53 protein-coding genes, 1 tRNA gene and 2 pseudogenes (2 of these 56 running past the window's edge) are annotated in these 57,671 nt (G+C 65.4%); 28 read left to right on the forward strand and 28 right to left on the reverse strand.

Features of this window, described 5'->3' with window-relative positions; translation table 11 throughout:
- Positions 1-494, reverse strand: partial view of a FadD7 family fatty acid--CoA ligase gene (locus A5784_RS28860; RefSeq protein WP_064948286.1) — the start only. Its footprint begins 1,057 nt before the window's first position; 494 of the gene's 1,551 nt are visible here — the first part of the coding sequence; the start codon lies at positions 492-494; the stop codon falls past the left edge of the window.
- A gap of 333 nt (positions 495-827) precedes the next feature.
- On the opposite strand from A5784_RS28860, the gene oxc reads away from it, so the two are divergent.
- A complete protein-coding gene (gene oxc / locus A5784_RS28865; RefSeq protein ID WP_064948287.1) occupies positions 828-2,522 on the forward strand; it encodes an oxalyl-CoA decarboxylase in 1,695 nt (564 codons plus the stop codon).
- Here oxc and A5784_RS28870 read toward each other — a convergent pair.
- The 4 genes and pseudogenes from A5784_RS28870 to A5784_RS28885 form a co-directional block, all read right to left on the reverse strand.
- A pseudogene (locus tag A5784_RS28870) lies at positions 2,519-4,103 on the reverse strand (gamma-glutamyltransferase family protein). The gene oxc and the pseudogene A5784_RS28870 sit on opposite strands and share 4 nt — an antisense overlap.
- A 20-nt stretch (positions 4,104-4,123) precedes the next feature.
- Positions 4,124-4,966: an aldo/keto reductase gene (locus A5784_RS28875; RefSeq protein ID WP_064948350.1), complete on the reverse strand. Its 843-nt coding sequence runs from the start codon at positions 4,964-4,966 to the stop codon at positions 4,124-4,126.
- Between the two features lie 84 nt (positions 4,967-5,050).
- Positions 5,051-5,365, reverse strand: a complete 315-nt coding sequence (locus tag A5784_RS28880) for a hypothetical protein (protein WP_064948288.1) — start codon at positions 5,363-5,365, stop codon at positions 5,051-5,053.
- A gap of 86 nt (positions 5,366-5,451) precedes the next feature.
- Complete coding sequence (locus A5784_RS28885; protein ID WP_064948289.1) at positions 5,452-6,807, reverse strand: cation:dicarboxylate symporter family transporter; 1,356 nt, start codon at positions 6,805-6,807, stop codon at positions 5,452-5,454.
- A 109-nt stretch (positions 6,808-6,916) separates the two neighbouring features.
- Here A5784_RS28885 and A5784_RS28890 point away from each other — a divergent pair, with 109 nt between their 5' ends.
- Positions 6,917-8,515 (forward strand): sensor histidine kinase, encoded by a 1,599-nt coding sequence (locus A5784_RS28890; protein ID WP_064948351.1) that lies wholly within the window; start codon positions 6,917-6,919, stop codon positions 8,513-8,515.
- Positions 8,512-9,207, forward strand: a complete 696-nt coding sequence (locus A5784_RS28895; protein ID WP_064948290.1) for a response regulator — start codon at positions 8,512-8,514, stop codon at positions 9,205-9,207. Before A5784_RS28890 ends, A5784_RS28895 begins: the two co-directional genes overlap by 4 nt.
- A gap of 82 nt (positions 9,208-9,289) precedes the next feature.
- On the opposite strand, the gene A5784_RS28900 is transcribed toward A5784_RS28895, so the two are convergent.
- Complete coding sequence (locus A5784_RS28900) at positions 9,290-10,390, reverse strand: MmpL3/TtfA transport complex stabilizer (protein ID WP_232006279.1); 1,101 nt, start codon at positions 10,388-10,390, stop codon at positions 9,290-9,292.
- A gap of 503 nt (positions 10,391-10,893) precedes the next feature.
- Here A5784_RS28900 and A5784_RS28905 point away from each other — a divergent pair.
- Positions 10,894-11,619: a DUF3060 domain-containing protein gene (locus A5784_RS28905; RefSeq protein ID WP_064948292.1), complete on the forward strand. Its 726-nt coding sequence runs from the start codon at positions 10,894-10,896 to the stop codon at positions 11,617-11,619.
- Between the two features lie 3 nt (positions 11,620-11,622).
- Here the strand turns inward: A5784_RS28905 and A5784_RS28910 are convergent, their stop codons facing one another.
- The 7 genes from A5784_RS28910 to A5784_RS28940 form a co-directional block, all read right to left on the reverse strand.
- Positions 11,623-12,396, reverse strand: coding sequence for an amino acid ABC transporter ATP-binding protein (locus A5784_RS28910; protein ID WP_064948293.1), 774 nt, complete (start codon positions 12,394-12,396; stop codon positions 11,623-11,625).
- Positions 12,393-13,871 carry an amino acid ABC transporter substrate-binding protein/permease gene (locus tag A5784_RS28915; RefSeq protein ID WP_232006280.1) on the reverse strand — a complete coding sequence of 493 codons (1,479 nt, stop codon included), beginning with the start codon at positions 13,869-13,871 and terminating at the stop codon, positions 12,393-12,395. Before A5784_RS28915 ends, A5784_RS28910 begins: the two co-directional genes overlap by 4 nt.
- 83 nt (positions 13,872-13,954) lie before the next feature.
- On the reverse strand, positions 13,955-14,839 hold the full coding sequence (locus A5784_RS28920) for an NHL repeat-containing protein (RefSeq protein WP_064948294.1): 885 nt from the start codon (positions 14,837-14,839) through the stop codon (positions 13,955-13,957).
- A gap of 1 nt (position 14,840) precedes the next feature.
- The gene (locus A5784_RS28925; protein WP_082945138.1) at positions 14,841-15,569 is read right to left on the reverse strand and encodes an esterase; all 729 of its coding nucleotides are present in this window, start codon (positions 15,567-15,569) and stop codon (positions 14,841-14,843) included.
- The gene (locus A5784_RS28930) at positions 15,547-15,987 is read right to left on the reverse strand and encodes a DUF6636 domain-containing protein (protein ID WP_064948295.1); all 441 of its coding nucleotides are present in this window, start codon (positions 15,985-15,987) and stop codon (positions 15,547-15,549) included. The genes A5784_RS28925 and A5784_RS28930 overlap by 23 nt, the downstream gene beginning before the upstream one ends.
- Positions 15,988-16,021: 34 nt before the next feature.
- Positions 16,022-16,777: a glutamate racemase gene (locus A5784_RS28935; protein ID WP_064948296.1), complete on the reverse strand. Its 756-nt coding sequence runs from the start codon at positions 16,775-16,777 to the stop codon at positions 16,022-16,024.
- Positions 16,774-18,714, reverse strand: a complete 1,941-nt coding sequence (locus tag A5784_RS28940; protein ID WP_082945140.1) for a methyltransferase domain-containing protein — start codon at positions 18,712-18,714, stop codon at positions 16,774-16,776. Before A5784_RS28940 ends, A5784_RS28935 begins: the two co-directional genes overlap by 4 nt.
- 89 nt (positions 18,715-18,803) lie before the next feature.
- On the opposite strand from A5784_RS28940, the gene A5784_RS28945 reads away from it, so the two are divergent.
- Positions 18,804-19,940, forward strand: coding sequence for a BTAD domain-containing putative transcriptional regulator (locus A5784_RS28945; RefSeq protein WP_064948298.1), 1,137 nt, complete (start codon positions 18,804-18,806; stop codon positions 19,938-19,940).
- Here the strand turns inward: A5784_RS28945 and A5784_RS28950 are convergent.
- Positions 19,928-21,382, reverse strand: a complete 1,455-nt coding sequence (locus A5784_RS28950; protein ID WP_082945141.1) for a serine/threonine-protein kinase — start codon at positions 21,380-21,382, stop codon at positions 19,928-19,930. The genes A5784_RS28945 and A5784_RS28950 overlap by 13 nt on opposite strands.
- 176 nt (positions 21,383-21,558) lie before the next feature.
- Here A5784_RS28950 and A5784_RS28955 point away from each other — a divergent pair, with 176 nt between their 5' ends.
- Complete coding sequence (locus A5784_RS28955) at positions 21,559-22,638, forward strand: D-2-hydroxyacid dehydrogenase (RefSeq protein ID WP_197514908.1); 1,080 nt, start codon at positions 21,559-21,561, stop codon at positions 22,636-22,638.
- Between the two features lie 95 nt (positions 22,639-22,733).
- On the opposite strand, the gene A5784_RS28960 is transcribed toward A5784_RS28955, so the two are convergent.
- Positions 22,734-24,065, reverse strand: a complete 1,332-nt coding sequence (locus A5784_RS28960) for a hypothetical protein (RefSeq protein ID WP_064948299.1) — start codon at positions 24,063-24,065, stop codon at positions 22,734-22,736.
- A gap of 522 nt (positions 24,066-24,587) precedes the next feature.
- Entirely contained in the window at positions 24,588-26,324 is a 1,737-nt protein-coding gene (locus A5784_RS39710; RefSeq protein WP_197514909.1) for a PE-PPE domain-containing protein, read from the reverse strand.
- Positions 26,325-26,602: 278 nt separating this feature from the next.
- Between A5784_RS39710 and A5784_RS28970 the strand changes: the two genes are divergently transcribed.
- Complete coding sequence (locus A5784_RS28970; protein ID WP_064948301.1) at positions 26,603-26,899, forward strand: hypothetical protein; 297 nt, start codon at positions 26,603-26,605, stop codon at positions 26,897-26,899.
- Here A5784_RS28970 and A5784_RS28975 read toward each other — a convergent pair whose 3' ends face one another.
- Positions 26,900-27,820, reverse strand: a complete 921-nt coding sequence (locus tag A5784_RS28975) for a TauD/TfdA dioxygenase family protein (RefSeq protein ID WP_064948302.1) — start codon at positions 27,818-27,820, stop codon at positions 26,900-26,902.
- A gap of 197 nt (positions 27,821-28,017) precedes the next feature.
- On the opposite strand from A5784_RS28975, the gene A5784_RS28980 reads away from it, so the two are divergent.
- From A5784_RS28980 to A5784_RS29000, 5 genes are all read left to right on the forward strand, one after another.
- Positions 28,018-28,314: a DUF4193 domain-containing protein gene (locus A5784_RS28980; RefSeq protein WP_064948303.1), complete on the forward strand. Its 297-nt coding sequence runs from the start codon at positions 28,018-28,020 to the stop codon at positions 28,312-28,314.
- A 94-nt stretch (positions 28,315-28,408) separates the two neighbouring features.
- Positions 28,409-28,972 (forward strand): hypothetical protein, encoded by a 564-nt coding sequence (locus A5784_RS28985; protein WP_064948304.1) that lies wholly within the window; start codon positions 28,409-28,411, stop codon positions 28,970-28,972.
- The gene (locus A5784_RS28990) at positions 28,969-30,312 is read left to right on the forward strand and encodes a Dyp-type peroxidase (RefSeq protein WP_353651926.1); all 1,344 of its coding nucleotides are present in this window, start codon (positions 28,969-28,971) and stop codon (positions 30,310-30,312) included. The genes A5784_RS28985 and A5784_RS28990 overlap by 4 nt, the downstream gene beginning before the upstream one ends.
- A gap of 8 nt (positions 30,313-30,320) precedes the next feature.
- Entirely contained in the window at positions 30,321-31,337 is a 1,017-nt protein-coding gene (locus A5784_RS28995; RefSeq protein WP_064948305.1) for a hypothetical protein, read from the forward strand.
- Between the two features lie 5 nt (positions 31,338-31,342).
- Positions 31,343-32,176, forward strand: a complete 834-nt coding sequence (locus A5784_RS29000) for a bile acid:sodium symporter family protein (protein WP_064948306.1) — start codon at positions 31,343-31,345, stop codon at positions 32,174-32,176.
- 6 nt (positions 32,177-32,182) lie between these two features.
- Here the strand turns inward: A5784_RS29000 and A5784_RS29005 are convergent, their stop codons facing one another.
- The 3 genes from A5784_RS29005 to A5784_RS29015 are packed head-to-tail and all read right to left on the reverse strand — an operon-like array spanning position 32,183 to position 37,039.
- Positions 32,183-34,390 (reverse strand): winged helix-turn-helix domain-containing protein, encoded by a 2,208-nt coding sequence (locus A5784_RS29005; RefSeq protein ID WP_064948307.1) that lies wholly within the window; start codon positions 34,388-34,390, stop codon positions 32,183-32,185.
- Between the two features lie 28 nt (positions 34,391-34,418).
- Entirely contained in the window at positions 34,419-35,690 is a 1,272-nt protein-coding gene (locus tag A5784_RS29010) for a D-amino acid dehydrogenase (protein ID WP_064948308.1), read from the reverse strand.
- Positions 35,687-37,039, reverse strand: a complete 1,353-nt coding sequence (locus tag A5784_RS29015; protein ID WP_064948309.1) for an MFS transporter — start codon at positions 37,037-37,039, stop codon at positions 35,687-35,689. The genes A5784_RS29010 and A5784_RS29015 overlap by 4 nt, the downstream gene beginning before the upstream one ends.
- A 97-nt stretch (positions 37,040-37,136) precedes the next feature.
- On the opposite strand from A5784_RS29015, the gene A5784_RS29020 reads away from it, so the two are divergent.
- From A5784_RS29020 to A5784_RS29040, 5 genes are all read left to right on the forward strand, one after another.
- A complete protein-coding gene (locus tag A5784_RS29020) occupies positions 37,137-38,264 on the forward strand; it encodes a CdaR family transcriptional regulator (protein WP_064948310.1) in 1,128 nt (375 codons plus the stop codon).
- Between the two features lie 23 nt (positions 38,265-38,287).
- Entirely contained in the window at positions 38,288-38,776 is a 489-nt protein-coding gene (locus A5784_RS29025) for an LppP/LprE family lipoprotein (RefSeq protein ID WP_064948311.1), read from the forward strand.
- A gap of 39 nt (positions 38,777-38,815) precedes the next feature.
- A complete protein-coding gene (locus A5784_RS29030) occupies positions 38,816-39,106 on the forward strand; it encodes a cupin domain-containing protein (RefSeq protein ID WP_064948312.1) in 291 nt (96 codons plus the stop codon).
- Between the two features lie 124 nt (positions 39,107-39,230).
- The gene (locus A5784_RS29035) at positions 39,231-39,500 is read left to right on the forward strand and encodes a hypothetical protein (protein ID WP_064948313.1); all 270 of its coding nucleotides are present in this window, start codon (positions 39,231-39,233) and stop codon (positions 39,498-39,500) included.
- A 277-nt stretch (positions 39,501-39,777) separates the two neighbouring features.
- Complete coding sequence (locus A5784_RS29040) at positions 39,778-40,170, forward strand: DUF3592 domain-containing protein (protein WP_064948314.1); 393 nt, start codon at positions 39,778-39,780, stop codon at positions 40,168-40,170.
- Between the two features lie 61 nt (positions 40,171-40,231).
- Here A5784_RS29040 and A5784_RS29045 read toward each other — a convergent pair whose 3' ends face one another.
- A complete protein-coding gene (locus A5784_RS29045) occupies positions 40,232-41,278 on the reverse strand; it encodes a YncE family protein (protein WP_156750838.1) in 1,047 nt (348 codons plus the stop codon).
- Positions 41,262-41,849 carry a hypothetical protein gene (locus A5784_RS29050; protein ID WP_064948316.1) on the reverse strand — a complete coding sequence of 196 codons (588 nt, stop codon included), beginning with the start codon at positions 41,847-41,849 and terminating at the stop codon, positions 41,262-41,264. Before A5784_RS29050 ends, A5784_RS29045 begins: the two co-directional genes overlap by 17 nt.
- A 417-nt stretch (positions 41,850-42,266) precedes the next feature.
- Here A5784_RS29050 and A5784_RS29055 point away from each other — a divergent pair, with 417 nt between their 5' ends.
- The 3 genes from A5784_RS29055 to A5784_RS29065 are packed head-to-tail and all read left to right on the forward strand — an operon-like array spanning position 42,267 to position 45,938.
- A complete protein-coding gene (locus tag A5784_RS29055) occupies positions 42,267-43,088 on the forward strand; it encodes a hypothetical protein (RefSeq protein ID WP_064948317.1) in 822 nt (273 codons plus the stop codon).
- A complete protein-coding gene (locus tag A5784_RS29060) occupies positions 43,088-43,273 on the forward strand; it encodes a hypothetical protein (protein ID WP_064948318.1) in 186 nt (61 codons plus the stop codon). Before A5784_RS29055 ends, A5784_RS29060 begins: the two co-directional genes overlap by 1 nt.
- Positions 43,274-43,307: 34 nt before the next feature.
- Positions 43,308-45,938 carry a helix-turn-helix transcriptional regulator gene (locus A5784_RS29065; protein WP_064948319.1) on the forward strand — a complete coding sequence of 877 codons (2,631 nt, stop codon included), beginning with the start codon at positions 43,308-43,310 and terminating at the stop codon, positions 45,936-45,938.
- 62 nt (positions 45,939-46,000) lie between these two features.
- Here A5784_RS29065 and A5784_RS29070 read toward each other — a convergent pair whose 3' ends face one another.
- On the reverse strand, positions 46,001-46,885 hold the full coding sequence (locus A5784_RS29070) for an alpha/beta fold hydrolase (RefSeq protein WP_064948320.1): 885 nt from the start codon (positions 46,883-46,885) through the stop codon (positions 46,001-46,003).
- A 185-nt stretch (positions 46,886-47,070) separates the two neighbouring features.
- Here A5784_RS29070 and A5784_RS29075 point away from each other — a divergent pair, with 185 nt between their 5' ends.
- Positions 47,071-47,898: a glycoside hydrolase family 16 protein gene (locus A5784_RS29075; RefSeq protein ID WP_064948321.1), complete on the forward strand. Its 828-nt coding sequence runs from the start codon at positions 47,071-47,073 to the stop codon at positions 47,896-47,898.
- 413 nt (positions 47,899-48,311) lie between these two features.
- Positions 48,312-48,608, forward strand: a complete 297-nt coding sequence (locus A5784_RS29080; protein ID WP_064948322.1) for a GNAT family N-acetyltransferase — start codon at positions 48,312-48,314, stop codon at positions 48,606-48,608.
- A 6-nt stretch (positions 48,609-48,614) separates the two neighbouring features.
- On the opposite strand, the gene A5784_RS29085 is transcribed toward A5784_RS29080, so the two are convergent.
- Complete coding sequence (locus A5784_RS29085; RefSeq protein ID WP_064948323.1) at positions 48,615-49,244, reverse strand: cutinase family protein; 630 nt, start codon at positions 49,242-49,244, stop codon at positions 48,615-48,617.
- A gap of 128 nt (positions 49,245-49,372) precedes the next feature.
- Here A5784_RS29085 and A5784_RS29090 point away from each other — a divergent pair, with 128 nt between their 5' ends.
- From A5784_RS29090 to A5784_RS39885, 3 genes and pseudogenes are all read left to right on the forward strand, one after another.
- Entirely contained in the window at positions 49,373-51,181 is a 1,809-nt protein-coding gene (locus A5784_RS29090) for a serine/threonine-protein kinase PknD (RefSeq protein ID WP_064948324.1), read from the forward strand.
- Between the two features lie 211 nt (positions 51,182-51,392).
- Positions 51,393-52,133: a hypothetical protein gene (locus A5784_RS29095; protein ID WP_064948325.1), complete on the forward strand. Its 741-nt coding sequence runs from the start codon at positions 51,393-51,395 to the stop codon at positions 52,131-52,133.
- A gap of 518 nt (positions 52,134-52,651) precedes the next feature.
- Positions 52,652-52,814, forward strand: a pseudogene (locus tag A5784_RS39885) (tyrosine-type recombinase/integrase); the annotation flags it as partial.
- Here the strand turns inward: A5784_RS39885 and A5784_RS29100 are convergent.
- From A5784_RS29100 to A5784_RS29110, 3 genes are all read right to left on the reverse strand, one after another.
- Positions 52,811-53,935 carry a DUF262 domain-containing protein gene (locus A5784_RS29100; RefSeq protein ID WP_064948326.1) on the reverse strand — a complete coding sequence of 375 codons (1,125 nt, stop codon included), beginning with the start codon at positions 53,933-53,935 and terminating at the stop codon, positions 52,811-52,813. The pseudogene A5784_RS39885 and the gene A5784_RS29100 sit on opposite strands and share 4 nt — an antisense overlap.
- Positions 53,928-54,725, reverse strand: a complete 798-nt coding sequence (locus A5784_RS29105; RefSeq protein WP_064948327.1) for an FRG domain-containing protein — start codon at positions 54,723-54,725, stop codon at positions 53,928-53,930. Before A5784_RS29105 ends, A5784_RS29100 begins: the two co-directional genes overlap by 8 nt.
- A gap of 177 nt (positions 54,726-54,902) precedes the next feature.
- Positions 54,903-54,976: transfer RNA gene (locus A5784_RS29110), tRNA-Leu, on the reverse strand.
- A 264-nt stretch (positions 54,977-55,240) separates the two neighbouring features.
- Between A5784_RS29110 and A5784_RS39385 the strand changes: the two genes are divergently transcribed.
- On the forward strand, positions 55,241-55,471 hold the full coding sequence (locus A5784_RS39385) for a nitroreductase family deazaflavin-dependent oxidoreductase (RefSeq protein WP_232006281.1): 231 nt from the start codon (positions 55,241-55,243) through the stop codon (positions 55,469-55,471).
- Between the two features lie 132 nt (positions 55,472-55,603).
- On the opposite strand, the gene A5784_RS29120 is transcribed toward A5784_RS39385, so the two are convergent.
- Complete coding sequence (locus tag A5784_RS29120) at positions 55,604-56,419, reverse strand: type III PLP-dependent enzyme domain-containing protein (protein ID WP_232006282.1); 816 nt, start codon at positions 56,417-56,419, stop codon at positions 55,604-55,606.
- 458 nt (positions 56,420-56,877) lie between these two features.
- Here A5784_RS29120 and A5784_RS29125 point away from each other — a divergent pair, with 458 nt between their 5' ends.
- Together A5784_RS29125 and kdpA are read left to right on the forward strand one after the other, a co-directional pair.
- Positions 56,878-56,967 (forward strand): potassium-transporting ATPase subunit F, encoded by a 90-nt coding sequence (locus A5784_RS29125; RefSeq protein ID WP_064948328.1) that lies wholly within the window; start codon positions 56,878-56,880, stop codon positions 56,965-56,967.
- Positions 56,967-57,671: the 5' portion of a potassium-transporting ATPase subunit KdpA gene (gene kdpA / locus A5784_RS29130; RefSeq protein WP_064948329.1), read on the forward strand. The gene runs 966 nt beyond the window's last position; only the first 705 of its 1,671 coding nucleotides appear in the window; the start codon lies at positions 56,967-56,969; its stop codon lies off the right edge, out of view. The genes A5784_RS29125 and kdpA overlap by 1 nt, the downstream gene beginning before the upstream one ends.

Raw genomic sequence — 57,671 nt, forward strand, 5'->3', positions numbered from 1 at the left:
TCGGGTCGGAGGCCGGGATTCGCGTGGTCGTCGAGGGCACCCGGTGCGGCGCCGAACTCGAGCCACGCCGTCCCTGCCGTCGGACCGGCGAGTTCCACGCGCACGCGCATGCCCGCACGGTCGGGGCCGGCGTCGACCGGCGTCTGATCCGTTGCCGCCGAACCGATCAGCAGGGCCCTGGCGCCGACCCGGTCGAGCCGATCTCTCAGTTCCGCAGCGGGCAGCGCCGGATCCAGCGGGGCGGTCACGAGGCCGGCCCGTGCCGCAGCGAGCAATCCCACGACGAACTCGACAGTGTTGGCGCCCACCAGCCCGACGGCATCCCCTCGGCGCAAACCCGCATCGCGCAGGCCCACGACGATCTGGTCCACCAGGTCGGACAACGTTCCGTAGCTCACCGGGATGCGCTCGGCGGTGGCCACCAGCGCGGTAGCCCATGGCGCGATCCGCAGCTGCTCGTCGAGCACGTCGAACAATCCGGTCATCGTGATCATGGCAATCACCTTCTTGCAGTGTGTAAGTCGAGCGCTCCGCCTTGAACGCATCAATGATGTTGTCTGACAACAGATTTGCCGCACATCTCGAATGCGGTCATCTCGCATGGTAGGCGGGATGACCCCGATCGCCGCGTCCGCTGCTCGGATTCGCCGCGATTTTGCAGCTAGCAGGGGGGCGGTGGTGACACTGCCCCAACCGGGCAATGGGCGCCAGCGCTGCTGACGGCGATCACCACGGGCGACGACGATGGCAGTGAGATCACCAGCGCCGAGAGGAATTCCGACATGACTTCCGCACCTCCCATCGAACAACAGCGCACGTCAGCCGCGATGACATCCTCGACCGCCACGGCCACCGACGGGTATCACGTGGTGGTCGAGGCACTCAAACTCAACGGGATTGAGACGATCTACGGCGTGGTCGGCATCCCGGTCACCGACATCGCCCGCGTGGCCCAGACGGAAGGCCTGCGCTACATCGGATTCCGCCATGAGAGCGACGCCGGACACGCCGCGGCGGCAGCCGGGTTCCTCACCAAGAAGCCCGGCATCTGCCTCACGGTGTCCGCACCCGGTTTTCTCAACGGGCTGGTCGCCCTCGCCAACGCGACCACGAATTGCTTTCCCATGGTGCAGATTTCGGGGTCGAGTGAGCGCCACATCGTCGACCTGCAACGCGGCGACTACGAGGAACTCGACCAGCTCGCCGCCGCGCGGCCCTACACCAAGGCCGCCTTCCGGGTGAACCGGGTCCAGGACATCGGCCTGGCCGTCGCGCGCGCCGTCCGCATCGCGTCCTCCGGCCGCCCCGGTGGCGTCTACCTGGACATTCCCGCGGCCGTGCTCGGTGACGTCATGGATGCCGACCAAGCGCGCGCGTCACTGCGGACGGTGGTCGACGCGGCTCCCGACCAGGTTCCGTCACCGGCTGCGATCGACCGCGCCGTCGAGTTGCTGACCGGGGCCGAGCGTCCGCTCGTCGTGCTCGGTAAGGGTGCCGCGTACGCCCGGGCCGACGACGCGATTCGCGCGTTCGTCGAGAACACCGGCATACCGTTCCTGCCGATGTCGATGGCGAAAGGCCTACTACCCGACGGCCATCCGCAGTCGGCCGCCACGGCGAGGTCGCTGGCGCTGCGCAACGCCGACGTGGTGTTGCTCGTCGGCGCACGGTTGAACTGGCTGCTCGGGCACGGCGAGCCACCACAGTGGAGCGCGGACGTGAAGTTCATCCAGGTCGACATCGACCCGAACGAGCTGGACAGCAACGCACCGATCGCTGCACCCCTGCTCGGCGATATCGGCTCGGTGATGACCGAACTCGCCCGGCGGACCCGTGAGATCACGGCACCGTCGTCGTGGCGCGACCAGCTCGCTGCACGTTCGGCGCGAAACACCGCGGCGATGGCCAAACGACTTGGCGAGCAGGCGCATCCGATGCGGTTCCATGGGGCGCTGCGCGCGATTCACGACGTGCTGCGCGACCGCCCCGAGGTGTATGTGGTCAACGAAGGCGCCAATGCGCTCGACCTGGCGCGCAACGTGATCGACATGTCGGTGCCACGACACCGGCTCGACAGCGGCACCTGGGGCGTCATGGGTATCGGGATGGGCTACGCCATCGCAGCGGCCGTCGAAAGCGGCGACCCGGTGGTGGCGATCGAGGGCGACAGCGCCTTCGGCTTCAGCGGCATGGAGCTGGAGACCATCTGCCGCTACCGGCTTCCCGTCGTCGTGGTCGTGCTCAACAACGGCGGCGTCTACCGGGGCGACGGGGCCAATCCCGCGTCGACCGACCCCTCGCCCACCACTCTCATGCCCACAGCCCGCCACGACCGGCTGATCACCGCGTTCGGCGGTGTCGGGTATCACGTGAGCACACCCGAACAACTCGAGGCTGCGCTGCGCAACGCCCTTGCCTCCCGTGGGCCGTCACTCATCGACTGCGTCATCGATCCCACCGACGGCACCGAGAGCGGTCACCTGACCCATCTCAACCCGGTCGGTATCGGTCACGGGGCTTAGAAGCCGGCCGCCTGGCCGTCCCGGCGCGGATCGCTCGCGGCGAGATACCCGTCACCCAGCCGCCAAATCGCCTGGCAGCTACGAATTGTGGCAGTCGCCCACGGTGACCAGGTCGTGGCCGAGGTCGCGCAGGCCTTCCAGCGTCGCGGCCGGGAAACCGTCCTCGACGGACACTCGCGTGCCCTGCAACCAGCGGAAGCGTGGTCCGTCGCACGCGGCTTGCGGATTCTGCCCATAGTCGGCGATCCGCACCACGACCTGAACATGGCCCTGTGGTTGCATGGTCCCGCCCATCACGCCGAAGCTCATCACGGGAGCACCGGCCTTGGTGAGAAAGCCGGGAATGATGGTGTGGAACGGACGCTTTCGCGGCCCGACGCGGTTGGGATGCCCCGGGGTCAGGACGAAGCCGGTGCCGCGGTTCTGCAGCGAGATCCCGGTGCCCGGCACCACCACACCCGAGCCGAAACCGAGGTAATTCGACTGGATCATCGAGACCATCATTCCCGAGTCGTCGGCGGCGGTCAGGTAGACCGTGCCTGCCCCGGGTGGGCGTCCTGTTGTGAAATGTTGGGCCTTGGTGCGGTCGATGAGCGCCGCTCTCTCCCGCAGGTATTCGGCGTCGAGAAGCTCGCTCGGCGGCAGTGTCATGTGCTCGCTGTCGGCCACCAGGGAAAGCGCGTCGGCGAACGCGAGTTTCACCGCCTCGATCTGCAGGTGCACGCTCTCGGCCGAATCGGTGGGAAGCGAAGCCATGTCGAAGTTTGTGAGGATGCCCAGCGCCGCGAGTGCCACGATGCCCTGACCGTTCGGCGGGATCTCGTGGACCGTGTAACCGCGGTAGTCGACATCGATCGTGTCGACCCACTCGACGCGGTGCGCGGCCAGGTCGGAGGTGGCCATCGCGCCGCCGTTGGCGTCCGAGTGCGCCGCCATCCTCGCTGCGAGGTCGCCGCGGTAGAACGCTTCGCCGTGCGTTGCGGCGATGAGCTCAAGGCTGGCAGCGTGTTCGGGGAATGTGAACAGCTCACCCGGCGCCGGTGCCCGGCCACCCGGCAAGAACGCCGCGGCGAAGCCGGGCTGCGATGCGAGTACCGGTGCTTGCGCCGCCCATTGTCCTGCGACCGTCGGCGAGACCAGGAACCCATTGCGGCCGTAGCGGATTGCCGGCTCGAACAGCCGCGCGAACGGCAACCTGCCGAACCTGCCGTGCAATGCGACCCAGGCCGCGACCGCGCCCGGCACGGTCACCGCATTCCAGCCCAGCGCGGGAATCTGCCCGCCGCGGAAGTACTCCGGTGTCCACGCCGCGGGCGAGCGCCCGGAGGCATTCAAGCCGTGCAATTGCCCACTGTCCCAGACGATTGCGAAAGCAACCGAGCCGATCCCGTTGGAAACGGGCTCCACCAGTGAAAGCGTGATCGCCGTCGCGACAGCCGCGTCGACGGCGTTTCCGCCTTCCGCGAGCATCGCCAACCCTGCCTTCGCGGCGAGTGGCTGCGAGGTGCAGACGACGTTGCGCGCCAGGACAGGCTTTCTGGGCCAGGCGTACGGCAGATTCCAGGAGAACGGCGCGCTCATGTTCGCACGCTAGGCCCGCGTCAGGATGGGATCCGGTCGAACGTGTCGGGGTTGGGGCCGGTTCGACCCGGTTCGCCGCGGTCCAGAGCGGTGATCGCCGCCATGTCGGGGTCGGTCAGCTCGAAGTCGAACAGCTCGAAGTTGGACCTCACCCGTTCTGGCGACACTGATTTCGGAAACACGATGTCGCCGCGCTGAATGTGCCAGCGCAGCACGACCTGCGCGGGAAACCGGCCCACAGCGTCGGCGATCCTCGTGACAACCGGATCGTCGAGCACCCGGCCTTTGGCGATCGGCGACCACGCCTCGGTCGCGATGCCGTGCTCTCGCCCGTACGCGCGCACCTCGTCGTTGGTGAAGTACGGATGCACCTCGATCTGGTTGACCGACGGCACGGTGTCGGATTCTTTGAGCAGCCGCTCCAGATGTGCCGGCTGGAAATTCGATACCCCGATGCTGCGGGCGCGTCCGTCCCTGGCGAATTCCTCGAGTACGTGCCAGGTCGAGACGAAGTCGCCGTCATACAGCATCGGCAGCGGCCAATGGATGAGGAACAGGTCGACGTAGTCGGAGCCGAGCGCACCGAGTGTGTCGTCGAACGCGCGCCGGGCGTCGTCGGGCCGGTGGAATCCGTTGTTGAGCTTGCTGGTGACGAACACGTCGCCGCGGTCCAAACCTGCATCGCGGATCCCCTGACCCACTTCGCGTTCATTGCCGTACATCTGAGCGGTGTCGATGTGGCGGTAACCGACATCCAGGGCGACCTTGACCGCCGCCGCTGTCTTGTCCGGCTCGATCTTGAACACACCGAATCCCAACTGCGGGATGCGGGTGCCGTCGTTCAGTTCGATCGGCGCATTCATCGGTGGAAATGTCTTGCTCGTGACCATGACGTCCAGCGTGCCCTGTCCCCGCTTTCGCTGCCTATCCGGGATCCTCCACCCGCGTCAGTGAGTGCAGTCCAACGACACGGTGATGGTGCGCCGCACCACGATCGGGACGAGGTCGAAGTTCTTCTTGCCGTTGCGGCCGATGCTCTCGACCCGTACCAGCCTGGTTTCGGTCTGGGGATTGCGCACGCTGGTCACCGTGCACTGCTCCAGTGGAGCACTCCCGATCCGGTCGATCGTCACGTCGAAACCCTCGGCCTGCAGCTCGCCGATGGTCACCACTGCTGATTCTGCCGACGCCACCGCTGTCGGCGTTGCCATGATTGCCAGTACCGCCCCCGATACGGCCAGCGCTACCGATGTTGCTCGCATACCACTGTCACGACGACGGGGCCGCCACGGTTCACAGGAAACGTGAAGCCCGGCCGGAGAATCCGGCCGGGCTTCCGCGTTGCGGGCTAGCTATGCGCCGCTACCGCCACGGGCGCCGCGTGGTTGTCGACCATGGTGAGTTCGTCGAAGGGATCCCGGCCGCCCAGCACCGCGTCGACCTTGGCTCGGTCCACCGTCTTGGTCCACGAGCCGACGAGCAAGGTGGCCACCGCATTTCCGGAGAAGTTGGTCACGGCGCGCGCCTCGGACATGAACCGGTCGATGCCGACGATCAGGCCCACACCGTCCAGCAGCTCGGGGCGGTGACTCTGCAGCCCGGCGGCCAAGGTGGCCAGACCGGCGCCGCTGACGCCGGCTGCGCCCTTGGAGGCGACGATCATGAACACCAGCAGCGACACCTGCTCGCCGATGGACAGCGGGTCACCCATCGCGTCGGCGATGAACAGCGACGCCATGGTCAGGTAGATCGCGGTGCCGTCGAGGTTGAACGAGTATCCGGTCGGCACGACGACACCGACGGTGCTCCGCTCGACGCCCAGGTGTTCCATCTTGGCGATCAGCCGCGGCAGTGCCGACTCGGAGGACGACGTCGAGAAGATCAACAGGTACTCGCGGGCCAGGTAGCGCACCAGCTTGAAGATCGACACTCCCGACACCACGCGCAGGAGCGTGCCGAGCACACCGAACACGAACACCGCACACGTCAGATAGAAGGCGAGCATCAGCGTCAGGAGTTGGGTGACGGCGGTCCAGCCGGTCTGCCCGACGACGTTGGCGATCGCACCGAACGCGCCGATCGGAGCCAGCCACAGGATCATGATCAGCACCTTGAACACGAGCTTCTGCAGATGCTCGACACCGCGCAGGATGGGCTCGCCCGCGGTCCCCATCGCCTGCAGTGCGAAACCGACCAGCAAGGCGACGAAAAGGGCTTCCAGCACGTTGCCGTCGGTCAGTGCCGAGAACAGGGTGGTCGGGATGATGTGCTGGATGAAGTCCATCAGGCCGCCCGCCTCGTGGGCCTTCTCCGCCAGTTGCGCGCCTTGCCCGGCGGTCTTCTCCGACAGATGCATGCCCGAACCCGGGTCGAGCAGATTACCCACCAACAGGCCGATGGCCAGCGCAATGGTGGACATCACCAGGAAGTAGACGAAGGCCAGCCCACCGATCTTGCCCACGGTGGCGGCTTTGCGGACCGAGCCGATGCCCAGCACGATCGTGCAGAAGATGACCGGGACGATCATCATCTTGATCAGGTTGACGAACATCGTCCCGAGCACGCCGACGTCTTTGCCGATTCCGGGTGCGATGAGCCCGACCGCGACACCGGCCACGACCGCGACGATGACGGCGATATAGAGCCAGTGGGTGCGGTCTCGTCGGGTCTTCGGTTCGGGGTGTGGGTCCAAGGTGGTGCTCATCGGTACCTCCGGGTCGACATCGAATGTGCTCTGCAAGTAGGTTCGCCCATGACGTGAGCCACGTCACGCATAAGTTCATTTAGTTCAAGCTGGGGCGGAAATCGTGCGGTTGAGCAGGTGGTGGCCGCGGTCGCTGGCCGGTCAGGCGATCGCCCTGCAGGTGATCGTGGTCGCCGTCGTGGTGCTGGCCGGGACCGCACTGGCGCTGCTCGACGCGCGACGCGACGGCGATGCCGCCGCACGCCAGCAGGTCGTCGGCATTGCGACCGCCCTCGCCGATTCCCCGTCGACGGCCGCGGCCATCCAATCAGGAACGGCGACACAGGTTTTGCAGCCGACGACCGAAGCGGTGCGCAGAGCGACCGACATCGCGTTCATCACGATCATGGCGCCCGACGGCACCCGCTTCACCCACACCGATCCCAGCCAGATCGGCGGCCACTACCTCGGCACCGTCGAACCCGCGTTGCGCGGTGAGACGTTCAGCGAGGTGTACACGGGAACGCTCGGCCCGTCGGTGCGGGCGGTCGCTCCGGTTCACGGCAGCGACGGCCGCATCGTCGGACTGGTCTCCGCAGGCATCACCCAGCAGACCCTGGCGCAGCGCTGGCGAGCGCAGATCCCGGTCATCGCTGCGGTAACCGCTGGGGCCCTGGTGGTTTCGTCACTGGGGGTATGGATGATCCGGCGCAGGTTGCTCCGTCAAACCCACGGCCTGCGGCCCGACGAACTGCGGGTGATGTACGACCACCATGACGCGATCCTGCATTCGGTGTCCGAGGGATTGATCGTGCTGGACCGCGACGGCGTGGCCCTGATCAACGACGAGGCGCGACGGCTACTCGGTGTGCCGCCCGGGCCCGTCAGCCAGTCCGACCTGCCGGACTTTCTGCGTACTCGCGATCCGGGTGTGCGTGACGAGGTGCACGTCACCGATGACCGGGTGCTGGTGGTGAACCGGTCCGGGGTCGTGGGCTCGGGGATCGACACCGGTGGGCAGGGAATCGGTACCGGCGGGCAGGAGCGAAGCGACCGGGGAATCGGTACCGAGGTGGTCACCATTCGGGATCGCACCGAATTGCAGGGCGCCCTCGGCGAACTCAGTTCCATGCAGGTGCTGGCGGATTCTCTGCGGGCACAAGCACACGAGTCGGCGAACAAGCTGCACACCGTGATCACCTTGGTCGAGATGGGACGTCCGCAGGACGCGGTCCAGTTCGCCACCGAGGATTTGGAACTGTCGCAACAACTCGTCGACCGGCTGTCGCACGCGGTGCACGAGCCCGCACTGGTGGCGCTCTTGCTCGGCAAGACCGCGCAGGCCGACGAACGTGGCATCGCACTGACGATCACCGAGGACACCCAGTTGCCCACCGACACAGTGCTGTCGGGCCAGGAGATGGTCACGGTCGTGGGTAATCTGATCGACAATGCGATGGACGCGTGCGACCGCGACGATCCGTGGGTCGAGGTCACGGTGAGCCAGGACGACGACGGACTGCTGATCCGGGTGGCCGACAGCGGCCCCGGTATGGACGCGTCGACATTCGAAAAGGCCATGCAGCGTGGGTATTCCACCAAGCCGGGTGACACTGCGGGCCATGGTCTGGGATTGGCACTGGTGGCTCAGGTGGTCAGAAGGCACGGCGGAGCGATACAGGCCGACGTGACATACGGTTCGGTTGTCTCGGTGACGTTGCCTCTATGAACGATATCCACGTCCTCATCGTCGAGGACGATCCGCTGATCGCCGAGGCACATGCTACGTATCTGGCTCGGCTGGAAGGGTTTTCGACGGCGGCGGTGGTGCACACCGCACGCGACGCGATGCGCACGGCAGCCGAGGCGGCAGCGTCGGAGCGGCCGATCGATCTCGTGCTGCTTGACCTCGGATTGCCCGACGCCAGTGGAATCTCGTTGGCCTCGGGTCTGTCAGGGCTGCGCCCGGCGCCCGACATCATCGCCATCACCTCCGAACGCGATTTGGAGATGGTGCGGGCCGCGGTAGCCCATGGCGCATTGGCGTACCTGCTGAAGCCGTTCACATTCGCGGCCTTCCGCGATCGACTGGAGCGCTACCGCCGCTACCGGACGGCACTTCCGGCCGGCACGGACGCGGCCAGCCAGGCCGAGGTGGACCGAGCTCTCGGGGAACTACGGGTTGCCCCGAACAAGACTGCTTCCCCGAAAGGGGCGGCGCCGCAGACCACCGACGAGATCGCCCGCGCGGTGCGCGACGACCCCGACGGGTTGACCGCGGACGAGGTGGCCAAGCAGGTCGGGGTGTCGCGGGTGACGGCGTGGCGCTACCTGGAGCGGCTCGCCGACGGTGGAACCGTCACGCGAAGCACGGAGTACGGCAAGACCGGCCGACCCAGCACCCGTTACCACTGGCGCTGAGTCCCGCCGAGCAGACGTAAAGGTCCCGCGACACCGGCGTGTCGAGGGACCTTTACGTCTGCTCGCGGAACCCGCGGGGTTCCTAGACTGCGATGGGTTCGCGTGCCGGTGCGGCAAGCTCCCGCACGGCCGGCGCCGAAGCCAGCTGTGAATACAGCGCGGGCAGCTCGGCCGCGACATCGAACGCGTTGACGTGGCCGGCGTAGTCGGCGATGAAGACCCGGCCGCCGTCGGCGCGCACGGCGACCGCGGCGGGCTGGGCGTTGACGTCGACGCTGCCGATGATCTCGCTGGTCAGGGTGCACAGCACGCTGACGCGATCGTAGTCGACGATGTAGGCGCGGGTGGCATCCGGGCTGAGCACCAGCTGCGTGGGTGCTCCGCCGACGCCGATGGTTCCGAGGACCGTGCCCGCGGCGGTATCGATGACGTGCACTTCACCGCGGTACTGCAGATCCGAGGTCAGGGCGTAGGCGATGCCGTCGGCGCCCAGCGCGATGTCGCGGACCGGAGCGCCGATCCACACCGTGGATTCGACGTGTGCGGTTTCGGTGTTGATTGCGACCAACCGGCTGCCTCGCGGACCCGAGGTGGCCGCGTAGAGCCGCTTACCGGTGGAATCGACCCGCAGCGCGTCGAGGTTGACGCCCTCACCGCTGGCGATGTCGATGGTGCCGACCCGCTCGGCGGTCACGTCGATGACGGCGACGTCGATGCGGTCGTGGCCGCTGCGACCGGCGAACACCCGCTTGCCGTCCGGGCTCACAGTCAGCGCGGTCACGGTCATGGCCAGCGGATACTCGGCGAGCACGGCACCGGAGATGGTGTCGACGACGGCGATCGAGTCGCGGCCCGCCGAGGCGATGCTCACGTAGGCACGGTCGTCGGCCGCCGCGACCGCGAACGGCTCGCCACCGAGCCGGACCGAACCCACGACCCGCAAGGTGTCGGGGTTGATGACGGTGAGGCAGTCGCTGCCGTAGTTGGTCACCACGATGGTGTCGCGGTCGGCATCCACGGCGATGTCACCGATGGGGCCACGTTCGACTTCCACCAGACCGGCCCCGTCGAGGTCGTCGAGGGCGCCGTCGAACGCGACGCTGCCGGCCGCATTCTCTGCAGCAGCGGCGTCACGACGAAGCAGATTGCTGATCGCGCGCAAGAAGTTATTTGCCATGGTCATCGGCACCTCCGCCGGCATGGCGTTCACCGGCTCTAGATTCCAGGGTCTGACTGCGCCAGGCTGGCGCGGTTGGATCGAGTCTAGCGACGAAAATGAGCGCCCTTCATCATCAGCTCGGCGCCCCGGCCAACTGCCGAGCCATTCTCTCAGGCTGCGCTTAGGAAATTCTTCGTTACGGCGTCGTTATGTTTCGGTAGCAATACATTGCACGTCAGTTACCAGCTACGACGCCGCCAGCGGCTATCGCCCCTCTGACATCGCGCAATGGTGCTGACGAATTGCTCTCTTACCATTCCCCCTAAAAATGAGCGATAAATCACACTTCGACACGCCAGCAAACTTTTCGAATCGCCAGGCGACGGCAAGTGGGCGTACCGGCCGGCTCCATGTTACGACTGGGAAAGCTGAGGCCGCATGGGGCAGATGTTCGCTGAGCGTGACCCGGCTCACACCTGCATCGTCAACCGCCCGCACCTGCGCGCCGCATATGCGAGCATCACCGCATGGACCCGCAGGACGATCCAGAGGCCCGCATCCGGGACCTCGAACGCCCGCTCGCCGACGCCGCCTACGCGTCGGAGTTGGGGAGCGGGTCCGGCACCCCGCCGCCGACCCAGCCGTGGACCGCCGATCAGCAGTACCCGCCGCCGACCTACAGCGGCCAACCCCCGGGCCAGTTCCCGCCGACCTACGGCAGCGGTTATCCGGGCCAATACCCCGGCTATCCCCCGCCGCCGCAGCGCGGCTCCGGCAGTGCTGTGCGCGTGCTGGTGATCGTGGCCGCGATCGGGTCGTTTCTGGTGGCCGGTGGCGTCGCGGCGTACCTGATGTTCGGCACCTCGCAGAACACGGGCTCCAGTAGCACCACGACCAGCCGCGCTACCAAGACGACGGTCCGCACCACTCAGACGGCCATCGCGCCGGCGCCCCTGCCACCCACGGGCTCGACGAGCCCGGGAACGCCCGGCGAGCCGGTCACCGTGACAGGGATCAACGAGAACCGCACCATCGCGTGCACCGACAACGCCGTGATCGTGCAAGGCATCCAGAACACCGTGACCATCACGGGGCACTGCACCAGCATCACCGTGTCGGGCATCCAGAACACGATCACCGTCGATGCCGTCGACACCATCGGGGTTTCCGGGATGGAGAACCGGCTCACCTTCCACTCGGGCGAACCGCAGATCTCCAACTCCGGCTCGGACAACACAGTCGAACAGGGCTGAGACTCACAGCACCTTCGACAGAAACTCCTGCAGCCGTGGATGTTTGGGGCTGTCGAAGACCTCGGCCGGGGTGTCGTCTTCGACGATGTTGCCGTCTGCCATGAAAATTACCCGCGACGCCACTTCCCGCGCGAAGCCCATCTCGTGGGTGACCACCACCATCGTCATGCCTTCTGCAGCGAGTGTGCGCAGCACTTCGAGGACGTCGCCGACCATTTCGGGGTCCAGCGCACTGGTGGCCTCGTCGAACAGCATGATCGACGGGCTCATCGCCAGCGCCCGCGCGATGGCGACGCGTTGTTTCTGGCCGCCGGACAGCGTGGCCGGCTTGACGTGCGCCTTCTCGGCGAGCCCCACCTGGCCCAGCAGATCCATGGCCCGCTTCTCGGCGGTGGCCTTGTTCATCTTCTTGGTCAAAAGCGGTGCGAGCGTGACGTTCTCGATCACCGTCATGTGCGGGAACAGGTTGAAGTGCTGGAACACCATGCCGATGTGCTGACGGACCTTGTCGAGGTCGACCTTGGGGTCGGTCAGGTCGTAGTCGTCGACCACGACCTTGCCGTCGGTGATGTCCTCGAGCTTGTTGAGGCACCGCAGGAACGTCGATTTCCCCGAGCCGGACGGCCCGATGACGCAGACCACCTCACCCTGGCTGATGGTGGTGTTGACGCCGTCGAGAACGACCAGGTCGCCGTAGGCCTTCTTGAGGCCCTCGATGCGGATCTTGACGGTGCCTTCGGGTTCGGCCGCAACCGATTCCGGGACGAGGTGGGTCATTTCACGAGTCTTTTCTCGAGTCGGTCGGAGAGTTTGGTGAGCGCCATGATCACGATGAAGTAGATGATGCCGATGATCAGCCACATGTTGAACGACTGGAAGTTGCGGGCGATGATCAGCCGGCCGGTCTGGGTGAGTTCGGCGATACCGATCACCGACAGGATCGAGGTGTCCTTGAGGGTGATGACGAACTGGTTGATGTAGGACGGGATCATCGTCCGGATCGCCTGCGGCAGAATCACCTTCCGCATGGTCGGCAGGTAGCCGATGCCCAGGCTGCGGGCCGCTTCCATCTGTCCCTTGTCCACCGACTGGATGCCGCCACGCACGATCTCGGTCATGTACGCGCCGGCGTTGAGCGACAGCGTGATGATGCCCGCCGTCATCGCCGTCATCTGGAAGCCGAGGGCGGCCGGGATACCGAAGTAGATGAAGAACGCCTGAACCAGAAGCGGTGTGCCACGGAAGATGTCGACGAACGTGGTGCCGATGGCACGCAACCATATCGACCTCGAGACCCGCAACAATCCGAAGATGATGCCGAGCACCAGGGCGATCGCGATCGAGATGACCGTCAGGATGATGGTCATCTTCAGGCCGGCCATCAGGATCGGGAAGGTGCTCTTGAGCAGGCCCAGGAACGAGTTGTCGTTCTCGGTCGCACCCTTGCCGAGGTAGGTCTCGATGATCTGGTCGTAGCGGCCCGAGGCCTTTAGGTTCTTCAGGCCCGCATTGAATTTCGCGAGCAGTTCGGCGTTCTGGCCCTTGTTGACCGCGAACCCGTAGCTCGATCCGCTCTCCTTGGGCGTCACGGTCTTGAATCCGTTGCCCTGCTGGATGCCGTAGTTCAGCACCGGGTAGTCCTCGAAGACCGCCACCGAATTACCCGTGCGCACCTCGTCGAACATTGACGACGAATCGGCGAACGACACGATGTCGAACCCGTACTTGTCCTTGATGGAGGCCGCGAATTGTGCCCCCTCCGTACCGTTCTTGACCGCGACGCGCTTGCCGCGCAGGTCCGAGTACGACTTGATGTCGTCGTTGGTCTTCAGCACGGCCATCTGGACACCCGATTCGAAATACGGATCGGAGAAGTCGAATACCTTCTTGCGTTCGTCGGTGATGGACATTCCGGCGATCACCCCGGCCGCCTGGTTGGCCTGCACGGCTTGCAGCGCGGCGTCGAAGCCCAGCGGCTTGATGTCGACGGTGAAGCCCTGGTCCTTGGCGATCTCTCGCATCAGATCCATGTCGATGCCCACCAATTTGCCCTGCGCGTCCTGGAATTCGAACGGGGCGAACGTGGTGTCGGTGGCGATGACATAGTGCTCCCCGGCCGCCGAGGCGGGCGCGGTGAGACACAGTGCGATGCCGATCAGCCCGACGAACACGGCCGCGACGACGGCCGTGAGTCGGGGCAAGGGCCGTGGTGCCCGCGTGATGGCGCGGCCCGGCGAGGGGGTGACTCGCATATTGCCTCCGATCCAGATGCGACGGGCCTCACGCTATCGTCGCGACGGCTCTCCGCGGGTGATCTCGGGCCGATCGCTCCGTGTCATCCCCCAGCCAGTCGCAGAACCCGCTTGTCGGCGCCGTCGGCGACCAACACACTGCCGTCGCCGGCGATGGCCACGGCGCGGGGAGCCGACAATCCGCTGAACGGCAGTGGCGTTGGGGTGTTCGCCCCGGGCTTCAGCTCGTATACCTGGTTCTCACCGGTGACATACACGTCGCCTGCGGCGTCGACCGCCACCTCACCGAGCCCGCTGACGTCGGTGAACGGCAGCGGGGTGGGGAGGCTCGTACCCGGCTCGAGCTTGAACACCCCCTTGGCCGGGTGGGCCACATCGCCGGTGTCCGCGACGACGTAGACGTCGCCTGCGGTATCGACCGCCACCCCTTCGGGCTGGTGCAAACCTGGGAACGGCAGCGCGGACGGTGCATTCGCGCCCGGCGCCAGCTTCCACACCCGGTCCACGTCACCGCGGCTGTGCAGGCGTTCCACGGTCTCGGCTCGATCGGTGACATAGACGTTTCCGGCCGTATCCACCGCAACTCCCGCAGGGTTGCCGAGATCGCCGAACGGCAGCACGTGTGGCGCCGCCGCGCCGGCGGGCAGCGTCCACACCCGGCCCAGGCGGTCGGTGACGAACGCGTCACCTGCGGCGTCCACCGCCACGTCCTCGGGTCCGGTCAGGTCGGGCAACGGCAGCGCCCTCGGCGAATCGGCGCCGGCCGGCAGGGTCAGCACCCGGTTGGCGAAGGTATCGACGACGTACACCGTGCCCGCACCGTCCACCGCGATACCGCCTGGTTGGGTCAGCCCGTGGATCGGCACCACATCCTGTCGAGGCTCGGCGTGCGCGAGGGGCGCGAGTGCCGTCGTCGCCATCAGCGTCGCGGCGACGAGGCCGACGAATCGTGCGCGGTCGGTGCCCATTTCAGGCCAGCACCGAGGCCAGCTCGGCGCGCGACACCGAGATTCGTTGTGGCCCGTCCACTTGCGGCAGCAGGAGACCCTGGGCGAAGAAGAAGATCACCGCGTCGTCGGTCAGCGCGAAGTTCTGGTACGCCGTGTCGTCAAGGCCGCTGATCCAGTCCGGGCCCTCAGCGGCCCGATCCCCCAACTCGCGCTTCACGATCGGTGCCAGCAGCTGCGCGACGTTCGTTCCGGGACGGAACAATGTGGCCAGGGTGATCGGCGCCGACTGGGTGACGTCGTAGTTGAACGCTCTGAACGTCCCCACCGGGTGGGCGCCGAAGTCCGAGCTCAGCGCGAAGACGAGGCTCTGGGTGGTTGCCGTCTGATACGCGGTTCCCGAGATCGCCAACACATGGCGCCCCGGGTTGCGCATCGGATCGTGTTCGGCGGCGTTGACCCATTCGTCGCGGGTGTGTGTCACGAAGTCCTGCACCGGTTCCGGATCGGGGTAGCCGACCGGAAAGCTGATGTCCAGGGTGTAGTCGGGTGTGCTGGTGTGGCTGGCGCACACCTGATCGGCGCCGACCGTCCCACCCAGGTCAGCGCACAATGGCTGCGCGCCGGCGATCGGCGGCGCCGCCCCGAGCAACAGCCCGACCGTTGCCACGACTGTCTGCAGGTGTCGCCTCATCTCAGGTATTCCCTTCTCCGGCAGGTTGATCGGGTCAGCCGAGCTCGAGCGCTTCACGCGACAACCGCAGATAGTGTCCGGTGCTGCTGTCGGTGCATGACATCCGCGCCGGTTCACTGTGGCAGACGATCGGCCCTGCCGAACGGCTTTGGCCGTATGCCAGCGTCGGCAACCCGGGAGCGAAGTTGGTGTCGCCGTGGCAGTGCACGACAGGAGCACTGCCCTGTTTGATGCTGACCCGGTCGCCCCAGCCCAAGTGGCAGTCGGCGGGCTTCTGGGGCGGGGTGTAGCTGTAGTCACGGATTTCACATTCGGCCCCGTTGGTGCCGTCGAAGCTCGTCGACACCAGGCAGGTGATGTTCCCCGACGGGGTGATGAACGTGGACGATGACGGGCAGGCCTGCGCGGTTGCCGGAAAGGCAATGCAGGCTGTGCCGGCGGCGGCGAGTGCGATGTGGCGCCAAACTGTGGTCATGGCACAAGGCTGCGGGATGCGCCTTGCGGAATTCTCAATGCGCTCTTGTGGCTCGCAGTTCAGTGGCCCACGCCGTGGCCGCGCCGCGGCGCATGGCGTCGGGATCACCGGTAGTGAGGTAAGTGCGGGCGGCCAACCCGGTACCAGCGCGGGCTTGCGGATGGCGTTGGGCCACAGCAGTGGCGAAGCGTTCGGCCGGATCGAGTAGCACGACGTCGCCGAGCACATCCGAAAACCACGGGCTCGCAGCCGGATAGTGCGTGCACGCCAATACCAGCGCCTGCACGTGGCGCAGCGGCGCGACGATAGACCTCAGGTCGGCAAGGAACTGCGGTGACCCGAGCCGCCCCGCCTCGATGTGTGCCGACAGCGGCTGGGCGACCCGCGACAGCACCGCCCGGTCGGGCCGAGCCAGCCCGCGCCGGTAGCACCCGCTCGCTATGGTGCGGCGGCCGCCCACTACGCCGATCGGGCCACCGATCCCGTCGGGCACTGACGCCACCCCGTGCCCGATGATGCCTTCCACCGGGATCGGCACCGATCTCAGCCGTGCCGTGACCGTACTGGCGGCGTTGCAGGCCAACACAACTTCGGTGGCGCCCCGTCGCGCGAGCTCAGTGACGACGGCGGTGAGGCGTGCGGCCAGTTCGCCGGTGTGCATCCGGCCGTACGGTGTGACACCGGTGTCCGACCAGTACAGCACCGGCAGACCTGGCGCCAGGTGATCCAACGCCCGCACCAGCCCGACACCGCCGACACCCCAGTCGACGATGCCCAGACACGCGTTCACGGGTACGTGAGCGGGGCGGTGCGCCCCTTGGGAAGCGGGCCGGAATCGAATGCCACGACCCGCTGGGTGGACGTCGCGGTCAGTAGCTCAACCCCGGTCCCGGGAAACCGGCTGGCGAAATACCACCGGTATTCGTGCTCGGCACGGATCGGGTTGCGCGCCAACATCTTCAGCCAGTCTGGATGGGTGGTCAGGGCGGTCAGGTCCGCGGCGAACTGCGGTCGGGTACGGCGGGTCTGCAGGTGCGAGACCGCGGACCGGACCAGGACCGGCCACTCCCGCACCCGCACCGGCTGGGCCACCATGTCGACGACCCACAGCCTGCCGCCCGGCGCGAGCACCCGGCGGATCTCGGCCATCACCGGATCCCAGTCCAGATACCGGAAGGACAGAAATGAGATCACCACGTCGAACTGGTCGTCGGGCACATCCAGCTCCGGGCCGTGCACCTGCTGAAAACGGAGCCGACGACTGTCTTTACTGCGCTCGCGTGCCCGGTCCAGCATCGGTGCCGAGGTGTCCACGCCCACTGCGAAATCGATCAAGCCGTCTTCGTCCAGAGCTCGCAGCAGAGCCCCAGTGCCACAACCAATTTCGAGCACGCGCAGGCCGCGGCCGAGCTGCGCCCTGACCTGTGCGGCGTGCTGCGCGATCCACCGCCACTCCGCGCCGCGGACCCTGATGTCGACATAGGCGCGGTCGTACAACTCTGCGACCGGATCGTAGGTGCCCACCGGCTGGCTCGCGCCGAACCCGCCTGCCGGATCACACTGCACCAGTGGCTGTGCCGCGGCGCCGAGATACTTGCGCGCCGAACCCGTCCAGCCGTGCGATCTGTGCCCGGGGGTGTCGATCAAATAGAGGTTCTGGCGCGCGGCCGGCCGGCGACCCGCCCACGCGAATCGGTCGCGGCGCGCGGACACCGTGGTGTAGTCGCGGTTTCCGAAAGCCGTCACCCCGAACACATCGGCGAAGAACGGCGCGAACCAGCGGGCAGTGCGGCAGGCGTGGAAATACGCCCGCCCGGCGGCACTGAACGGAATCGCCATCGTCCGCCACTCGTGCGGCGAGAATTGCTCCGGCCACTGCGTCGAACCGAACATCGGCCCGTACATCCCGGAGTGGCTGATCAAGTGCAGCTGACTGATCTCGCGGCCGCCGTCGGCCAGGTGTCGCATCGCATCGGTGAAGTCCGCCTTGTGGTTCAGGCCTGTGACGACGACGTCGGCCTCGGGATTGGCCGCACCCAACTCACGGGCCATGGTGGCCGCGGCCGCGGCGAACTCCGCTGAGCCGCCGCGGTAGTGGGTGGTGTGCGCCACCCAGATGACCGGCCGGGCGTGCCGCGCAGGCGCTACGCGTGCGAACGGGATCCGGGCATGGTCGCCTTCGGGGATCCAGGCTCCGTAGTTGCCGACGAGCTCGAGCACTTCGCGCCGCTGCAGATCGAATACCCGCATGCTGTTGGCCGGCGGGCTGTAGAAATGCAGGCTCAGCCCGCCCTCGGGAGCCATCATGTCGTGGATCACCTCGCTGGTGATGCCGGTGACCGCGCCTGCAGGCAGCGTCTCGCTGTGAGTGACGACGAGGTCCTGGCCGTCCCAGTCGAACCGCCGCTCCACGAACGTGCCCTCCAGCAGGATCACGAAACCTCCTGCCCCACCGTGATCGTGGGGTGCGCAGCGCTGCCCCGGACGCCAACGGGCGAGCATGATCTCGACCTCGTCGTCCACTCGTAGGACCAGGCGGGAGTAGGGCTCACCCGCGTGCGCGGTGAGGGCTGCCGCAGCCAACTGCGGGCGGGACTGCGCGACGCGGGCCAACAACGCGGGGTCGGGCACCGTGCCACGGACGGCGACGGCCGCCAGTGTGTCGAACATGGAAGCCAGCCCGGCGAGTGGATCTCGCTGTACCGGCTGGGGCGCGATGGTAGTCATGTCGTCAGGGTGCAGGGCAGTCCTTGTGGGATTCTCAATGCATCGCACGGGGAGGATCTCGTCGATCAGCGGGAGGTTACGAAAGCGCGATGGGGATAGCTCGACTCGGGTTCGGCCTCTTGGGACCGCTGATGCTGACGGTCGACGGGACGCCCGCGGCGCTGGGCACCCCGAAGCAACGCGCAGTTCTGGCCGTCCTGTTGATCAACCGCAACCGGGTGGTCAGCATGGACGCGCTGATCGACGCCGTCTGGGACCAGAACCCGGTGCCCGCGGCCCGCGCGACCATCCACACCCATGTGTCCAACTTGCGCCGCGCGCTGGGCGGCGAATCCCCGTCGGTGTTGGCCAGCGCGGCGCCGGGATACCGGCTGTCGGTCGCCGCGGGCGACTGCGATCTCGACCGGTTCGTCACCGAAAAGGCCGCAGGCCTGCGCGCCGCGGCGGACGGGCGATTCGAGCAGGCCACCAGACACCTGTCGGCTGCGCTGTCCGAATGGCGCGGGCCTGTGCTTGCCGATCTACGGGCCTTCACCTTTGTCGATGCCTTCGCCGCCGCGCTCGCCGAAGACCACGTCCTGGTGCAGACCAGCCGCGCCGAAGCCGAGATCGCTTGCGGACGCGCCGCGACGGTGATCAGAGATTTGGAAGAGCTTGCCGCCGAACATCCTTACCGCGAACCGGTGTGGGCCCAGCTGATGACCGCCTATTACGTGGCGGAACGGCAGTCCGACGCCCTCGATGCCTACCGGCGGCTCAAAACCGTGCTGGCCGAAGACCTGGGCATCGATCCAGGGCCCACCCTGAGCGCGTTGCACGCACGGATCCTGCGGCAGGAACGTCTCGACATCAGGCAGGCTGCGATGGCCACCGCCGTCCGGACCGTCAGCGGCGGCCGCCCGACGGGCGGGCCGGGGGCTGCGGTCGCCGTGTTACGCGATGCCGCCGGGCGGCAGTACCCGCTGCAGCCGGCGGCCACCCGGATCGGGCGCCTGCCCGACAACGACATCGTGCTCGACGACGTCGACGTCAGCCGCCACCACGCGGTGATCATCGACACCGGAAGCAGTTTCGTGATCACCGACCTGAGGTCGGCCAACGGTATCGAGGTGCAACACCAGCGTCTGCAACCGAGCGCCACCCTCAACCACGGCGACCACATCCGGATCTGCGGCTACCGGTTCACCTTCGAAATCGACAGCGTCGCAGGCGATCACCACAGATAGACACGCGCGTTCTTCCCACCCGTGCAGGTGATCCAGCTGTCGCCGGGGAACTGCTGGCAGTGCATGAGGAAGTTCGAGCCGTCGCACAGCGCTCCCTCGACCTTGCTGCAGTCGACTGCGCCGGGAGCGGACACCGCGCGCGGCAATGGGCTGGCGTTGCCGTACTCGGCCCAGTAGGAGGTGAGCACGCTGTTGGTGAAAAGGCATGAGGTTTCGGGTGTTCCGCGGCCGGCATGGCTGCCGAACCCGGTTGCGGTGGCCGCCGTGAAACCCTGATCGCACGACTGATGCAGGCCGCTTTGATCGGGTCCGGTCACCAGCGGAGGCAGCGGGCCTGCGGGCGCAGGTCCGGCCGTGGACGTGGCGGCGGCAGGCCCGGCCGGCTGCCCCGGATTGTTCGCGAGCATGCCGATCACGATTCCGATGGCGCCGACGATCAGCGCTGCTGCGACGGCGATCACCGTGGGCAGCACCCAGTTGCGGCCCCGGCGGCCGGTATCGACGTCGCGCGGCTCCGGTGCCGGTAGGTCCCTCGTCATGGCAGGCGCTTCGGTGACAACCGTTGCGGCGTAGCGGCCCTGGGAGCCGGTGGCACCGCCGACCCGGGAGGTGGCGTCGGCCCCGCCCTGCAGGGCGCGCTGTGCGGCGCGGGCCAGACCACCTGCCGTCCCGAACCGATCGTCGGGATCCTTGGCCATGCCGCGCGCCACCACGTCGTCAAAGGCGCTGGGAACTCGGGGATTGGCGACGCTGGGTCGCGGCGGCGGCGCAGAGAGGTGTGCTGCGAACAGGCTCTCCTGGCTGTCGGAGGCGAACGGGATCTCGCCGGTGAGCGTCTCGTACAGCACGCATGCCAGAGCGTAGGAGTCCACGGCGGCCGTGACCACCTGGCCGGTAAACCGTTCGGGAGCCATGTAATTCAGCGTTCCGATCCGGGTGCCCGCTGTCGTCAACCGGCTGTCCCCGCGGGTCTCGGCAATGCCGAAGTCGACGAGGTAGGCGAAGTCGGCCGGAGTCACGATGATGTTCTGCGGCTTGATGTCGCGATGGATCAGGCCTTCGGCGTGGGCCGCGTCGAGCGCGGCGGCGACCTGGCCGATGATGGCCACCGCCCTGGCCGGCGCCAGCGGGCCGTGGGCGATCAGCTCGGACAGCGTCTGCCCCTGGACCAATCGCATGTCGATGTAGAGGCTGCCGTCGATCTCGCCCCAATCGTGGATGGGGATCACGTGTGGCTCCTGCAGGACGGCCGCTGCGTGAGACTCCCGTTGGAACCGGGTCCGGAACGTGGTGTCGTGGGAGTACTCGTCGGCGAGGATCTTCAGGGCGACGGTTCGCCCCTTCTCGGTGTCATACGCCTCGTACACCTCCCCCATCCCGCCCTTGCCGAGCATGCGCGTGATGGAGTACTTGCCGAAGGCCGTACCAACGCGCGCGTTCACTGCTGATCCCCTTGATCTCTCGGATACAGAGGCAGTATCGCTGCCGGGGCCTCACCGTGCAGTTATTTGCCGACCTCCAGCAAGCCGCATCGCACCCATGACAAACCGCTCGCGCCATGCAGGCAGGATGAGACCGAATTATCGTTCACGATGCCGAGAGGACAGTGGGGAGCACGATGACCGACGCAGACGACCGTTCCGCCGCCAGGCCCAGCCGACTTCGGGTGGTGGCCTCGACGCCCATCAGCGAGGAGCTGATCGAACGGATCGTCCGGCGCGAGCCCCGCGTCGACTTCGTGCGGGACCAGACGTTGTTGCCGCCGCAGCGGTTCGCGGGTGACCACGTCGGCGATCCCTCCTTCCGCCGCACGCCGGCGCAGCAACGGGCATTCGACGAGCTCGTCGATTCCGCGCACGCGCTCTACGGTGTGCCCGAGGAAAAGCCGGCGGCGCTCAAGCGCACGGTCGAACGCAATCCCGGGCTGTTGTGGGTCCACACCATGGCGGCGGGAGGCGGCGCTCAGATCAAGGCCGCGCAACTCACCGACGACGAGCTGGCGCGGATCCGGTTCACCACGTCGGCCGGGGTGCACGCCGAGCCGCTGGCCGAGTACGCGCTGTTCGGGCTGCTGGCCGGGGCCAAGACGCTGCCGAGGCTGTTGGCTCATCAGGCCGAGCGAGAGTGGTCCGACCGCTGGGAGATGGGACTGCTCAGTCAGCAGCGCGTGCTGCTGGTGGGTCTTGGCGGCATCGGCAAGGCAGTCGCGGCCAAGCTCTCCGCGTTAGGGGTCACCGTCGTCGGCACCAGCCGGTCCGGAACTGAGGTCGACGGTGTCGACGAGATCGTCCACCCCGACGATCTCGCGCAGGCGGCTGCCGACGTCGACGGAATCGTCGTGAGTCTGCCCGGCACCGCCGCCACCGACGGGCTCGTCGACGAGAAGGTCTTGCGGGCCGCCAAACCTGGGTTCACGTTGGTCAGCATCGGTAGGGGCACCGTGATCGACGAGCAGGCGCTGATCGCCGCACTTAACGACGGCCAGGTCGGGTTCGCCGCGCTCGACGTGTTCGCGGTCGAACCACTGCCCGCCGACAGTCCGCTGTGGAGCGATCCGAAGGTGTTGATCAGCCCGCATACCGCCGCACTGAACTCGGCTGAGGACCGGTTGATCGCGGATCTGTTCGCCGACAATGCCGGCAGGCTCCTGGGCGGCCGGCCACTGCGCAATCCCGTTGACACTGTTGAGTTCTACTGACGGCCGAGCTCTACTGACGGCCGAGCTCTACTGACGACAGTGGCCCCGTCCAGCGACAGAAAGCGGGCTGGACGGGGCCACTGCGGTCTCAGGGATTACTCGCTGCCGCCACCGGAGTTACCGGAACCGCCCGAGCTTGAGCCGCCGGACTTAGCCGAGCTGCCGGCTTTGGCGGAGCCGTCGGCCGCGCCTGCCTTGGTGCTCTTGCCGCCGAGACTCGATGCGGCGTCCTTGAGGCCCTTGCCGGCGTCCTTGAGTGCGCCTCGGATACCGTCGCTGACGTCCTTGAGCCGGTTGGCCTTTGGCGTAGCGGTGCCGGTCTTGCCGGGGACGGCCTTCGGGCTGCTCTTGGTGGTGCCGGTGTCCGCGGCCGGCGCTTCAGTGCCTGTGGAGGACTGCGCGTCGGTGGAGGTGGTGTCGGTCGCCGCAGGCGCCGTCGGACCCTCGGATGCGGCGTCCTTGGCACCGACCTCGGGCGAGGTACCGGTGGTCAGCTTCGCCTTGGGCGCCTCGATGGCCGGGGCCACATCGAGCGTCACGGTCTTGGCGGCAGGAACACTGGTGACATTGGCTTCGGCCAGCGCAAGCGTGGTCGTCGGCGTGATGGCTTTCGCCACCAGATCTCGCAGGCTCAGCAGCCCGGCGACGATGCCGTTCGGCCCGAGCAGGCCGGCGGCGTAGTCTCCCGCCAGCTTGTTGCCATTGATGACGGCCTGAGCCAGGTTGGGCCCGAAGCTGAGGACGGCATTCGCCACCTGCTCGGCGTTACCAGTCTTCAGTCCGGCGACGATGTTGTCCCCGGCGCCGCCCACTGCATTCGTGACGTCGCTGAGCACCTGAATCGGCGCGAGCAGCGGGCCGAGCAGGTTGCCCACGTTGTTCAGGCTAAGCATGTCGACGACTGCCAGCGCGTTGGCGATGGGCTGGCGCAGGGCGTTCTGGAAGCTCGTCCAGGCCTCGGGCTGCAAGAACAGGATGTTGACCACCGCCGTGACCACCGGCCCGAGCAGCGCATTCTGCAGCCCGTTGAGCCCGTCGGTGATCTGTCCGGCAGCCAGTTGCTGGATGGCCGCCTGCAACTGGGCCGGCGTTTCGGCGAACCCGTCGATGAGGCCACTGCCGAACAGCTGCGCGAAGTTCCCGACGGCCGCCGCGCTGGTCAGCTGATTTTTCACGATCTGCGACAAGATCGGTGCCGGGTCAGCGGCAATCTGGCCGCCGAGTGCCGAGACGTTCTGAAGTGCCTGCGCGAATACCGCGCCGAATTCCTCGACCGGGTTGACCAACGCCGACAGTTCGACCGCCGAAGTGTGTACCGCGGGCAGCTTCAAGTCGGGCATCGGCGGGGCCACCGGGCTCACCGCCACTGCGCCGATCGCGGCGACGGCTACACCCGAAGCGAGATACGAGCGAACAGCTAGCTCCACAAAAACTCCTTTGCCATGTCATCCCCCGGCCGATCAACTTACCTGACAGTAAGTTAAATGCAAGCCAAAATCGCATGTCAACGCGCTGCTTTCATTGCATTCGCGAGCATTTTGCCGCATAGGCGATGGTTTTCGTAGTTAGCTACTAATTGGTAGACGTGTCGTTTCCAGTTTCGTCAGCTAACCCACCGCAGGAGCCGCGGCGCGTGCCCGATGCACATCGATCCCCGGTTGACCGGAACTGGGTGGCTCATCAGAAGAATTAGCTGACCATCACGTCAATGTGGCCGGGCCCACGTTCAGCACCGGCCGGAAACCACGAACTGACTATGTCTGTCATCACGTTGCCAACCGATCGTGACGCAGGTCACCACACGTGCAGGTCGCGAAAGCCCCCGACCACCGAAGTAGACGCATTCAGCAATATGTCGTTTACAAACTCCACAACATGTCCAGTTCGCTGTCGTACGCCATCGATGTGTAAAGCACGGATCACGCAGCCCGCCATCGACCGTGACCGCATCAGAACGGAAGGTGGAACCCCCCGAAGATGTTCGGCAACGCAGGCATGGGCGGCGGGGGCGGCAGTGCAGGCATCTGCGGTGGAACGAATGCCGGAATCACCGGCGGCGGCAGCATCGGCGGCGGCGCGGCAGGCAGGTCCGGCACGAACGGCGCGGGCGCGACCGGCGCGGCGGGCAGGTCCGGCAGGTTCGGCACCGCAGCGGGCAACTCCGGTGCCGCTTCCACAGGTGCAGCCTTGGGAGCCAACGTCGGCAGTGTCGGCAGCTTCACCGGAAGCTGCTTCGGCGGGTCGAGTGCAATCGGCGCCGGCATCTCGACCTTCGGCGGGGTCTGCGCGGGAGCTGGGTGGACAGGGAGGGCGAGCGGCAGCGGTTGAGGCGTCGTCTGCGCGGGTGCGGACCACGGCATGGTCAGGTCGCGTTTGGGCGGAGGCGGCGCCTGCACTGCCGTCGCTGCCGCCGGAACCGGCGGCGCTGCAACCGGTTTGGGGTCCACCTGCTGCCAGCCACCGGGGCGCGGTCCGATGGGCAGCGCCGCGGCAGACGGCTTCGCGACGGCAGGCTGGGCGGGCGGCAGCGAGGGTGCGGTGTTGGCTACCGGTGCAGTGACATTCGATGTCGGCGCCGATACCGGAACCCCGTTGGTATCGAACGATCCGGCATTGACCGGAGGTCCCCCGACACCGTAGGGGCTGCGTTGATCCACCGGCGGCGTACCGAACGGCCGGATGTTGGCCGCTTCCTGGGCGCCGTCATCCAGCCCGGTCGGGATGGCGACGATGAAATTGACGCCGGTCTGCGCCGGGTTCGGGAAGTACAGCACGTTGATCCCGGTCGGCTGTCCCGGGCTGACGGTGCGGTCGTAGCCAGACTCCACCAGCACCCGCGTCGGCGCATCCACCACCGCCAGTACCGGATCCGGCACGCCCGCCTGGGCCAGTGGCATGAGCAGAGGCAGGCGGTTGCTCGGGATCATGTAGTACTGAGTGTCGCCGTAAGACCCCTGATAGATCGCGTTGCCCAGGCCCACGCTCTGATAATCGCCGTGCACGTAATAGATCCCGGCGACAGCGTTGGCCGTGGCGAACGGATTGAGCGGGTTGAGCGGAAAGTCCGACCAGCCGTCGTACTGCCGGGTGACGTCGACGGTCTTGAAATTGGTGTTGGCCGGTGTCGCTCCGTCGAAGGTGACGCCGAGGATGGGGATCTGCTGCCCCTGGAACCGGGACAGCACACCGCCGTTGGGACGGTTCGGGTTGCCGATCAACACGAACGACACCGGCAGCGTCGAGCCTGATGCGGCCAAATCACGCTTCTCGATCGATGCGATCCGCGCGCTCTGCGAGTACCCGAAAACGACGATCGGGGTTCCGGCCGGTTGCGCATTGATCGCTTGGTCCAGGTTCGTCCTGCCCTGGGCGACGGACTGGTCGAAGGGCATGGTGCCCGATACCGGCATGAACTGTTCCGGCGTGGATACCGCTGTGGGCGTACATGTTTCGGCACCGCAAAAGCCAGTGAGGACGATGTAGTTGTTGGTCGCGTCGTTCGTGTAGGTCTCGATGAACTCAGGGCTGTCCTGCGGTGAGCTCAGCGGATGCCCGGTGCCACCCATGATCAGTGCGGTTGCGGTCAGAAGAACCAGTGGCATCACCATCGTCTGCGCGCCGGCAAGAACGATGGTGGTGGCCATCGCCAACATCACGACGGCACAGGTGCGGAGGACACGGCGCACGAGAAACCCCTCAGCTATGAGTGTGGTGTCCCCGGCAAGAGAATTCTGCATCGCGTCCCGACATCGCGCAGTCGATTCGCGATGTTTCCCGACACTGCCATCGAACTGCCGATTTTTTGCCTGCAAACTCCCAAAACAGCTGCACCTGCAGGGATCCGTCTGCTGATCGATAGCCAGAAATAGAGGTAGTGCACTACTCGTGAAGGCGGGCCGCCGCCGCCGTACGTTTCTTACATCAGCGTCAGCGCTCCCGACGCTTCCATCAGAGGAAGTTCGAAATGAGTAAGGTCCGAACCGCTTCCGTAAATAAAAACGTTGCCGCCCAACCGAATACCCACGTCGCGACCGCTGCGGCGCCGGCACTCATCACCGAGCACCAGGTCCTGTTCAGCACCGCGGCGGCCGTGGCGTTGCCGCGTCGCAAACGCCTGGGCGACACGGTGTCGCACGCGATCTCGTCGGCGACCACCTGGTGGCGGACCCGCGCCGAACGCCGACCCGTTCGTCACGACCGCCCGTCGCGGATGAGTTACCTGGAGAACTCGATGATGTCCCGGGAGATGGACCGGCTCTGATCAGCCTGCCAGACGCACCGGGTCGACGACATCGGCGTAATGCGATGCATCGCCTGCGATGACTCGGCTGCGCTCCCCGTGGACGTCGACCGGGATGTCACCGGCGAGCGTGACGCGGCTCAACCTGCGGAACTGGTCGTCGTAGTCGGCCACCGCGTAGTGCTGGGTCGCGCGGTTGTCCCAGATCGCCAGGTCACCCTGCTCCCAGTTCCACCGAATCGTGTTCTCCAGCTTGATCACCCGGTTCTGCAGGAGCTGGAACAGAGTTGTCGACTCGGCGACGCTCAGCCCCACGAACTGCTTGATGAAGTGGCCGAGGAGCAGCACCCGTCGCCCGGTTTCCGGATGGACCCGCACCACCGGATGCTCGGTTTCGTAGTACTGCGACCGGAACTCCTCGCGGTATTCACGCTCGGTGTCGGCGAGTTGTTCGTGACGGCCGTCGAAGTCGGTCGCGTAGTCGTACTGATTCGTGTGCACCGCCCACAGGTTCTCCACCAGGGCCCGCAGTGGTGCCGGCAGACGATCGTAGGCGGCTTCGGTCGACGCCCACGTCGTGGTGCCGCCGTAGCTGGGCAGGGTAACCGCGCGCAGCAGCGACGCTTTCGGGACCCGGTCGACGAACGTCACGTCGGTGTGCCAGCTGTTGGCCTTCTCGTAACGCGAGTCGATCGGCAGGATCCGCTCACCGCGCGAGGTGACCGTCGGATGCGCCGTCGTCGGGACGCCGAGCAGCCGCGCGAAGGCCAGCTGACGGTCGTCGTCGAGATGATGCTGGCCTCGGAAGAAGATGACCTTGTGTTCCAGCAGCGCATCGTTGATGGCGGCTACCGTGGCCGCGTCGAGATCGCCACTTATTTCGACTCCGTCAATACGCGCCCCGATGTTGGCGCCGAGCTTGACCACCTGCAGTGTTGACACTCCGTCACCTTCGCCGGGAATTGTTGCCTACGCCACCATTTGGCTCAGCCGGAACCGAATTGAGCAGCGGCAAAACGCTGAGGACATCGTCAAAGTTCAGCACTTTTTCGTCTATGCTTCGCGCCGGAAACAATGCGGGAACAATAAGCGGTCAGTCGGCGTTCTGCGTGCACAGGTCTCGACAGGGAGGGTCACCAATGGCAACTGATTACGACGCACCTCGGGTCAAGGAAGCTGACGAGTCCACCGAGGAGTCACTTGAGGAGCTCGCCACCCAGCGGCGGGCGTCGACTGACACGGCAGTCATCGATGAGGACGAGGTGGTCGATTCCTTCGACCTGCCTGATGCCGACCTCACCGGTGAAGAACTCACCGTGCGGGTGATCCCGAAGCAGGCCGACGAGTTCACCTGTTCGAGCTGTTTCCTCGTGCAGCACCGCAACCGCTTGGCGTTGCAGCAGGGCAGCCAGCAGATCTGCGTCGACTGCGTCTAACGCACACCGGTCGGGCCGCGCGACGACGCGGCCCGACACATTTCCCCCGCTTTGGGGGACGACCAGGTGAGATTTCGTTCCTAACGTCGTTGCCATGTGGCACAACGCAAACGACGCCTGGTCTCAGCCCGCAGCGCAAGCCCTCCCCAAAGAGGGCTATTTCGAACTGACGCGAGGCCGGTACGGCCCGGTCTATCCCCGGACCCCGGCGTGCTACGGCTTCAACATCATCGCCAAGGTGCTCGACGGCCACGAGCAGGCGATCCGAGATTATGGCAAGCAGCTCGAGGCGGCCGTCGCCGCGCAGCCCGACGTCCTTGCCCCACTGAAGCTGCACTACCTGCGCTGGCAGTTGTTCGACGTCGGATCCGGTCTGCATTTCCAGTACCAGGGCATCTTCGACACCGACTTCGACAAGTACACCGAGGACGCTGTCAAGCTCTTCAGCTCGACGGGTATCACCACGGCCTTCACCCATCTGGAGGACTTCCCGGCGGACTGGAAGACCAATCCGGACGCCTTCATCCAGTTCGTCCGCGACCACCAGGTACCCAGCTTCCTGGAATACGGCGAATACCCGTACGTCACGTCCGACGAGATCAAGAAGGCTTTGCGCCTCAAGGCCGCCTTCTCGGACATGCTGGACCAGATGCAGTGACCGACCTCGAGTTCGACGACATTCAGCACATCATGCTGACCGGGACGCCCCATCTGACCGGGCGGTACGAGTTCCTGTCCTTCGACACCCCAGAAGCGGGTCGGGCCTGGCTGGCCGAGATGGTTCCGCTTGTCCAGTCGGCCACCGATGTCCGCGAGACGGTCAACGTCTTCAAACGTTGGGTCAACTTGGCCTTCACCTGGACCGGGCTGCGTGCGCTCGGTCTGGACGAAGCGTCACTCGCGAGTTTCCCGGAGGCGTTCCGGGAGGGCATGGCGTCGCGGGCGGACATCCTCGGCGATACCGGTGCGGCCGCTCCCGAGCACTGGGGCGGCGGCCTCGCCGGCGACGATCTGCACGCGATCGTCATCCTGTTCGCCCGGGACGAGGCCGAACGGGTGCGGTGCGTCGGCGAACACGACGCACTGCTGGCCCGCTGCCCCGGGGTGCGGTCACTCTCGCATCTGGACCTCGCCGCCACCGCACCGTTCGGGTACGACCACGATCACTTCGGCTACCGCGACCCCGTCTCCCAACCACAGATGAAGGGATCGGGCGAAGTGCTGATCCCCGGAGCGGGCGGGGCGCTGGAACCCGGCGAGTTCCTGCTCGGCTATCCCGACGAGGACGGACTGGTCGCGAATCAACCAGAGCCTGAGGCGCTTTCGCGTAACGGCAGCTACCTGGCGTACCGGCGACTAGAGGAGCACGTCGGAGCCTTCCGCGCCTACCTGAAGCAGAATGCCGAGAGCCCCGAGGGTGAGGAACTGCTGGCCGCCAAGTTCATGGGCCGTTGGCGCAGCGGTGCGCCGTTGGTTCTGGCGCCCGAACATGACGATCCGGAATTGGGCGCGGACCCGATGCGCAACGACGATTTCGCCTACGGCGAGATGGATCCGCACGGCTATGCCTGCCCGCTCGGCGCCCACGCCCGTCGACTCAATCCCCGCGATACCGAGCCGAATCCGAATCGGCGCAGGCTGATTCGGCGCAGCGGCACCTACGGCCCGGCGCTGCCCGCCGGCGCCCCCGATGACGGGATCGAGCGCGGTGTCGGGATGTTTCTGATCTGTGCCGACCTGCGGCGCCAGTTCGAATTCGTCCAGAACGTGTGGATCAACGACCCGTCTTTCCAAGAACTCGGCAACGAGCACGACCCCATCTGCGGCACCCAGGACGGCACGCTGGACTTCACGATCCCCAAGCGGCCGATCCGAAAAGTACACAAGGGGTTACCGGCATTCACCACGCTGCGTGGCGGGGCCTATTTCTTCCTGCCAGGCCTGAGCGCACTGCGTTACCTCGCAAACCTCGAGGGCCCTGAGACCCGCGAACACTAGGAGACAGCATGACCACCGACCGTTCATACGCCCGTACCTACAACCAGGCCCACGTCGCTCGCCCGCGCAACGGCAAGCGGCGAGTGTCCATCTACTGGTCGTGGAGCTATCCGTGGGAGGCCCAGCGCGACCCGGCACTGCTGTACAACCGGTTCTCCACCATGACCGAGGTACGCCTGGCAACATGGCCGGCCTACGAAGGACCCGAGTACAGCCCGCGGAACTTCCTGCAGGGTGTCGATGGAACGCTGGAACTGTTCCACCGATCCTCGTTGGCATTTCAAGCCGTGGCCGGCGAAGTGACCGGTCATCCGGTAGCGGTATTCCAGCGGGTCGATCAGGCCGGGTACCGGCTGCCCATTGATGAACGCATCCTCGACGACACCGACACCCTGATGATCTTCGGACTGGACCACCTGCTCGGCGAGGAGGACGCCACTGACGAGGAGATCGCCGCGATCCAGCAGTGGTTGCAGCGGGAGGGCACGTGCCTGATGCTGGCCCCGCACCACGATGTCGGCTTCACCGACGACAAAGAGCAGCAGCAGATGGAGTACCTGCATCACGGCGACCCGCTGACGCCGAGGATCCAGCGGTTCAGCGGGTTCGCGCGGTCGCTGCTGACCGGCCTGAACATCCCCGTGCACAACACCTGGGGCCTGCGTCCTGCGACGGTCGAGGGCACCAAACAGATTGTGCCGCTGACTACATTCCGGGACCTGGATTCCGCGGGCCTGCTGCGCGGCGTCACCACTCTGGCACTGCATCCGCACCTGCCGCACTACGAACTCACCGCACCCGAGGGCCCAGAACTTCGAGTGCTCGGCCGGCAATTGATCGACCAGACTCGGCCGCATCCGTTCACCTTGGCGGGCAACACCGAGTTCAACGCCTTGATCCACATGCCGCCGAACGGGGACCGCGCCGGGGACATCGTGTTGGTCGACTCCACCCATTTCACGACGCTGTTCGGTGCCAGTGAAAGCCTGAAGTCCTTCTGGCGCAACCTCGTGACGATGGCCTGAAGGCGGTGGAGGTAACCGATCTCCTGCTGCAGTGCTCAAACATCGCCGTCGTCTTCTTCGTCGTGTCGAGCACCCTGTCGGTCGGACTGAGCCTGACTGTCCCTCAGATCCTCGCGCCTCTCAAGAACACTCGCCTGGTCGCGCTGTGCCTCGTCGCCAACTTCGTGCTGGCCCCGCTGGCAGCGCTCGGATTGTGGAAGGCCCTCGGCCTCGATGAGCCGTTGGGAATCGGCCTGCTGCTGGCCGGGTTGGCGGCGGGCGCACCGTTTCTCATCAAGCTCGCCGAGTTCGCCAAGGCGGACATCGCCCTGGCGGTGGGACTGATGGTGCTCCTGATGGTGGTCACCGTAGGGTACGTTCCGTTGGTCCTGCCGCTGTTGGTTCAGGGTGCGGCGGTCAATCCAGTGCGGATCGCGGCGTCACTCGTCGTGTTGATGCTCGTCCCGCTGGCCATCGGTCTGGCGCTACGTGCCCGCAGTCCGGGCATCGCCGGCCGCATCCGGCCCGCCGTCGGCGTTGTGTCCAATGTCAGCATGGTCCTGGTCGTGCTACTGACGGTGGCCGGCCACTTCCGTAGCGTCGTCTCGGTGTTCGGCACTTTCGCTGTGCTGGCCGCCGTGATGTATACCGCCGTCTGCGCTGGAATCGGCTGGCTCGTAGCAGTTCCCGGAACACGCGACGTGCTGGCACTGGGGACCGCACAACGCAACGCCGCCGCCGCGTTCGTTGTGGCCGGGCAGAACTTCGACGACGCGAGGGTCATCGTGATGATCACCGTGGTGTTGATCGTCGAATTTCTGATGCTGTTGCCATTCTCCGCGGCGCTCGCACGGCGCTGATCCCGCTCAACGCCCCTCGAGCAGGCCAAGCCGGGAAGCCTCGGATACCGCGGCGGCACGCGACGATACACCCAGCTTGCGGTAGATCGACTTGGCTTGGCTCTTGACCGTTTCCCGGCCGATGACGAGTTCTTCGGCAATCTGCTGAAGGGACATGTGCGTCGCCAGGTGTGGCAGCAACCGCAGCTCAGCCGCGGTCAGCGACGGCCGCGCACCACGCGCGGCCCGCGCCGCGGACAGTCCACGAACCTGATCGAGCCGACGCGCGATGCCCAGCGCCTCGGGCTCTCGTCGGTGTGCGCGCTGCGCTGCGGCGAGGTGGCGGTCGGACAGCTCGGTGTCGTCAATCTCAACGGCGGCCTCGGCCACCAGGACATGGGCGAGTAACGCGGTGCGGGCGGACAGGTCGCCGAGCCGGGGCAGCAGACGTTCGGTGGCGCGCACCGCCGTCCGCGCTCCCGGCACGTCCCCACGCCGGGCCCGTACCAGGGCGTCGACGGCGTAGATCACCACCATCGGAACCATGTCGGACAAGTCGCGGGTGTCGACGATGGCCCTCGCGGCACAACTGTGCCGCGAGGCCGCCGCGGCGTCCCCCTCGTCGAGGTCCAGCAGTGCCAGGTGAGCGAGCGCCGCGGCCTGGAAGCCGGGGAGATCATCGATCACCGGCAGCGCAGCTTCCAGCTGGGCCCGTGCCCGCTCCGGCTCCCCCAGCATCGACAGCGCGGTGCCCGTCATGGTGGTGGCCGCGCCCCACCATGGGTTGTCCAGGTGATCGCCTGCGCGACGGACGGTTTCAGCGTGCCGGATCACCTCGCGCACACCGCCGACCCCGATGACCGAACCAATCAGCGCGGCGGCCACCTCGACTGAGGCGGTGCCGTCGCTGAGTGGTTGGCCATGGTCGGCGGCGTTGGCCAGCAGCAGGGACCGCTGGATCAATTCGGCGTCCCCGGTCGTCACGCCCAGCCAGGCACGGGCGATGCCGGCATCGGGGTATTCGGCGAACATCGATTCATCGATCAGGCCGAGTCGGCGGGCCAGGACACCCGCGCGGCCGTCGAAGCCGAGCCGCACCGCGTCTGCGCCGACCAGCGCTGCGGCCCGGGCCCGGTCGTCAGCCGCCAACGCCTGCAGCAGAGCGCCGTCGACGTCACCGGCGCGCGCGAGCCTCTCGGCGGCCCGGATGGCCAAGGTGCGGAACCTGTTCGGGTCCCGGTCTCGTAGGCGCGACCGCAACAGGTCGCCGAACAACTGGTGGTAGCGGTACCAGATACCTTCAGTATCAAGGGAAACCAGAAAGAGATTGCCCGACCGGATGATGGCGGCCAGCATCGCCGCGGAATCGGTGCGCCCCAATAGGACATCGAGTTCTTCGGCGCAGAATCGGTCGAGCACCGCCGATTCGGTGAGGAATGTGGCGGTGTCCCGGTCGAGCTGGCTGAGCACCTCCTCGACCAGATAGTCGGCCACCAGTCGGTGCCGGCCGGTCACCACGGCAGCGGGTGCCCCCTCCCGCAATGCCAAGGCTGCCATGACCACGCCGGCCGCCCAGCCTTCACATCTGTCGAGCACGCGGGCAACAACATCGCGGTCAATGCCGTCGGTCACGGCGGCGAACAGCGCAGCGCCTTCCGAACCGGACAGGGTGAGTTCCGGGACGCCGATTTCGACGATGCCGCCGTGCAACCTGCGGCGTCCCAGGTCGACAGGCGGCGGCTGCCTGCCGACCAGCGCCAGCGTGGCCGACGCTGGCGAGAGGTCCACGAGCGCCCGCAGGGTCTCGACGGCTGTTGCCGAGGTGAGCTCGTGAATGTCATCGAGCACGAGCACGATCGGCCCGACCTGCTCCAGAGTGCGGACAATTGCGGGCACGAGCTGGGTGTCGACGGCACGGCCCGCACCCAGCAGGTATTGCAGCACCGTCGGGTCGACGGGACTGACCTGATCGATTGCAGTGGCCAGATGCAACAGCAGATGCGCGGGATCGTTGTCGAGGTGCTCGATGCGCACCCAGGCGAACGGACGATCGTCGGCGTCCTCCCACAGCGCGACGGCCGTGGTTTTCCCATAGCCGGCTGGCGCACTCACCACCACGAGGCCCCCGGCCCGCAACAACTGCGTCACCGCGCAGCGGGCGACCGTTGTGCCGGACATCCGCGGTCGGCCGTAGGTGGCCGCCGGAATGTGTGCCAACAAGTCGCCCGCTACCACCTGGGCATCGTAGGTCAGAGTCGGCGCATCAATCCCGCGCCTGATGCCGATTCCGTTGGATCGGCGAGTACGGCGTCGGATCGATGTCCGGGCGTCGCTCGTCGATCAAGTCTGCGAGCATCCGTGCCGAGCCACACGCCATCGTCCAGCCGACGTGGCCGTGCCCGGTGTTGTAGTAGAGGTTGTCGTGACGGCCTAAGCCGATCAGCGGGGGGCCGTCGGGCGTCATCGGACGCAGTCCCGTGCGGTATCTCGCGGTATCCCAATCGATGGCCCCGGGGAACAGTTGGTTTCCCGCCTCGATGATGTCCGCGTAGTTCGCCGGGGTGCTGCTGCGGTCGTAGCCGACGAACTCCGCCGTCGCCGACATTCTCAGCTCGCCGCCGAACCGCGACCACGCCACGAGTGATCGTTCGTCGATACCGCCGATGGCAGGTGCCCGGTCGGGGTCCTTGATCGTCGCGGTCAGCGTGTATCCCTTCGCCGGGTAGACCGGTATCCGTTGCCGCATGGTCCTGGTGAGCAGCGGGCTCGCCGCCCCGGCAGCCACCACGGCCGCGTCGGCGCGAATCTCACCGTCGGAACCCAGGATTCGGGTAACCGACGAGCCGTCGCTGACCAGCTCGATGACCGAGGTGCCGAGATGGAAACGCACCCCCAGCCTGCGACACACCTCGGCCAGCCCGCCGGCGAACAGGTGCGGGTCACCGGTGCCATCGGAGGTGTCGTGGATGGCTCCGGCGAACCGGGTCAGGCTGTGACCAAGTGCCGGTTCGAGTGCGGTCACCTGATCGAAGCTCAGCACCTGCTGGCACCTGCCATTCTCCTGCAACAGCCGGGAATGCTGTTCTGCCGCACGAAGATCGGCGTCCGCGTGGTAGAGGTATAGCACTCCCGCGTGGGTCTGCCAGTATTGCAGGCTTTCACGTACCGCGAGCTCGTCCATCAACTGCTGGCTGTAGCGGGCCAGCCGCAGCTTGGCCACGGTGTTGGCGCGCGACCGCGACGGCATGCATTCCCGCAGGAAACGTAGCCCCCACCGGATCAGGTCGGCATCTGCTCGCGGCCGCACCCGGATCGACGTGGCCTCGCCGAGCAGCGATTTCACCAGCATCGCAGGCGCTTTCGGAGAGGCCCAGGCGTACGAGTGCCCGGGCGCGACCAATCCGGCCGTGCTGGCGCTGGTGTCCGAAGCGACATCGCCGCGCCGGTCGTAGACGTCAACCTCGTGGCCGCGTTCGGCCAGGGCGTGGGCGGTCGCGACGCCGACGACGCCGGCGCCGATCACAGCGATCTTCACAGTGCGGCCTCCGTCCGCGGCGTGCTCGGCATCGAGACGGCGCTGGATTCGGTCAGCAGCATGCCGTTGGTTTCCGGTGCCAGTAGGAAGGTGATGAACCACCCGATTCCAGCCACGACGGCTCCGACCAGCATCGTCAGCTGCACCGAATGGGCGAGTAGCAGCGGCGCACCGTACACGCCGATGGCGGCACCGACCCGGCTGGCACCGGTGGCGAATCCGTTGGCGGTGGCGCGCACCCCGGTGGGAAACAGCTCGGACGGATAGATCGCCTCAAGACACTGGCCCGAGTACATCGCAAGGCCGAACACCGCGAACAACACCAGTACCAACCACATCGGTGGGTGGGCGACGATGGCCAGGCCCAGCAGCGGTAGCGCGGAGACGGCGAAGCTCCACAGCAGCAGCTTGCGCCTGCCCTTGTTGATCCACAGCGCGCCCGACAACGAGCCGACGACATAGAAGATCTGGATGATGACGGCGCCCAGGTAGGCGGTATTGCCCTCGGCGAGCCCGAATTGCTTGAGGATTGCGGGCTCGTAGGTTGCGATCGCGTAGATCGGCAGCAGTTGGCAGGCCCAGAACAGCGCGACGAACAGCGTGCGTTTGCGGTACTCGGGCCGGAAGATGGTCAGGTAGCCCGTCGGGCTGCCTTGCGGCTCTTCGATATCGGCGAGCGTGGCGTCGGGTCCGAGCATCTGTTTGAGAACCGCTTCGGCCTCCTCGTGGCGCCCCTTACTCAGCAGCCACCGCGGCGATTCCGGTGTGCCGAGCCGCATCGTGAGAATGAGCACCGCTGGGATGGCACTGCTGGCCAGCATCCAGCGCCAGGCCTCCGGACCCAGGTCGAGCATGAAATACCCCACGGCGTAAGCGATCGCCGCGCCCACAGAGAACATGGTGACCAGGACGACCAGGAGCGGACCGCGGGACTTCTGCGGCGCGAATTCAGAAGCGATGGTGCCGGCGATCGCGAGGTCTGCGCCTACCGCGACGCCCATCAGGGTGCGCAGCACGATGAGTTGCCACGGTTCGGTGGCGAAGAACTGCAGTGCCGAGAGGACGACGAAGCAGGCCAGGTCGGCGATATAGACCTTCTGCCGGCCGAACCGGTCGGTCACCGCGCCGAAGATCAAGCCGCCGAAGAACATGCCGACGAGCGACGAGGCACCGAGTAGGCCCGCCGCCACCGGTGTCAGCGCGAAATGTGCGGTGAGCAGCGGCAGTGCGACGCCGATGATGCTCAGGATGTAGCCGTCACAGAACTCGCCACCACCCGCATACAGGGTGATGAGCCACTGGGTTCGCGACGCCTTCGTGTGTTCGAGCGAGGCTGTGGAGGTTGTCATGCGGCACGACGATAGTAACCGATGTGGCGCAGGTCACTGTATGTGTTGTACTTTTCTGTACGCCAGTTTCGGGCAGTAACTGTATGGAGAGTACAAGATGGAACCAGCCGTGCTCACCCTTGAACTGGCCGGCGAGATCGCCGACGAGACCACCCGCATCCTCGGCCACAATGTCCTGATCACCGATGCGAACGCGCAGGTCATCGGCAGTGGTGACCCGTCGCGCATCGGCACGGTCCACGAGGCGTCGGTGGCCGTGCTTCAGACCGGTGTGGCCGCCAGTCATGACGCCGAGCAGGCCGCCGGTCTGATCGGCGTGCGGCCGGGCATCACGATGCCGATCGTGCTCGACGGTGCGGTCGTCGGCACCGTCGGGATCACCGGACCGCCCGCGCAGGTGGTCAAACTGGGTCGCCTCGTACAGCGGCAGACCGAAATCCTGCTGCGCGAGTCGCAGTTTCAGCGCACCCGGCTGTTGCGGGCGAACAGACTCAACCAGTTGGTGCGTGACATCGTGGAATTCGATCCGCGCCTGGTCGACGAACAGATCATCCGGGCCGGCGGTGTCGACTTGGGCTACGACCTGACCCAGCCGCGGGTGGCCATCGTCTTCGAGGTGCAGCCCGGGCCGACGAGCTATCCGTCGTCGGTTCGCGCGATCGGCGAGATCTTCGGCGCCCGGATGGATCTGGTTGCCGAGCTCGCCACCGGAAGATACGTTGTACTGCACCATCTTTCGACAGCAGATTCTCCGCCGGATCGGGCCAGGCGCGCTGCCGAACTGTTGGCCGAGCGCCATGGCATCACCGTGCGCGTCGGCATCGGCGAGGCAGGTGCCGACGTGGCCGCACTCGCCGACTCCTACGCCGACGCCGTCGCGGCTTTGCGCCTCGGTCACGCAGGCACGGCGATTGCGATCCACGAGATCGACGACCTGCGGGTAGCCCAGGTGCTGGATTCGGTGAGCAACCAGGCCCGCGAACGGTTCACACAGTCGCAGCTGGCGCCACTCGCCTGCGAGAACGACTTTGCCGTACTGCGGGCGACTTTGGTCGCCTGGTGCGAGAGCGGTTGCAATCTCGTGGCGACCGGGAATCGGCTGGATGTCCACCGCAACACGGTGATCTACCGTCTCGACAAGATCTCCCGGCTGACCGGGCGCGATGTGCGTGAGCCGCGGACCGCCATTGCGTGCTATCTGGCGTGCCTTCTGATCGGGGGCTAGCCTGACCCGTGGGGAGGTCATCGATGAGAGTGCCAATGATGTTGGCATGTTCAGTGTTGGGTACCGGGCTCATGGCGGCCCCGCCGGCTTCCGCCGAGCCTCCGATCACGTGCGGGAAGAACCTCGCCGCATACCAAATTGCCACGGCAACACAGCATCTGGCGCCCTACCCGGGAACCGATTGGCGATGGTCAACGGATCCACGCGCGACCGAGGGCAATTTCGATCCGTGTGTCGCACTGTCGACGGCACTGGTGACGGTCGAGGGCGCCACCGCCGGTTCTCCGGTGGCCGCCCTGATGTTCCACAACGGCGAATACCTCGGCACGGCCACGTCGAAGGCCTATGGCTTCACCTCCCTGAACACCGCGCGAACCACCGACGACACCGTCGTCCTCGACTACAAGACCCCCGGTGCGTGCACGGCCTGCCCCGCGGCCGCCGTGACAAGCGTTCGCTACCAGTGGCAGGGCGACCATGTCGTGATGTTGGATCCGCCGCCGGCGGGGTGAGGCGTAGCGTCGAATCACTTGGCCAAATGAGGAGCAATCATGGCGACGGGGTCCCGCGGTGAGGTCCAACTGGAGAACGACGTGTTCCGGGTGACCAAGTGGACCATCGACCCTGGTGGCGCAATCCCGATGCACCGGCACGACTATGAATATGTCGTAGTGCCCCTGGTCACCGACACGATGCATGTCGTGACCGCCGACGGCGACGAGATCATCGCCGAACTCGTCGTGGGCCAGAGTTATTCGCGCCCTGCGGGCGCCGAGCACACCGTCGAGAATCGCGGAGACCGCGATCAGATCTTGTTCGTCGAAGTCGAAAGGCTCGCCTAGCCCTCGACTCAACCATCCGCAGGCACTGCCCTGGCCGGCCGCTACCGATCGGAGAGCGCAGGAACATGGGATTTCCATAGCCGACGCTTGGAATTTCCTCAGTTCGGCTCGGCACTGTGGTGTCATGACCGGTTCAACCGAAGGCTCCGATGTGGTCGCTGCCGATACCGTGCCGAAAAGCCGCAGGCGCGTGGGACTCCCCATCGCGCTGTTGGCGACCTTCGGATTGATTCTTCTTGCCGCTACCCAAGCAGGCCCTGGGTGGGTTCACGGCGCCGCCTCAGTCGGCGCTGCGCTGGCGGCCATGGTCGTGCTGTTCACTGCCGAACTCCGCTGGATGGAGTGGGTCACCACGGCCGAGTCGGCCGGCCTGGTATCCGCGTCCGGCTGCTGACCGTCAGGGCAGATTTATCCGCCAAGCCCAGATCAACGGCCCTCACGTCGAATTCGCCCCTCAAAGGAGGAGAAGTTAGTCGCCGAGCCCCGCGGCGGCGGCGGTCCGAGCTGGCGAAATCCGGTGTGATCTCCGACCTGACTGTGTGATTGACCCGAATCGAGTAGCCGGCTACTCACGCAGATTCGACTTGGTCCTCGTAGGTTCCCAGGCAGGACCGAAGATCGACCCCACCCGTTTTTCGACGGCGAGGGCAGCCGGAGAGAGGACTGAACAAGTGATCATGGGCTTGGTATTCGTCGTGCTGGGATTGGTGGCAGTGGCCGTGGGCATTGCTGGGTTTCGGGGTCGCCGCAGCGCGCATCGGACCGGGATGAAGCTTCCGGCGACGGTGGTCTCAGAGCGGAAGACGGTGAATCGTCAAGGGGGATACTCCTATTTCGCCACCGTGCGGTTCAAGGCACCTGACGGACGTGCGGTAGAACAGGCGAGCCGCTGGGGAAACAGCAAGTCTCGGCTCGGGCAATCGGTCGACGTGTGGTACACCCCCGGAAAACCTGTCTGGCTGGACAGTTCCAGTTCCGCTTCGGGGACCTGGGTAGCCGGCGCCACGGGTCTGGTGTTCGTCGCTGTCGGGGTTGCGTTGGCATCCGGCTACGTCCATCGTTAGGTGCCGTTACCTGCCGATCACATCGTGCGCATGCCAGCCGACCCGCGGTTCGTGGACTCTCTCACTTTCCGGAAAGCACTGTCACACCGGATTTTGTGGTCACGAAAACCGAATGGGTGACCGGGTCTGCCACCACGTGTTGGGGCTCGTCGTCGAGGGGAACCGTAGTCGTGAGCGTGTGGGTGTCGGCGTCGATGACCGATACGGTTTTCTGGTCCTTGGTGGTGACGTAGATGGCGTGAGCGGCAGGGTCGACCGACAACGACCTGTCGGAGGGCACCGCGCCCAATGGGGTGCTGTCGACGACGGCGCGAGTGGTCGGGTCGACGCTCATCACATGGCCGTTGTACCCCACGGCAATCACTGTGCCGGACTTCGGATCGACAGCCACATCGTCGGCCTGGTCAGGCAGCTTTACCGTGCCGGAGACTTTGTTGGCCGCGGTGTCGATCACCAGGAGATCTGAGCTGCCGTTTCCGGCGGCGTAGATGGTGTGGTTGACCGGACTCAGCGCCATCGCCTCAACGGACTCACTGAGTTCGACTGCACCCGTGACCTTCTCGCTCACCACATCGATGGTTTTCAGCGTGTTTTCGCCGCTGTATTGGACGTAGAGAGTCTTCTCGTCCGGGCCGAGGAGGAGCCCGCCCGGGCTATCGCCGACAGCGATGGTGGCAGTAACCCGACCCGACGCCAAGTCGACCACCAACACATTGCCATCCGTACCGGAAACTCCTGCAAGGTAGAGCTTTTGGCCCGAACGGTCGATCGCAATCCCGTCGAGGATGTAACTACCGCCGCCAAGCGCGATGGCACCGACTTTGTTGCGCGCAGTCGTGTCGAGCACGGTGGGGTCACCCATGCCCGCGACGTAGAGCTTGTGGGTGTCTGGGTCGATCGCCATTCTTGAGGGAAATATCCCGACGTTCAGGTTTGACACCACCGCGGTCGCGGGTGTGGCCTTCTGCTCGGTCGTCGTCGACGATGCAGCCGTGCGAGCGTCGGTACGGTTCGTGCACCCGCCGACGAGGGTCACGCTCATCAAGGCACCGACCAAACCGACCTTGACCGGAACCGACAGCCCACCGGGCCTAGTTGTCGCGCACACCGATTCCTCCTGAGTTTGGAGCCAGCGCCGCCCAGTTCGCTTCGACCCGTTTACGGGTGTGCCACTCCCGACCGGCGAGGAGCAAAAACACCAGTCCTGCAACGGCGTACGAGACATAGAAGTGGCCTGCCACGGCGCAGGCCAACGTCATCAGCACCCAGAACACACCGATTCCGCCGAGCAGCAACGGAGCACGACGATTGCGAGCCAGAAACCACGCGGCAAACGTTCGAGCTGCGGCACGGACCGAGGGGTCACCCGGGACCGAGCCATCGGTGACGGCCTTCGCGGCCACCATGCGTTCACCGTCCGAAAGCTCCGGGGTCGCTCGCCTATACCGCCTGGCGGTACGACTCTTCGACCACGCGCCGACCAGTCCGATAACGAGCGCTGCGGTGAAAATGAACGGCAGCCACGACAGCCAGATCGATGAGGAAGCGAGGTGCGCGACATTGCTGTCCTCCATAGCGAGGCGGTTCAGACTCAACGCGAAGGCCACCGCGGGCACGCCGAACAAGAATGCAATCAGCGCGTTCAGCCAGGCCGGCCGGAATATCGACTGAATTCCCATGCTCCCCAACCCTTTCGCCCTTGGCCGATCAGCGGCAGCTCAATGACCGGACAGGGGTGCCACGCGCCGACGCTACCGAATGCCCACAGCGACTTGAAGGTACGGCCGGGCATCCGATTGGGCAGCCGGCCAGTTCGCCGCATGCGTTGAGCCTGACGCATGAGCACAGGTACCCCAGCTGCTGCAGTGCCCGCCGCCAAGCCACGGCAAGCTCGAGCGAGTCGAATCGACTACAAACCACGGATGCTGTTCCACTGACGAACACTGGCCATTTCGTAGTCATGGGGTTCACCCGCACCGAAACTAGGTAGTCACACCGCCCGGCGCGGCCAAAACAGGTAGTCCAGCCACAGCCCAGATACCCGCACAAGCACGCACCCTCGTCCCACGATGCTGTCTACGACGAAGGGGAATTCCGTGAAGCACCCGATCTTGTTATTCGCGCTCGGTGCCGGTGCGCCTGCACTGGCCTTGGGCATCGCCGCCCCTAACGCGGCGGCCGACAGCACTGCCGCCAGCACACATCCCAAGCCCGGTATCGCCGTCTCGGTCAACGGCAACACCGTGAAACTCGGTAACGCCGATGCCAGCACAGCCAAGGGCAGCCATAGCGTCGCAGTCGCCATCAACGGCAGCACAGCCAGCGCCGGCGGCACCCACGATCTGGCCGTCGCGATCAACAACAGCACCGCGACCACCTCGGGCGGCACCCGGACCGTCGCGATCGCGATCAACAACAGCACCGCCACCGCGGGCGACGGGACCAACAACCGGGCCGTCGCGATCAACAATGGGGACGCCTACGCGCGCACCGGCGACAACAACTATGCCAAGGCGACCAACAACGCCAAAGCAGTCGCTTGGCGGGGGAACAACAACACCGCCATCGTGGACGGCACGTGCCCCAAAGGCGTGGTCTGCGCCCAGAGCAGTGTCGGCGCAGGCGTCGGCGACAACAACACCGCCAAAGTCACCGGCGGTAACGCCGAAATCGGCGTGGGTACCGGAGACAACAACCATCTGGTCTCGAACGGGACGGGCAACAAGCTCACCGCCGGATATGGCAATAACAACACCGTCACGGTCAACGGCAACAACGACTACGGTCGGGCCGGCGGCACGCTCAGCTCACATTCCGACAACAACTCGCTGACCATCAACGGCGACGGCTATCGACAATCGACCGGCGCCGTCGCCACCGGTGGGACGACAGTGATCCTGCCGGCGCCGACGCCGTAGTGCCCGATTCCCACGAGGCCGCGTTGGCTCGCCTGCCCGAGGTGCACGCACGGCTGCTGCGCCTCGTGGCGGCGGGCCGGCCTGACGACGAGATTTGCCGGGAACTGGGTATCGAACCAGAGGGCCTGCCCCCGCTGCTGGACCTGGCGCACCGCAAACTCCGCCGGGAATTGACGCGAGAGTAAGCACGGACGGCATTCGCCAGCTAACATTTGTCGGGTGCGTGACCACTGGCCCCTGATCGGTCGGGAAGACGAATCGAGCGTGATCTCGGAACTTCTTGTCGCCCAGCAGTACCGGGGCGTGGTGCTGGCGGGCCGCGCAGGAGTCGGTAAGTCACGATTGGCGCGCGACGCCGCCGCAGCAGCGGCCGCACAGGGCTGGGCGGTACGCCACGTCGCCGCAACCGCGACCGGCCGCTCTGTTCCACTGGGAGCGTTCGCCCCCTGGACCGACGATTTCGACGGCGCCCCACTGACATTGGCGCGCAGGGTCATCAGCGCGATCACCGAAGGCACCGAACCAGGGCACCTGCTCTTACTGGTCGACGACGCCCATCTGCTCGACGAATTGTCGGCCCTGGTATTGCACCAGTTGGTCCTGCAGAGCGCGGCGCGCGTGATCATCACCATCCGCAACGGCGTCCCGCCCGCGGACGCGGTGACGGTCCTCTGGAAAGACGCTCTGCTGCGCAGAATCGAGCTACAACCCTTGTCCCGCAGGGAGTCCGACGAACTTCTGCAGGCCGCACTCGCCGTGCCTCCCGACCGCGACTGCACCGACCGAATGTGGCGGCTGACCCAAGGCAACGTGCTGTACCTACGACAGCTCGTAGAGCAGGAATGGGCCGCGGGGCGATTGACCCACGAACATGGCTGCACTCGCTGGATCGGCAACCCCCAGGTATCGCCATCGTTGGTCGACCTGGTGGAGCATCAGATCGGCACGGTCCCGGAAACGGTGCGTGATGTCGTCGACCTGGTCGCCGTCGCCGAACCCATCGACCGCAGCTGCCTGGCCGCACTCGTCGATCCCCTCGCGCTCGAAGAGGCGCAACAGCGGGAGTTGATCCGAACCTCCGACACCGGCGACGCGGTCTATGTCGGGCACCCGCTCTACGCCGAGGTCCGCCTCGAAAAATGCGGAGCGATCCGGCTGCGGCGCCTGCGCGGCGTGGTCGCCAAGGCGATGAAAGATGTTCCAGGCAGGTCGAACTCAGTTCGACGCGGCCTGCTCTGGCTGGAGTCTGACCTGCCCCCGGACGCCACGGTGCTTGCCGCCGCTGCGAGCGCGGCGAGTTCGCTGCTCGAATTCGGCCTGGCTGAGCGGTTGTCGAGGGCGGCGGCTAAAGCCGGTGACGCTGTCGAGGCACGGGTCGAGCTGGCCTACAACCTGCTGATGCTGCAAAAGGGCGACGATGCCGAAGAGGTTCTCGACTCCATTCCCTCCGGCTCCGTGCCGGCCTCGGCCTTCATCAACGACGTGATCCTGCGAGCCGCAAACCTGTTGTGGACTCAACAGTCACCTGAGGAGTCATGGCAAGTCATCGAGGATGCACTCGCCGATGCCAGCGACGACCGGGCCAGTCAGTTGCTGGCGTTCCGTGCCAACCAACTCGCGCTCGCCGGCCGACCCGGTGAAGTGCCCGCCGTGATGGCCAAGGTCGACTACGCGAGCCTCGACGCTTTCGGCTCGACCATCGGACTGTGCGCCGAAACGTTGGCATTTGCCGAGCTCGGACAAACTGCTACCGCGGTCGATAAGGCCGAACAGTGTTATCGCGTGGTGGATTCGTCGCCGCAGAGCAGTTTCCTGGGACAACCTCTCGCGGAGTTCCACACTTTCGCGCTGTTGACGGCGGGGTACCTCGGCAAAGCCGTCGAGGTCGCCGAAGCCCACCTGCGGCGCAGCAAGGAGCGCCCGGCCACCGCGCAATCGGTGGCCACCGCGATCGTCGGTTTCGCGGCACTGGCCGCCGGGGATCTTCGGGCTGCCCGCGACCACCTGTCGGCGCAGCCCGCCGACACCGAAACCAACTTCGTTCTGGCCAACAGCTACTACCGGTTTCGGCTTCTGCTGGCGCAGACACTGGCACGACTCGGTGACTTGGACGGCGCCGAGACCGCGTTCCGATCGGCTCGCGAGCACCAGCGCCCGGCCTACGTGTACGTCGAGAGCACCGCGTTGCTTGCCGATGCCTGGATCGCCGCAGGCCGCCAACGGATGGACGAGGCACGCCGAACAGCCTGGGAGGCAGCACGATTCGCCCGTGCTCACGAACAGTTCGCGCGCGAACTACTCTGCTTGCAGACCGCCGTGCAGTTCGGCGATACCACGGCGGCTGACCGCCTCGCCGAGCTTGCCGATGTGGTGGAGGGCCCCAGAGCGGGCCTCGCCGCGCGCTATGCGCAGGCCGTGTGCTCCGATGACGCCGACGAGTTAGACCGACTATCAACGGATTTCGAGGCCATGGGAGACATATTGGCGGCCGCCGACTGCTCCGGCCAGGCGGCTGCCGCTCACCGCAGGGCGGACAGGCGAGGAAGCGCGATGACCTCGGCCGAACGAGCGAGTCGGCTTGCCGCGGCCTGCGGCGGCGCGGTCAGCCCCGCCATCATCGGCGCTCGCCTGCCTGCGCCGTTCACTCAGCGGGAGCGGGAGATCGCCGTCCTGGTGGCACAAGGCCTCACCAACCGCCAGATCGCCGACACGGTGTCGCTGTCGGTGCGCACTGTGGAAGGACATGTGTATCGCGCCAGCTGCAAGGTGGGTGTGGGCGGGAGGTCCGAGCTTGCGCATGTGGTCAGGAATCTCACCGACTCTGCATCTGCCAAGCCCGGGCCGCGATGAGTTCGGGCACCAGCGCCTCGGTGAGCAGCTTTCCCTATTCAATCGGCATGCAGGGTTGGCGGCTAGCCTGCAGCGAGTTCCCGCGTGGCGATGCCGAAGATCTCGTCAGCGCAGCCGATCGCCACGAAGTGGCCAGCTCCTTCCACGGGATGCCATATCGCCCCGGGCATCCGGTCAGCTACCGCTTTGTTGATGGGCTCGGGAACCAGTCGGTCGTCCAGACCCTGCCATAGGTGGACCGGCCGCTCGATCCGGGACACATCGAAAGCCCAACGCCGGTAGAGCAATTCCGCATCAGCCACCAGCCCACCGCTGCCCTGGGCGAAACACTCTGCCATTTCTTCGGCGAAGGCGGATTCGATCTCGGGTCGCAGCAGGATCTGCCGGTCGTAGGCGTTGACGGCGTTTCGAATCTGTTTGACCAAGCTTCCGCCGAAACGCTTGGCCTCGAGACCGAGGATCGCGTACATGAGTCGGAAGCCGGGCGTGAAGTGCAGTGCGAGAATCGCGCCGACTCCATCAATGCGCGAGAGATACTGCCCGGCCGAGTTGTCCCCGAACGCTCCGTAACTGCCGGGAGCGATGCTCGAAACGTGCCGCAAGCGGGTGGGCTCGATGTAGGCCGTCGCCGCCAGCGCCCACGGGCCACCTTCCGACCAGCCCGCGACCCCGAATTCCTGATATCCCAGCGCGTCGGCGATGGCCGTGAGATCGGTGGCCCAGCCGGAGTACGTGCGAGCGCGCTGGGGGCTCGACCGTCCCATCCCGGGCCGGTCGACGCAAATGAGTCGGAGGCCATACCTGGATGCCGCGTCGGCAAAGAACTGCGCCTCGTACCGGCTACCGGGACCGCCGTGGTTGTGGATCACCAGCGAGCCGTCGGTGTCACCGAGCTCGACGTAGGCGAGCTTGCGCCCGTCCGGGGTCGTTACCAGCTGGGTCTCCATATCGACCTCTTCTGCTCGACACTGCTGCGATCGTAGAGCGCTAAGGGCACGGTTCGTTGAGATTGCCTACAGGGCTGTGATTCGCGACAAATCACGACCGTGGACGCAATCTCAACGCGTGCTGAGCCCCTGGTCAGGCCGTTCGATCCGTGCTTGAGCACGCGGCCCGGTTAAGGTAATCCGATATGGCTAACTTGGACCGTCGAAAGATGATGATGCTGTCGGGTCTCGGCGTCGTCGCAGCGGCTATGCCCATCCGGCAAGCCCAAGCCCTCCCGACCAGGCCCATTCCTGCGCCTGAGGCGCCGCAAGCCGCGATGAACTACGTGTTCGTGGATGAATTCGACGGCGCCGCCGGCTCGGCACCGGATGCGTCGAAGTGGACCATCGCCAAGGCCCGCGAGGTCATCCAGGACCCCACCTACTGGGAGCAGCCCGGACGCATCGGCCAGTACCGCGACGACCGCAAGAATGTCTTCATCGACGGCAAGTCGAACCTGGTCATCCGGGCCGCGAAGGAGGGCGACACCTACTACGGCGGCAAGCTGGCCAGCGTGTGGGAAGGCGGCGCCGGCCACACCTGGGAGGCGCGGATCAAGTTCAACTGCCTGACTCCGGGCGCGTGGCCGGCCTTCTGGCTGGGCAGCCTGGGCCAGGGTGAGCTCGACATCATCGAGTGGTACGGCAACGGCAAATGGCCCTCGGGCACCACGGTGCACGCCAAGTCCAACGGCGGTGAGTGGCAGACCCACAACGTCGCGGTGGACAACAACTGGCACACCTGGCGGACCCAGTGGGACGGCAACGGCGCCCGTTTCTGGCAGGACTACACCGACGGCGCGAAGCCCTACTTCGAGGTCGCCGCGAGCTCCTTGCCGGACTGGCCGTTCAATCAGCCCGGCTACACGATGTTCGTGGTGCTGAACCTCGCCGTCGCGGGATCCGGTGGAGAAGACCCCAGCGGGGGCACCTACCCGGCTGACATGCTCGTGGACTGGGTGCGCGTCTGGTAGGTCGGCCGGGGCGTCACCCGTCTGATCAGAGCGGTTTCGACGTGATCTCCAGCCATGCCTGGAATTCCCGTCGCTCGCAGCGTTTTCGCGCCCGGGTTCGGGGCTGTCGCGATCGCAGAAGCTCAGCACACGGCAGCCGTCTAGTGCTGTCGACGCGTTTTCCCGCTGTGGGGCGCATACGGCGCCGTCGAGCCACCACCACGACCAATGCCGCCGGCAGCATCGTCAGCACTGCAAACACCGCGTAGGCCATCGTCCGCGCCTTCTTTCTCGGGCTCATCGACGGGTACTACGTTCGTCGCCTGCGCGACGCAGCACTATCGCCCGAGGATTGATCTTTTGGCGGCCGACGGATGTAGCGCTAACCAGCACGAGCCCCGGCGGCGGGTTGGCCCGGGACTATCGTGGGACGGATGCTCGACAGAACCGGCGCAGAAACGCGCGTCCACGAACAGCCCGACCGGTTCATCATCGAGGTCGACGGCAAGACCGTCGGCCTCGCCGACTTCCGCGACGTCGACGGCCGCCGCATCTTCCCGCACACCGAGGTCCTGCCTCAATACCGAGGTCGTGGGCTTGCGACGATCCTCGTCGGCGAAGCCCTGCAGTCCACGCGTGCGGCGGGGTTACGGATCGTCCCGACGTGCTGGATGGTGGCCGAATACATCGACAAGCACCCGGAGTACGCCGAATTCACCGACGCCCGGTGAGACCGACTACAGCCGGCTAGCGACGAAATCGGCTGACTGCGCGACCTTTCCGGACTGCACATAGGACACGTGGGCACCCATGTCCCAGCCACCTTCCCAACAGATGGGGTCGGCCTGGTTGCACTGATCGATGGAGTTGGCGGCATACGGCGGCGCCAGCGTCGGCAGCGGTCCCCCGGCAAGCATTCCCGAGAAGCTCGTGCGCGGTGTGCCGAACAATGCGCTGGCCGCAACATGATCGGCGACCTGGGGTGACATCTCGTTGGTGGCCAGTTCGATGACCGCGGCACCCTGCGAGTAGCCACCGAGCACGATCTTGGTGTTCGGGCAGTTCGCAGCGGTCGACTCGATGAGTGACCGCGCCGCGTCGGCGCCGGTCGGCGGGCTGGAGCCGAAGTCATTGCTGGCCGGGTAATCGACGGCGGTTCCCTCGACCGACCGCGGTGCGACGCGGGCGCGCAGGTCATCGACGAACGGACCGCCCACGCTGCCCAAACCGGGCGGCTCGTTGGTGCCGCGGGCGAACACCACCGCGACGTCGGGGCACGGGGCGGCCGACGCCGGGGCCGACGCGACGATCGGGGCAACGGTGGCCAGGGCAGCACACGCCAACAGCAGAGCGGGCTTGGTCGTCATAGCAACCGATGGTAGGGGCGACGGCTTCGTTGTCCAGTTTCCTCGTCCGCGTAAGTGAGGCCAGAGCGCGGCTCTGCCTGCTTCAATGAACGCAAGCGTTGGCCACGCACGAGCAGGGTTGGCGGCACATGGATGACACAGTCGCAGGCGGCGGCGATGCCACGCAAGGCTCGGCACCCGCCGGGAAGTTCGGACGCTACGAGCTGCTGTCACTGATCGCCGCGGGTGGCATGGGTCAGGTGTGGCGGGCACGCGATTCGCAGACCAATCGAGTCGTCGCGCTGAAGGTGCTGCCCGAACATTCCGCCGACGATGAGGAGCCGCGTGAACGGTTCCGACGCGAGTGCCAGGCGGTGGCGCAGCTGACGGAGCCGCACGTCATACCGATCCACGACTTCGGTGACGTGGACGGTCGGCTCTTCCTGAACATGCGCCTGGTCGAAGGCACGGACCTGCGCACCCTGATCAAACAAGATGGTGCCCTGACGCCGACGCGTGCGGTGGCGATCATCTCTCAAGTGGCAGGCGCGCTGCAGGCTGCCCATGATGTGGGGCTGGTGCACCGCGACGTCAAACCCTCCAACATTCTGGTGTGCGCCAACGACTTCGCCTACCTGATCGACTTCGGCATCGCCCATGCCACCGAAGACCGCACACTGACCAAAGTCGGCGAAACCGTCGGCACCGCGGCCTATCTGGCGCCGGAGGCCGTCAGCACTGCCGCGAAAACCCATCCCCGTGTCGACGTGTACGCCCTGACCTGTGTGCTCTACGAATGCCTGACCGGCGGGCCGCCGTTTACCAGCGACATGGGCGTGCAGGGGTTGATCGCCCACCATTTGTACACTCCGCCACCACAACCCAGCGTCAACGCAGCCGGTGTGCCCGCAGCTTTCGACGCGGTGATCGCCAAGGGAATGGCCAAGAACCCCGACGATCGCTATCCGACCGTTCAAGCTCTGGCCGAGGCGGCTCGCGCCGCGGTGGTCAATCCTGAAGCGACTGAGACTACCGCTGCCTCTGCAGCTTCAGCGTCATCGCGCCGAATTAATCTGTCACGCAAGACTATCGGCGTGCTCGTCGCGGCCGTCGCCGTCGTGGCGGTCGCCATCACGGCCGTCGTCATCGTCAGCCGGCATTCATCGAGTAGTGGTGGTAAGCCGACGGCGGCCACGGGTAACTCAGCGGAGAGTCCGCTGCCGTTCACCGACGTACAACTCGTCACCGGCATAGCGGTAGACGCCGCAGGCACCGCATACGTCACCGACATCGGCAGAGACGAGGTGCTGCGGCTGGCGCCGGGTGCCAGTGCGCCGACGGTGCTGCCCTTCAATGGCCTCAAGAACCCCCGGGACGTAGCGGTCGACATGGCAGGCGACGTCTACGTTGCCGATTCGAGCAACGACCGGGTGTTGCGATTGGCGGCGGGCGCCCCAGCGGCGACGCCACTGCCGTTCAGCGGCCTCAACGATCCCCGAGGCGTCGCCGTCGACCCGGCAGGCGACGTCTACGTCACTGACCGGGGCAACAATCGGGTGCTGATGCTGCCAGCCGGCACCACAGCAGCGACCACGCTACCCTTCACCGGTCTCAACGATCCGCGAGGGGTAGCCGTCGAATCGACGGGCACCGTAGATGTGACCGATACGGGCAACAACCGGGTGCTCACCCTGCCAGCAGGCGCGACAGCGGCGACGGTGCTGCCCTTCAGCGGCCTCAACGACCCGCAAGGCCTGGCGGTCGACACCGCAGGCAACGTCTACGTCACCGACCGCGGTAACGCCGGGGTGCTTCAACTGCGCCGCGGCGCGACAGCAGCGACCCCACTCCCCTTCACGGGTCTCACCGATCCCCAAGGCGTGGCCGTCGACGGTCACGGCAACGTCTACATCACCGATGCGGGCCGCATTCCGGTGGTGAAGCTGGCGGTGGGGTGATATGCGCTCACCAGCCGGCTCGTTGTTACCCTCCAACACTTGGCAGATTTTATGGAGCGGCGAGCCGCTACCAGAGACCTGTCAAAACGCCTCGCCGCAAAGGTTGCGGACGGAGATCGGGGCGTCAGTACACCGCCGGCTTTGGGTTTTTGCTCGCAAACACGAGGGGTGGATACCGGTACTTGTCGGAGGTCGGTGCGACGATTACGCCGTGACGACGCTCAGCCCAACGCCAGCAGAAACAAAGCCGAAGCGCGCGTCCGAGCACACTGTCCTATTGCTAACGCTTCTCGCCATCGGCTTCGTAGCTTTAAGGATCCTGATCGTTTCGCGCGGAGACTCCGATACCCTGCGTGCCCTAGTCCAGAATTTGAATGTCACCGCCATAGTCCTTGCGACGATCCTGCCGCTGGTCACGACAGCGGTCGTCCTTACCTTCGTCCTCGCGATCCTCAACGCGTTCAACAAGGATCGCCGCCGCGAGCCGAATGCCATCGGCTCTATCGTCGCCACCGTCGTTCTCCTGGGACCGCTAACAGCTGCAATTTGCTGGTTCGCGATGCCGATGAAATACGTAGGGATAGCCGGAATCCTCAGTATCGTGCTTGTTTTCGTCTACCTGGGATCGTGGCGAAGCGACAAGTTCAAGCAGATGTTTCAGGCGCTCGGCGTGTTCTACATCATCGTGCTGCTCATCGCTGGGCTCTTCATTGTTATCGCCCAGGTCGGCGTTTGGCTACCGCGTGAGCGCTTGACTGTCGGAGCGTCGAAAACGGGAACGGTCTACGTCCTCTCGTCAGATGAGCAATGGACGAAATACCTTGACGGCGACACCCACAAAGTTCGCATCGTAGAAACCAAAGACGTCAAACAGCGTGAAACCATCACTAATCCCGACGACTGGCAAAACTTGACCCCGTCGCAACTCTGGCAGCGCCGAACAGCTGAGTAAGCAAACTGCTCCCCTCACTTCGACTGGCGCGCAACCAGATTCATCGGGATTCGTCTGGCAAATTGTGTTTTGCCTGTTAGTCGGCTTCGGGCTGGCAGGTGGCTTGACATACACCAGATGGCGCGTACTGGGCAGCCTCCCATCGCTCCAAAAACCAGCAAGCAGACCGCGCCGGATCAATCGCCCGCGCCAAGCGCACAGCCTCCGTCGAGCCCTCAAACTCCGCGTAACGAATTACCCGTCGATGTTTCGCTCAACCTTCTGCCAATATCCCTGACCGTGGTCACCGGTGTCGGCGGAATCGTCGCCTTGGTTGTCGCGTATCGAAAGCAGCGCCTCGGGGAGGCGCAGCCTCAGAGCGAGGGTTCTGGGGCGCGACGTGAAGACCAGAAGATGTATCCCGAACGGTCCTCAAAAGCGAGTGAGCTTTCGAGCGCTGAACGATCTGCGGACGCAGCCAGTATCGCGGCACCACGTAGTGCCACATGGAGTTACAGCACCGTTCGCGATGTGCTGGCAACTACATGCACGTGTCGAAGTGGCTCGGACACAGAACGTTCATCCTGACGCTAACCACCTACGCGGGCTACATCAACGAGGACGAACAGGCAACGCCGAAAGTTGGGCGCGGTGACGAAGGAGAACGTACTGCCGTTGGAGCGAAGAACCGCTTCAAGTTAGGCGCTGAACAGCGCACGTCCCCGTGGCAGGAACCGACTCATCCGAGTTTCGGTGCTTACACCGGTCGCAAAACTGGTCGTCATGTCAGGGCTTTCCCAGAACTCTTTGACTACGGAGTCAATGTCGGTCCGATATGGCGTTCCGCGCGCTATGTGAAACCCTAGGCCGAGCGCAATTACCTCGAATGACGTGTTCAAAAATGAACCCGTGAACCTATGCTCATCCGGCAACCAGCGCCTGAACGCGTTCTCGGAGCAATTATTTGCGATCAATTCAAATGTTGTATTGAAGTTCGCTTCGAGCAGCTCCCGATCGGTATCCGAATCTCCAGCCATAGCCAATGATTTATCGTCTAAGTACGACGAGAAGTTCTTGAGATCTTTGGCCTTAATGTCGTCCTCGTTGTGCAAAACGAGGAACCGTAAGACTAGCTCGATATCGTACTGTTCTTCAAGCAGACGTTCAGAAAGTTGAACTGAATCGCGAAAACTCTGCGAACGGGCAAGCGACTCAACCCATTTCAAGAACTGTGGATCAACACTGACGAGCAAACAACTGCGCAACTCCTGCGTAGTGAGTTGTGACCCGTAGCTGTTTAGCCGTTGGAATAGATCGTATTTGGTGTCACTTGAAGAATCCCGCTGAATGATCTGGACATCGATCCGCGCTCGCTTAATATCCCTCCGCTGAGCCATACCCAACGCTCGCGAATCTTCCTCTTCCTGCTCATTGATTGGCCAATAGCGGCCTTCCAGTGCTGGTAGGTATTTTGTTCCCTCAAGCACCAACCGATCGACCTTCTTGCCATCCTCACCAACTAAGAGTGCTTGAAGCTGCAGCAGAGTACTAACTCGCTGCAAGCCGTCAACAAGCTCCCATTCGCCACTTTTCGATGCGGCCACAAATATCGATGGGAGAGGGATGCCAAGTAGAATACTCTCGATGAGCCGCGATTTTTGCACGTCATCCCAACGAAAGAACCGTTGAAATTCGGGGTGCACAATGAGATCGCCGTCCGTGTACAACGATGTTAGCTCCCCAATCGACATCCCATAACGCTCAGTCGAGATTTCGCGTCGACGCTCAGTAATTTGATCCTCGAGATCAGAACTTTCAGGCATGGGAGGGCCATCCTTCGAGATCGGTGAGCTCTTTGGCCAGACTTGAGAGGTCCGGGAATATCATTGACTCCGTAAAGCCTAAGAACCTAAGCTCTTTCATCAGCGCGTTCGCTTCGCCCGAAAACACATATTTCCGTAGGTAGCTCGACCAAGGCGTGTCATCGTTCGGCAATTGGTCGAGACCCACACATATATCTCCGGAGATAGTAAATGTACCGCGCTGCGCCACTATTCGCGGGCTGTTGTGGACGCCATATAGCGCGACGGGATACTTTGCACGCTTCGCAAGCCTCGCCCCCGTTGAGATCGCAGGCTCCCAGCGCTGCGCCTCTTCGTCTGCGACCGTCAAGATACCGATGCCAGTGTCGGTGAGTTGAGGAATCTTCGAGTTCCATGCGAATGGGTCAAGCGTCCACACAGTTGGTTTCGCATCTGCGTCAGGAGCTGGCCCCAAGCCTGCAAAGTACGCTGCGACCAGCAGATTCTCACTCCAATCGAGCAGCCGCGTGGGAACACCGTGGTGCTGCATTAGGAAAAGGTGCTCCCACGGCTGCTGGGGATACCCTGCAGGCCAGAACGGTAGGCTGCGCTCGCGGAACCTAGCAAGTAGCCGAGCCTCCCGCTGGTGGATCTCATCCGTCGGCCGCGGATCACCGCGGAGAAGCTTGGGAACTAAGTGGTACTTGTGACTGTGCTGTCCCCGGAACCACAGAGGTCTGTCCTCGGAAAACTGACCCCAAACTTTGTCGACCAGATCACTAACCGAAGCGAACTCAATTTCTTCTACCATGCCCCCACCAACGTGTGACCCTCAGCAGGAGTGAGCATACGGGCCGAGGGTCCATCTTGGGCCGTGGTTGGCACCCTGAAGGTTGTTTACCCACGAATGTGGACGCGGAGGGCTCAAACGTGGGCCAGTCGAGCATGTGAGCGACACGAAAATTACCTTCTAGCAGCGCTTTCTCAGTGCCCCCAGTCGGACTCGAACCGACACTGTGCGGATTTTAAGTCCGCTGCCTCTGCCAATTGGGCTATGGGGGCCGTGACAGATCGTAAGCACGGTACCCGGGCACATCTTGGCCCCGATCATGCAGGTCAGGCATCACCCACAGCCCCGATCCAAACCCGTCAAAATCTTTGACGCCGCGCACATGAACACCATGCCAAGAAACCCGGGCAGACAACGCGGCGCATGTTTCAATACCCCACGGGGCAATAGGTTGGGGGGCAAGCGTGGCGAACAAACTAGCCGACGTAATTGCCACAGTGGCAGAACACATTTCATCGGTAGCGGGACCGCGTGCCATGCGCATACTCGCCCGCTTCAACAAGTACGTGACCAACCCGGTCCAGCGGATGTGGGCCCCGTATCTGCCCTACATGGCGGTCATCGAGCATGTGGGCCGCAAGTCAGGCGCCGGCTACCGCACGCCGGTCATGGCGTTCGTCGACAACAGCGCCATTACGGTGGTGCTGAACTACGGTGCGCACTCGGACTGGGTACGAAACGTCGAGGCCGCAACACGGCCGAGGTGATTCACCGGGGCAAGCGCTACCGCCTGGTCGATCCCCAGGTTCTCTCCCCCTCGACTCCCCTAACTTGCCGAGGGCCGTGCAGGGCATCAACACCTCCGCGCGCAGCGCCCTGCACGGCCGTCTCGCCACCGACTAACTCGCCAGCGGCATGCGGTTGGCCGGCTCGGCCAGCACGGTGACCACGGGCCGCGGGAACCGCAGCGTCGCGCACGCATCATCGAGCGTTTCGTCGACCGACGTGGCCACGTCGGCCAGATCGTCGGAGCCGTCGCCGAACGTGAAATCGCGCCCGCCCAAACCGATCCGGGTCAACACCACACCGTGGTCGCGACGGATCTGCGCCATCTCGGCCAGCATGTCACCGATGGCGGCCGGATAGCTGACGAAATGGTGCTCGTCGGGGCCGACCTCGCTGTAGAGGCCCACCAGATCCAGTCGTGGACAATCCAATACGGCGCTGTACGCATCCGTGGCATCACGGGTGTCGAAGCCGAATCCGACGCCTGCACCGCGGCGCGTGACGGCGACCAACACGCGCTGCTTGCGTCCCTTGGCCGAGGCAAGCTGCTCGATCTGATCCAGGGAATCGACCACGACTCTTCCGACACCCAGATTGACTGTGCAGAACAGCAATTCGTTGGCGTTCAACGCGCCGGCGTGGACAGTCATTCGAATAGGTGTTATATCGGCCGCGAGGGCGATACCCAATTCTCGGCTGGTGCGCACACCCACCGTCACCCCACAGTCCCGGGCCCACCGCGCGACCGCGCTGTCGGCAAGTGCCGACGCCGGAAGCGCCAACTCGACGGTGCCCAGGGAGCGCTGGGTGCTCGCGCAGCGGCGCACCGCTTCCGGCTCTGCCGCAGGCTGCGTTTCCGGATGTCGACTGGCCACCGACGCCGGCATGTGGGCCGAGAACATGGACTTGACGACCGTCGACAGCGTCACCGTAACCTCTTCACCACCGCGCCCGACTGGATGTCATTGGGCGCCTGGTTCCACGATCACTCCGCCGGATACCACATGACCAGTACTTTTGCGGTCTCTTGACGGTTCCGGCCCAAACCTTGACGCTGCGCTGACGAACACCCAATGGGGTGTAAATGCCCTGATGAGACGTCCTCTTGGCGCATCGACCAGCGCAATTCATGGCTTTTCGACGGCTCCGACGCCCCTGACGCAGGCGGGCGGAAGGAGACCGTAAAGGACCGCGACGCCGGCGTAAAGAAACCGTCAACGGCCCGCCCACCGACCGAAAACCGGGCCGATGCTGGGGCAGGCCCCGAAAGTCGGAGGCCTGTGAACGTGTCTTCGAATGGAGACAGCATGTCTGTCCTGATTTACATCGTGCTGACGGTGGCGATCTTCGCCCTCCTCGGCCTGGTGCAGAGGTTGGTCGAACGACTGTGAGCTACGAAAACATCATCGGCCTGATCCTGGCGGTTCTCATCGCCATCTTCGTGTTCGCCGCCCTGCTCTTCCCCGAGAGGTTCTAGTGACTGCCACCACCGCGGGGATCCTGTTCCTCGCATTGCTCGTCGCGGTGATCGTGCTGGTGCATGTGCCGTTGGGCGACTACATGTTCCGTGTCTACACCGGTGACAAGGACTCCCGCGCCGAACGGTTGATCTATCGCATGGTCGGAGCCGATCCCCGTTCCGAGCAGACGTGGGGCTCGTATGCCCGCAGCGTGCTCGCGTTCTCGGCCGTCAGCATCCTGTTCCTGTTCATCTTCCAGCTGGTCCAAGGCAAACTGCCGCTGCATCTTCATGATCCGGCCACCCCGATGACCCCTGCGCTGGCCTGGAACACCGCCGTCAGCTTCGTCACCAACACCAACTGGCAGGCCTACTCCGGCGAAACCACGCAGGGACACCTGGTGCAGATGGCCGGTTTGGCGGTGCAGAACTTTGTCTCCGCCGCAGTCGGCATGGCCGTCGCAGTGGCCCTGGTGCGTGGATTCGCGCGTCGTCACACCGGCGACCTCGGCAACTTCTGGGCCGACCTGGTCCGCGGCAGTATCCGCATCCTGCTGCCCATTTCGATCATCGGCGCCATCGTGCTCATCGCCGGGGGCGCCATCCAGAACTTCGCATTGCACGACCAGCTGGTCACCACGCTCAGTGGCGCGCAGCAGACCATCCCCGGCGGTCCGGTCGCCAGCCAGGAGGCCATCAAAGAGCTGGGCACCAACGGTGGC

The organism is Mycobacterium sp. 852013-50091_SCH5140682 (assembly GCF_001665685.1).
GTDB lineage: Bacteria > Actinomycetota > Actinomycetes > Mycobacteriales > Mycobacteriaceae > Mycobacterium.

Bases quoted from the DNA above. Each gene is read 5' to 3' on its own strand.
- oxc (WP_064948287.1), top strand. From the start codon at position 828: ATGACATCCTCGACCGCCACGGCCACCGACGGGTATCACGTGGTGGTC.
- A5784_RS28875 (WP_064948350.1), bottom strand. From the start codon at position 4,966: ATGAATGCGCCGATCGAACTGAACGACGGCACCCGCATCCCGCAGTTG.
- A5784_RS28880 (WP_064948288.1), bottom strand. From the start codon at position 5,365: ATGCGAGCAACATCGGTAGCGCTGGCCGTATCGGGGGCGGTACTGGCA.
- A5784_RS28885 (WP_064948289.1), bottom strand. From the start codon at position 6,807: ATGAGCACCACCTTGGACCCACACCCCGAACCGAAGACCCGACGAGAC.
- A5784_RS28895 (WP_064948290.1), top strand. From the start codon at position 8,512: ATGAACGATATCCACGTCCTCATCGTCGAGGACGATCCGCTGATCGCC.
- A5784_RS28900 (WP_232006279.1), bottom strand. From the start codon at position 10,390: ATGACCATGGCAAATAACTTCTTGCGCGCGATCAGCAATCTGCTTCGT.
- A5784_RS28905 (WP_064948292.1), top strand. From the start codon at position 10,894: ATGGACCCGCAGGACGATCCAGAGGCCCGCATCCGGGACCTCGAACGC.
- A5784_RS28910 (WP_064948293.1), bottom strand. From the start codon at position 12,396: ATGACCCACCTCGTCCCGGAATCGGTTGCGGCCGAACCCGAAGGCACC.
- A5784_RS28915 (WP_232006280.1), bottom strand. From the start codon at position 13,871: ATGCGAGTCACCCCCTCGCCGGGCCGCGCCATCACGCGGGCACCACGG.
- A5784_RS28920 (WP_064948294.1), bottom strand. From the start codon at position 14,839: ATGGGCACCGACCGCGCACGATTCGTCGGCCTCGTCGCCGCGACGCTG.
- A5784_RS28930 (WP_064948295.1), bottom strand. From the start codon at position 15,987: ATGACCACAGTTTGGCGCCACATCGCACTCGCCGCCGCCGGCACAGCC.
- A5784_RS28940 (WP_082945140.1), bottom strand. From the start codon at position 18,714: ATGACTACCATCGCGCCCCAGCCGGTACAGCGAGATCCACTCGCCGGG.
- A5784_RS28945 (WP_064948298.1), top strand. From the start codon at position 18,804: ATGGGGATAGCTCGACTCGGGTTCGGCCTCTTGGGACCGCTGATGCTG.
- A5784_RS28955 (WP_197514908.1), top strand. From the start codon at position 21,559: ATGACCGACGCAGACGACCGTTCCGCCGCCAGGCCCAGCCGACTTCGG.
- A5784_RS28970 (WP_064948301.1), top strand. From the start codon at position 26,603: ATGAGTAAGGTCCGAACCGCTTCCGTAAATAAAAACGTTGCCGCCCAA.
- A5784_RS28980 (WP_064948303.1), top strand. From the start codon at position 28,018: ATGGCAACTGATTACGACGCACCTCGGGTCAAGGAAGCTGACGAGTCC.
- A5784_RS28985 (WP_064948304.1), top strand. From the start codon at position 28,409: ATGTGGCACAACGCAAACGACGCCTGGTCTCAGCCCGCAGCGCAAGCC.
- A5784_RS28995 (WP_064948305.1), top strand. From the start codon at position 30,321: ATGACCACCGACCGTTCATACGCCCGTACCTACAACCAGGCCCACGTC.
- A5784_RS29015 (WP_064948309.1), bottom strand. From the start codon at position 37,039: ATGACAACCTCCACAGCCTCGCTCGAACACACGAAGGCGTCGCGAACC.
- A5784_RS29020 (WP_064948310.1), top strand. From the start codon at position 37,137: ATGGAACCAGCCGTGCTCACCCTTGAACTGGCCGGCGAGATCGCCGAC.
- A5784_RS29025 (WP_064948311.1), top strand. From the start codon at position 38,288: ATGAGAGTGCCAATGATGTTGGCATGTTCAGTGTTGGGTACCGGGCTC.
- A5784_RS29030 (WP_064948312.1), top strand. From the start codon at position 38,816: ATGGCGACGGGGTCCCGCGGTGAGGTCCAACTGGAGAACGACGTGTTC.
- A5784_RS29035 (WP_064948313.1), top strand. From the start codon at position 39,231: ATGACCGGTTCAACCGAAGGCTCCGATGTGGTCGCTGCCGATACCGTG.
- A5784_RS29050 (WP_064948316.1), bottom strand. From the start codon at position 41,849: ATGGGAATTCAGTCGATATTCCGGCCGGCCTGGCTGAACGCGCTGATT.
- A5784_RS29070 (WP_064948320.1), bottom strand. From the start codon at position 46,885: ATGGAGACCCAGCTGGTAACGACCCCGGACGGGCGCAAGCTCGCCTAC.
- A5784_RS29075 (WP_064948321.1), top strand. From the start codon at position 47,071: ATGGCTAACTTGGACCGTCGAAAGATGATGATGCTGTCGGGTCTCGGC.
- A5784_RS29080 (WP_064948322.1), top strand. From the start codon at position 48,312: ATGCTCGACAGAACCGGCGCAGAAACGCGCGTCCACGAACAGCCCGAC.
- A5784_RS29085 (WP_064948323.1), bottom strand. From the start codon at position 49,244: ATGACGACCAAGCCCGCTCTGCTGTTGGCGTGTGCTGCCCTGGCCACC.
- A5784_RS29090 (WP_064948324.1), top strand. From the start codon at position 49,373: ATGGATGACACAGTCGCAGGCGGCGGCGATGCCACGCAAGGCTCGGCA.
- A5784_RS29100 (WP_064948326.1), bottom strand. From the start codon at position 53,935: ATGCCTGAAAGTTCTGATCTCGAGGATCAAATTACTGAGCGTCGACGC.
- A5784_RS29105 (WP_064948327.1), bottom strand. From the start codon at position 54,725: ATGGTAGAAGAAATTGAGTTCGCTTCGGTTAGTGATCTGGTCGACAAA.
- A5784_RS39385 (WP_232006281.1), top strand. From the start codon at position 55,241: ATGCGCATACTCGCCCGCTTCAACAAGTACGTGACCAACCCGGTCCAG.